49 protein-coding genes and 1 tRNA gene (1 of these 50 only partly in view) are annotated in these 56,460 nt (G+C 68.7%); 28 read left to right on the plus strand and 22 right to left on the minus strand.

Features of this window, described 5'->3' with window-relative positions:
• The first annotated feature begins 898 nt into the window (after window positions 1-898).
• Both DFO45_RS18390 and DFO45_RS18395 read left to right on the plus strand, forming a co-directional pair.
• Entirely contained in the window at window positions 899-2,068 is a 1,170-nt protein-coding gene (locus DFO45_RS18390) for an HlyD family secretion protein (RefSeq protein ID WP_133866020.1), read from the plus strand.
• Window positions 2,068-3,642 carry a DHA2 family efflux MFS transporter permease subunit gene (locus DFO45_RS18395; protein WP_012172956.1) on the plus strand — a complete coding sequence of 525 codons (1,575 nt, stop codon included), beginning with the start codon at window positions 2,068-2,070 and terminating at the stop codon, window positions 3,640-3,642. The genes DFO45_RS18390 and DFO45_RS18395 overlap by 1 nt, the downstream gene beginning before the upstream one ends.
• A 21-nt stretch (window positions 3,643-3,663) precedes the next feature.
• Here DFO45_RS18395 and DFO45_RS18400 read toward each other — a convergent pair whose 3' ends face one another.
• The gene (locus DFO45_RS18400) at window positions 3,664-4,866 is read right to left on the minus strand and encodes a GGDEF domain-containing protein (RefSeq protein WP_166657178.1); all 1,203 of its coding nucleotides are present in this window, start codon (window positions 4,864-4,866) and stop codon (window positions 3,664-3,666) included.
• A gap of 233 nt (window positions 4,867-5,099) precedes the next feature.
• On the opposite strand from DFO45_RS18400, the gene DFO45_RS18405 reads away from it, so the two are divergent.
• The gene (locus tag DFO45_RS18405; protein ID WP_133866022.1) at window positions 5,100-5,456 is read left to right on the plus strand and encodes a hypothetical protein; all 357 of its coding nucleotides are present in this window, start codon (window positions 5,100-5,102) and stop codon (window positions 5,454-5,456) included.
• Between the two features lie 121 nt (window positions 5,457-5,577).
• Window positions 5,578-7,287, plus strand: coding sequence for a HAMP domain-containing methyl-accepting chemotaxis protein (locus tag DFO45_RS18410; protein WP_244421758.1), 1,710 nt, complete (start codon window positions 5,578-5,580; stop codon window positions 7,285-7,287).
• 27 nt (window positions 7,288-7,314) lie between these two features.
• Here the strand turns inward: DFO45_RS18410 and DFO45_RS18415 are convergent, their stop codons facing one another.
• The 3 genes from DFO45_RS18415 to DFO45_RS18425 form a co-directional block, all read right to left on the minus strand.
• Window positions 7,315-8,610 (minus strand): FAD-binding oxidoreductase, encoded by a 1,296-nt coding sequence (locus tag DFO45_RS18415; RefSeq protein WP_133866023.1) that lies wholly within the window; start codon window positions 8,608-8,610, stop codon window positions 7,315-7,317.
• 10 nt (window positions 8,611-8,620) lie between these two features.
• Window positions 8,621-10,033: a glutamine synthetase family protein gene (locus DFO45_RS18420; RefSeq protein WP_012172961.1), complete on the minus strand. Its 1,413-nt coding sequence runs from the start codon at window positions 10,031-10,033 to the stop codon at window positions 8,621-8,623.
• Window positions 10,034-10,412: 379 nt separating this feature from the next.
• Window positions 10,413-11,261: a DUF3108 domain-containing protein gene (locus DFO45_RS18425; protein WP_012172962.1), complete on the minus strand. Its 849-nt coding sequence runs from the start codon at window positions 11,259-11,261 to the stop codon at window positions 10,413-10,415.
• A 316-nt stretch (window positions 11,262-11,577) separates the two neighbouring features.
• Between DFO45_RS18425 and infC the strand changes: the two genes are divergently transcribed.
• A complete protein-coding gene (gene infC, locus DFO45_RS18430) occupies window positions 11,578-12,102 on the plus strand; it encodes a translation initiation factor IF-3 (protein WP_012172963.1) in 525 nt (174 codons plus the stop codon).
• 100 nt (window positions 12,103-12,202) lie between these two features.
• Here infC and DFO45_RS18435 read toward each other — a convergent pair whose 3' ends face one another.
• On the minus strand, window positions 12,203-12,763 hold the full coding sequence (locus DFO45_RS18435; RefSeq protein ID WP_133866024.1) for a BA14K family protein: 561 nt from the start codon (window positions 12,761-12,763) through the stop codon (window positions 12,203-12,205).
• A gap of 92 nt (window positions 12,764-12,855) precedes the next feature.
• Window positions 12,856-13,377 carry a BA14K family protein gene (locus tag DFO45_RS18440; RefSeq protein ID WP_133866025.1) on the minus strand — a complete coding sequence of 174 codons (522 nt, stop codon included), beginning with the start codon at window positions 13,375-13,377 and terminating at the stop codon, window positions 12,856-12,858.
• Window positions 13,378-13,629: 252 nt separating this feature from the next.
• Here DFO45_RS18440 and rpmI point away from each other — a divergent pair, with 252 nt between their 5' ends.
• The 4 genes from rpmI to pheT all read left to right on the plus strand — a co-directional run bounded on the left by rpmI (window position 13,630) and on the right by pheT (window position 17,981).
• On the plus strand, window positions 13,630-13,830 hold the full coding sequence (rpmI, locus tag DFO45_RS18445; RefSeq protein WP_012172966.1) for a 50S ribosomal protein L35: 201 nt from the start codon (window positions 13,630-13,632) through the stop codon (window positions 13,828-13,830).
• Window positions 13,831-13,858: 28 nt separating this feature from the next.
• Window positions 13,859-14,218 (plus strand): 50S ribosomal protein L20, encoded by a 360-nt coding sequence (gene rplT / locus DFO45_RS18450; RefSeq protein WP_012172967.1) that lies wholly within the window; start codon window positions 13,859-13,861, stop codon window positions 14,216-14,218.
• A 155-nt stretch (window positions 14,219-14,373) separates the two neighbouring features.
• Window positions 14,374-15,483, plus strand: a complete 1,110-nt coding sequence (gene pheS / locus DFO45_RS18455; protein ID WP_133866026.1) for a phenylalanine--tRNA ligase subunit alpha — start codon at window positions 14,374-14,376, stop codon at window positions 15,481-15,483.
• Between the two features lie 86 nt (window positions 15,484-15,569).
• The gene (pheT, locus tag DFO45_RS18460; protein ID WP_133866027.1) at window positions 15,570-17,981 is read left to right on the plus strand and encodes a phenylalanine--tRNA ligase subunit beta; all 2,412 of its coding nucleotides are present in this window, start codon (window positions 15,570-15,572) and stop codon (window positions 17,979-17,981) included.
• A gap of 266 nt (window positions 17,982-18,247) precedes the next feature.
• On the opposite strand, the gene DFO45_RS18465 is transcribed toward pheT, so the two are convergent.
• The gene (locus DFO45_RS18465) at window positions 18,248-19,654 is read right to left on the minus strand and encodes an FAD-dependent oxidoreductase (RefSeq protein ID WP_133866028.1); all 1,407 of its coding nucleotides are present in this window, start codon (window positions 19,652-19,654) and stop codon (window positions 18,248-18,250) included.
• 40 nt (window positions 19,655-19,694) lie between these two features.
• Window positions 19,695-20,561, minus strand: a complete 867-nt coding sequence (locus DFO45_RS18470; RefSeq protein WP_245518192.1) for a polyprenyl synthetase family protein — start codon at window positions 20,559-20,561, stop codon at window positions 19,695-19,697.
• A gap of 228 nt (window positions 20,562-20,789) precedes the next feature.
• On the opposite strand from DFO45_RS18470, the gene mtgA reads away from it, so the two are divergent.
• Both mtgA and DFO45_RS18480 read left to right on the plus strand, forming a co-directional pair.
• Window positions 20,790-21,470: a monofunctional biosynthetic peptidoglycan transglycosylase gene (gene mtgA / locus DFO45_RS18475; RefSeq protein WP_133866029.1), complete on the plus strand. Its 681-nt coding sequence runs from the start codon at window positions 20,790-20,792 to the stop codon at window positions 21,468-21,470.
• Between the two features lie 137 nt (window positions 21,471-21,607).
• Window positions 21,608-22,162, plus strand: coding sequence for a septation protein A (locus tag DFO45_RS18480; protein WP_043880647.1), 555 nt, complete (start codon window positions 21,608-21,610; stop codon window positions 22,160-22,162).
• Between the two features lie 3 nt (window positions 22,163-22,165).
• On the opposite strand, the gene DFO45_RS18485 is transcribed toward DFO45_RS18480, so the two are convergent.
• The 3 genes from DFO45_RS18485 to DFO45_RS18495 are packed head-to-tail and all read right to left on the minus strand — an operon-like array spanning window position 22,166 to window position 23,648.
• On the minus strand, window positions 22,166-22,756 hold the full coding sequence (locus DFO45_RS18485) for a DsbE family thiol:disulfide interchange protein (protein WP_133866030.1): 591 nt from the start codon (window positions 22,754-22,756) through the stop codon (window positions 22,166-22,168).
• A gap of 3 nt (window positions 22,757-22,759) precedes the next feature.
• Window positions 22,760-22,915: a heme exporter protein CcmD gene (gene ccmD, locus DFO45_RS18490; protein ID WP_012172975.1), complete on the minus strand. Its 156-nt coding sequence runs from the start codon at window positions 22,913-22,915 to the stop codon at window positions 22,760-22,762.
• Between the two features lies 1 nt (window position 22,916).
• Entirely contained in the window at window positions 22,917-23,648 is a 732-nt protein-coding gene (locus DFO45_RS18495) for a heme ABC transporter permease (RefSeq protein WP_133866031.1), read from the minus strand.
• A 149-nt stretch (window positions 23,649-23,797) separates the two neighbouring features.
• Between DFO45_RS18495 and DFO45_RS18500 the strand changes: the two genes are divergently transcribed.
• Window positions 23,798-24,163 carry a hypothetical protein gene (locus DFO45_RS18500; RefSeq protein WP_133866032.1) on the plus strand — a complete coding sequence of 122 codons (366 nt, stop codon included), beginning with the start codon at window positions 23,798-23,800 and terminating at the stop codon, window positions 24,161-24,163.
• Between the two features lie 12 nt (window positions 24,164-24,175).
• Here DFO45_RS18500 and ccmB read toward each other — a convergent pair whose 3' ends face one another.
• Both ccmB and ccmA read right to left on the minus strand, forming a co-directional pair.
• Window positions 24,176-24,841: a heme exporter protein CcmB gene (gene ccmB / locus DFO45_RS18505; protein ID WP_166657195.1), complete on the minus strand. Its 666-nt coding sequence runs from the start codon at window positions 24,839-24,841 to the stop codon at window positions 24,176-24,178.
• Window positions 24,842-25,058: 217 nt separating this feature from the next.
• Window positions 25,059-25,709 carry a heme ABC exporter ATP-binding protein CcmA gene (gene ccmA, locus DFO45_RS18510; RefSeq protein ID WP_133866235.1) on the minus strand — a complete coding sequence of 217 codons (651 nt, stop codon included), beginning with the start codon at window positions 25,707-25,709 and terminating at the stop codon, window positions 25,059-25,061.
• A 157-nt stretch (window positions 25,710-25,866) separates the two neighbouring features.
• On the opposite strand from ccmA, the gene acnA reads away from it, so the two are divergent.
• From acnA to DFO45_RS18535, 5 genes are all read left to right on the plus strand, one after another.
• Window positions 25,867-28,563 (plus strand): aconitate hydratase AcnA, encoded by a 2,697-nt coding sequence (acnA, locus tag DFO45_RS18515; protein ID WP_133866034.1) that lies wholly within the window; start codon window positions 25,867-25,869, stop codon window positions 28,561-28,563.
• Between the two features lie 177 nt (window positions 28,564-28,740).
• Window positions 28,741-29,535, plus strand: coding sequence for a DUF1223 domain-containing protein (locus tag DFO45_RS18520; protein ID WP_245518177.1), 795 nt, complete (start codon window positions 28,741-28,743; stop codon window positions 29,533-29,535).
• A 403-nt stretch (window positions 29,536-29,938) separates the two neighbouring features.
• Window positions 29,939-30,304, plus strand: coding sequence for a DUF2794 domain-containing protein (locus DFO45_RS18525; protein WP_043879777.1), 366 nt, complete (start codon window positions 29,939-29,941; stop codon window positions 30,302-30,304).
• A gap of 86 nt (window positions 30,305-30,390) precedes the next feature.
• Window positions 30,391-33,399, plus strand: coding sequence for a DNA polymerase I (gene polA, locus DFO45_RS18530; protein WP_133866035.1), 3,009 nt, complete (start codon window positions 30,391-30,393; stop codon window positions 33,397-33,399).
• 824 nt (window positions 33,400-34,223) lie between these two features.
• A complete protein-coding gene (locus tag DFO45_RS18535; protein WP_052286112.1) occupies window positions 34,224-34,874 on the plus strand; it encodes a TetR/AcrR family transcriptional regulator in 651 nt (216 codons plus the stop codon).
• 37 nt (window positions 34,875-34,911) lie between these two features.
• Here the strand turns inward: DFO45_RS18535 and DFO45_RS18540 are convergent, their stop codons facing one another.
• The gene (locus DFO45_RS18540; RefSeq protein ID WP_208299831.1) at window positions 34,912-35,052 is read right to left on the minus strand and encodes a DUF1127 domain-containing protein; all 141 of its coding nucleotides are present in this window, start codon (window positions 35,050-35,052) and stop codon (window positions 34,912-34,914) included.
• A gap of 255 nt (window positions 35,053-35,307) precedes the next feature.
• On the opposite strand from DFO45_RS18540, the gene DFO45_RS18545 reads away from it, so the two are divergent.
• The 4 genes from DFO45_RS18545 to DFO45_RS18560 all read left to right on the plus strand — a co-directional run bounded on the left by DFO45_RS18545 (window position 35,308) and on the right by DFO45_RS18560 (window position 39,156).
• Window positions 35,308-36,660, plus strand: coding sequence for a PLP-dependent aminotransferase family protein (locus DFO45_RS18545; RefSeq protein ID WP_133866037.1), 1,353 nt, complete (start codon window positions 35,308-35,310; stop codon window positions 36,658-36,660).
• Window positions 36,661-36,791: 131 nt separating this feature from the next.
• Complete coding sequence (locus DFO45_RS18550; protein ID WP_043879779.1) at window positions 36,792-37,823, plus strand: LacI family DNA-binding transcriptional regulator; 1,032 nt, start codon at window positions 36,792-36,794, stop codon at window positions 37,821-37,823.
• Window positions 37,824-37,856: 33 nt separating this feature from the next.
• Window positions 37,857-38,702 carry an RNA methyltransferase gene (locus tag DFO45_RS18555; protein WP_133866038.1) on the plus strand — a complete coding sequence of 282 codons (846 nt, stop codon included), beginning with the start codon at window positions 37,857-37,859 and terminating at the stop codon, window positions 38,700-38,702.
• Window positions 38,703-38,928: 226 nt separating this feature from the next.
• Window positions 38,929-39,156 (plus strand): hypothetical protein, encoded by a 228-nt coding sequence (locus DFO45_RS18560; RefSeq protein ID WP_043879780.1) that lies wholly within the window; start codon window positions 38,929-38,931, stop codon window positions 39,154-39,156.
• A gap of 69 nt (window positions 39,157-39,225) precedes the next feature.
• On the opposite strand, the gene DFO45_RS18565 is transcribed toward DFO45_RS18560, so the two are convergent.
• The 4 genes from DFO45_RS18565 to DFO45_RS18580 form a co-directional block, all read right to left on the minus strand.
• Window positions 39,226-39,302, minus strand: a tRNA-Met gene (locus tag DFO45_RS18565).
• 110 nt (window positions 39,303-39,412) lie between these two features.
• Window positions 39,413-39,808: a YraN family protein gene (locus tag DFO45_RS18570; protein WP_133866039.1), complete on the minus strand. Its 396-nt coding sequence runs from the start codon at window positions 39,806-39,808 to the stop codon at window positions 39,413-39,415.
• 1 nt (window position 39,809) lies between these two features.
• Window positions 39,810-40,820, minus strand: coding sequence for a 16S rRNA (cytidine(1402)-2'-O)-methyltransferase (gene rsmI, locus DFO45_RS18575; protein ID WP_081434166.1), 1,011 nt, complete (start codon window positions 40,818-40,820; stop codon window positions 39,810-39,812).
• Window positions 40,821-40,866: 46 nt separating this feature from the next.
• Window positions 40,867-41,310: a hypothetical protein gene (locus DFO45_RS18580; protein ID WP_133866040.1), complete on the minus strand. Its 444-nt coding sequence runs from the start codon at window positions 41,308-41,310 to the stop codon at window positions 40,867-40,869.
• Between the two features lie 297 nt (window positions 41,311-41,607).
• On the opposite strand from DFO45_RS18580, the gene DFO45_RS18585 reads away from it, so the two are divergent.
• From DFO45_RS18585 to DFO45_RS18605, 5 genes are all read left to right on the plus strand, one after another.
• The gene (locus DFO45_RS18585) at window positions 41,608-42,849 is read left to right on the plus strand and encodes a penicillin-binding protein activator (RefSeq protein WP_245518178.1); all 1,242 of its coding nucleotides are present in this window, start codon (window positions 41,608-41,610) and stop codon (window positions 42,847-42,849) included.
• A gap of 127 nt (window positions 42,850-42,976) precedes the next feature.
• The gene (locus tag DFO45_RS18590) at window positions 42,977-43,585 is read left to right on the plus strand and encodes a hypothetical protein (RefSeq protein ID WP_043879782.1); all 609 of its coding nucleotides are present in this window, start codon (window positions 42,977-42,979) and stop codon (window positions 43,583-43,585) included.
• 176 nt (window positions 43,586-43,761) lie between these two features.
• Window positions 43,762-46,173, plus strand: coding sequence for a UvrD-helicase domain-containing protein (locus tag DFO45_RS18595; RefSeq protein WP_245518193.1), 2,412 nt, complete (start codon window positions 43,762-43,764; stop codon window positions 46,171-46,173).
• A 221-nt stretch (window positions 46,174-46,394) separates the two neighbouring features.
• A complete protein-coding gene (locus DFO45_RS18600; RefSeq protein WP_133866041.1) occupies window positions 46,395-47,633 on the plus strand; it encodes a GGDEF domain-containing protein in 1,239 nt (412 codons plus the stop codon).
• Window positions 47,634-47,839: 206 nt separating this feature from the next.
• The gene (locus tag DFO45_RS18605) at window positions 47,840-48,766 is read left to right on the plus strand and encodes a 50S ribosomal protein L11 methyltransferase (RefSeq protein WP_133866042.1); all 927 of its coding nucleotides are present in this window, start codon (window positions 47,840-47,842) and stop codon (window positions 48,764-48,766) included.
• 55 nt (window positions 48,767-48,821) lie between these two features.
• On the opposite strand, the gene DFO45_RS18610 is transcribed toward DFO45_RS18605, so the two are convergent.
• A complete protein-coding gene (locus DFO45_RS18610) occupies window positions 48,822-49,007 on the minus strand; it encodes a hypothetical protein (protein WP_043879784.1) in 186 nt (61 codons plus the stop codon).
• A gap of 213 nt (window positions 49,008-49,220) precedes the next feature.
• Complete coding sequence (locus DFO45_RS18615) at window positions 49,221-49,730, minus strand: thioesterase family protein (RefSeq protein ID WP_133866043.1); 510 nt, start codon at window positions 49,728-49,730, stop codon at window positions 49,221-49,223.
• A gap of 222 nt (window positions 49,731-49,952) precedes the next feature.
• Between DFO45_RS18615 and DFO45_RS18620 the strand changes: the two genes are divergently transcribed.
• Together DFO45_RS18620 and DFO45_RS18625 are read left to right on the plus strand one after the other, a co-directional pair.
• Entirely contained in the window at window positions 49,953-51,365 is a 1,413-nt protein-coding gene (locus tag DFO45_RS18620; RefSeq protein WP_133866044.1) for an FAD-linked oxidase C-terminal domain-containing protein, read from the plus strand.
• 90 nt (window positions 51,366-51,455) lie between these two features.
• On the plus strand, window positions 51,456-55,217 hold the full coding sequence (locus tag DFO45_RS18625; RefSeq protein ID WP_133866045.1) for an AsmA-like C-terminal region-containing protein: 3,762 nt from the start codon (window positions 51,456-51,458) through the stop codon (window positions 55,215-55,217).
• Between the two features lie 13 nt (window positions 55,218-55,230).
• On the opposite strand, the gene DFO45_RS18630 is transcribed toward DFO45_RS18625, so the two are convergent.
• Window positions 55,231-55,740, minus strand: coding sequence for a dihydrofolate reductase (locus DFO45_RS18630; RefSeq protein ID WP_133866046.1), 510 nt, complete (start codon window positions 55,738-55,740; stop codon window positions 55,231-55,233).
• 52 nt (window positions 55,741-55,792) lie between these two features.
• Window positions 55,793-56,460 carry the 3' portion of an NAD(P)/FAD-dependent oxidoreductase gene (locus DFO45_RS18635; RefSeq protein ID WP_133866047.1) on the minus strand. 598 nt of this gene lie beyond the right edge of the window, so the window shows 668 of its 1,266 coding nt (coding positions 599-1,266); its start codon lies beyond the right edge, outside the window; its stop codon occupies window positions 55,793-55,795.

The following is a 56,460-nucleotide window of genomic DNA, read 5'->3' on the forward strand; positions in this document are numbered from 1 at the left end:
ATCACTCCCCCGACCCGAGACCCGCAAGGACTCCGCCGTCCACGTTTCTCTTTCTTCTCTTCAACCTGTCAAACAGCACGCAGTCCCGAAAGACCACAAGGGCATAAGCCCGAATTTCAAACTCTCACACCTTTACAGGGGGAGAGAAGACGCCTCATCCTCCGGCTCCTGAACCGGCGGCCACAACAACGAAGTCGTGAGAAGCGTCGGGGACGACACCGCCGCCGCGTCTGCGGCAACCCGTCGTCGATGAGCGGGTTATAAGGACACCCTTTTCCCCTGTCAACACCGTGTCACGGGGCTTGCAAAAAACGGTCATGTGCCCTGTGGACAGCACCGCGCTCCAGCACGCGCAAACCGAGACGGCTGCGCGATTTGCGCGCGACGTACTTTTTCCGCTGCTGGCGAACCCAAACCGAACCGCCGGACGCACACCGGAAACGGCAGCGCTCCTTCTGTTGGAAATTCGGAGCGGCGCAACGCCCGGGAGAGCGATCGGTGCAGGAGCAGCGAGTGCGCGCTACGTGCGCACGCGCGCGAATGACAATCCCGGAATTTGGCGCGAGGCCCGCCGATCCGCGCGCCAGCTGACCTCCGGGCCGGTCGTCTTCTGCACTTCGGATTGGTATTTCCGGCGCCCCCCCCCGGCATCGCCAGCAGCCACCTCCAGCCCAGCCCCTGCTCCGGATTTCGTGAACACGCCGTTGACCGAACGGTTCGGTCCGATCTTGCCAAAGGGACGGTCTTCCCGTAGATAAGGTTCGACCGAACCGTTCGGTCAGCATGTTGGTCCGCAACCCGACGCGCTGACCAGCGTTGAGGGAGGAGAGTAACCGCCCCCACTCTCCTCCCTCTCTCCCCCGCGCCGTCGCGGGCGACCTCAAGAACAAAGACAATCATGACTTCCGCGCCAAAGACCGAACCCGTCCGCGCTTTTGAAGCCGCCCCGTCGGAGCCCCGGCCCGATGGTACGCCGGCCGAGGCCCCTGCCCAGCCGCCCAAGACCGGCGGTCGCCGCAGGACGATCCTTGTCGGCGCGCTGGCTGTTGCGCTCGCGGGCGCGGTCGTATGGGGGTATCATTACTGGACGGTCGGACGCTTCCAGGTGTCCACGGACAATGCCTATGTGGGCGCCGACATCTCCATCATCGCGCCCAAGGTTTCCGGTTACATCGCCTCGGTGCCCCTGGTGGCCAACAGCCATGTGAATGCCGGTGACCTGCTGGTGAAGCTGGATGACCGCGACTATCGGGTCGCGGTCCAGCAAGCGAAGGCCAAGGTGGATACGCAGGACACCACCATCGTGCGCCTCGGCAAGCAGGTGGAGGCCCAGCTGGCCAGCATCGAGCAGGCGCAGGCCCAGCTCCAGTCCGCCATCGCGGACGAGGCCCGCACCGCTGCCGATTTCACCCGCACCTCCAAGCTCGCCACCAACGCATTCGCCAGCCAGCAGTCGCTCGACACCGCCCGCGCGGATCGCGACAAGGCGATCGCCGCCACCGCTTCGGCGCGCGCGGCGGTGTCCTCGGCGCAGGCCAATCTGGAAGTGCTGAAGGCCGAGAAGGCCGAGGCCGAGAGCACCCGCAAGGAACTGGTGGCCGCGCTCGAAAAGGCCCAGCTGGACCTCGACGCCACCGAACTGCGCGCACCCTATTCCGGCATCATCGGCAACAAGGCGGTCGAGGTGGGCGACTATGTCACCGCCGGCAAGCGCCTGGCTGCGCTCGTGCCGGACAACGGCTCCTATGTGGATGCCAATTTCAAGGAAACCCAGTTGCGCGGCATCAAGCCGGGCCAGAAGGTGGAGCTGACGCTCGACACCGATCCCGACCATCCGGTCATCGGCACGGTGGACAGCATTGCCCCCGCCGCCGGGCAGGTGTTCAGCCTGCTGCCGCCGGAGAATGCCACGGGTAACTTCACCAAGATCGTGCAGCGCGTGCCGGTCCGCGTGCGCGTGCCCACGGCCGAGCTGGAGCGTGGCCACTTCCGGCCCGGCCTCTCCGTCATCGCCACCGTCGATACCCGCTCCGGAGCCGAGACGAGCCGCACCGCCGAGGCGCGCTGATGGCCGGGGCCACGGCAGCCGGAGCGCCGGCCGAGCCGCAGATCACACCCCGCCGGGCCATCGCCTTTCTGGCGCTGGTCTTCGGCATGTTCATGGCGATCCTGGACATCCAGATCGTCTCCTCCTCCCTCTCCGAGATCCAGGCCGGCATCTCCGCAAGCTCGGACGAGATTTCCTGGGTCCAGACCTCCTACCTCATCGCCGAGGTGGTGATGATCCCGCTCTCGGGCTTCCTCGCCCGGGCGCTGTCCACCCGCCTGCTCTTTGCCTTGTCCGCGGCCGGCTTCACCATCGCCAGCCTGCTCTGCGCCACCGCCTCCAGCATCGGCGAGATGATCTTCTACCGCGCCGTGCAGGGCTTCATCGGCGGCGGCATGATCCCCACCGCCTTTGCCGCCGCCTACACCATCTTCCCGAAGAAGTATCAGGCGCCGGTCATGTCGCTGGTCGGCCTCGTGGTGACGCTGGCGCCCACCATCGGCCCCACCGTCGGCGGCTATCTCACCTCCGCCCTCTCATGGCACTGGCTGTTCCTCGTTAATGTGCCGCCGGGCATCGTCGCGACCCTGCTGTGCTGGTTCCTGGTTGATTTCGACGAGCCGGAGTTCGATCTGCTCTCCCGCTTCGACTTCACCGGCCTCCTCGGCATGGCCGTCTTTCTCGGCAGCCTGGAATATGTGCTGGAGGAAGGCGAGCGGGACGACTGGTTCCAGTCGGACACCATCGTCTTCTTCTCGGTGATGATCGTGATCGGCGCGGTGCTCTTCTTCTACCGGGCGTTCCGGGCCGAGCAGCCGGTGGTGGACCTGCGCGCCTATAAGGACCGCAATTTCGCGGTAGGCTCCATCCTCACCTTCATGCTGGGCGTGGTGCTCTACGGCCTCACCTATCTCTATCCGCTCTTCCTCGCGCAGGTGCGGGGATATAATTCGCTTCAGACCGGCGAGACGGTGTTCGTCACGGGCATCGCCATGTTCATCTTCGCGCCCATCGTGGGCATCCTCGGGCGCAAGCTCGACCCGCGGCTCGTCATCGGCACGGGCTTCGTCTGCCTCATCATCTCCTCCTTCGAGCTGACGCCCATCACGAAGGACTGGGGCTTCTACGAGCTGATGTGGCCGCAGCTCCTGCGCGGCGCCGCGCTGATGATGTGCATGGTGCCCATCAATGTGGTGGCGCTCGGCACCCTGCCGCCCTCGCAGCTCAAGAACGCCAGCGGCCTGTTCAACCTGATGCGCAATCTCGGCGGTGCCGTGGGCCTCGCGATCATCAATACGGTGCTGAACAGCCGCTGGGACCTGCACATGGCCCGCCTGCGCGATGCGGTGACCTGGTCGCGGCCCTATGTGCTCGACACGCTCAATTCCATCACCGCCGGCTTCCAGGCCCGCCTCGGCTCGGATGCGGAACTGGCGGCGACGAAGAAGATCGCCCAGATGCTGCGCCAGCAGGCGCTCGTCATGGCCTTCTCGGACGTCTTCCTCGGGATCACGATCTTCCTGTGCGCGGCGGCCTTCCTTGTCTTCCTCGTGCGCAAGCCCCGGGCGAGCGCCGGCTCGGCTCCGGCCCACTGACACGCGGCTCGAAGGGCGGCCTCAGGCGTCCCGCGTTCCCGTCGATCGGGTGGGGCCGCGGGAAGGCGCGAAGCCGCCACGCTCGGAGGACAGGCGCAGCACATTGTCGCCTTCGCGCTTGGCTTCGTAAAGCGCGAGATCGGCGTCGTTCAGCAGCGCCTCCACCGTGGCCTGCCCGAGCCGGGAGGCCGCAACGCCGCCGGAAGCCGTGCAACAGAGGTTGTGCGGGGTGGCCGCGCGGGCATGGTGCGTGAAACGGTCGAGCACGCGGCGCGCCGTGGAGACCGCCGCCCGGCCATCGAGCCCCGGCAGCACGAGGGCGAACTCCTCGCCCCCCAGACGACCGGCCACATCTTCCGGGGACAGGCATTCACGGGCCGCCAGCGCGAAGGCACGCAGGACCGCATCACCCGCAGGATGGCCGTAGCCATCATTGACCTGCTTGAAATCGTCGAGATCGAAAATCACGACGCTGTAAGGATGCCGCGCCAGCCGGCAGGCTTCCGCCTGCTGCCCGCCCTGCGCGAAGAAGGCCCGGCGGTTGAACAGGCCGGTGAGAAAGTCCGTATCCGCCGCATGGCGCAGGCGCAGTTCCAGCCGCTCCTTGGCGAGGGCCAGCACCAGAATGGCCAGGGTCTGGATGGCGATCATGCCTTCCAGCACCACCAGGCTGATCCAAGGCGAGTCGCTCGGCACCATTCCGTTCGGCAGGAAGCCCAGCAGCACCGGAATGCGCACGAGGACCACAATGGTATGCCCCCCCATCAGCGCCACGAGGGGCACGCGCGCGCTATAGGGTTCTCCCCGCCGGAACTCGAAGGTGGCAAGGCCCAGGAAAAGGCCGATGAAGCCGGAGCCGACAAGGCTGCGGTAGCGGGGCCAGATGTCGAAGACGGGCGTTGCCCAGATGGCGATCCAGGCGATCAGGATGGCGGCCATGATCCGCCAGGGCAGCGGCCGATGATTGAACGCGCGCGCGCCGGCCCAGATGAAGCTGACCGCGAGGAGGACGATGGTGGAGCCGAGGGCGTTTGCCAGACGCCCCGTCGGGCCGAGAAAGCCGCCGCTGACCACGAGGCCCAGACTGGCCACCAGCAGTCCGCTGCCGGCCCAGGCCAGTAGACCCTCCGAGCGATCCGACCGCCAGCTCCACAGCAGCGCCGTGCCGCTGACGGTCATCGTCAGCCCGAGGGCACAGAACAGGGTTGCCGGATCGAGGAACATCGAACGCAAGTCACCTTGAGCGGCATGAGCGGAGCAGCAAGCTACCGGCACATGACTGACAGGAGAATATTGCATCCGCCTAAACGCGGCTTTGGGCTGTGGCAAAATCGGGCCCGATCGGAAGAGCACGCCCGCGCCGCCGGGCGGCCGGAGAAAGCGGGAGGGTGAGGCGACGTTTCGGCTTGAAACCTGCCGGGCGTCCGCGTCATCTGTGCCCAACCCGGAGGTTTCCCATGATCACGTTTTCAAAGGCTGCCGCTGCCCTCGCATTCTCAGGCCTCGTTCTGGCCGGCGCCTCCTCGGCGCAGGCGCAGACCTGCCTCGAGCAGATCGTCGCGCTCCAGAGCCAGATCCCGCAGTCGCAGATCGACGCCATCATGAACGCGGTGCCCTCCCAGCCCCAGACCATCGGCGCCCAGACCGATCGCCAGCCGACGCCCGGCTCCGTCGCGGCGGCGGAAGGCGGACGGCCGGAGCTGTCGGGCGCGGTGGCCGCGCTGAACAAGGCGCAGAACCTTCAGGCGGCCGGTGATCGCGAAGGTTGCCTGAAAGCCGTCGAAGAAGCGCGCAAGTTGCTTAAAAAGAAGTAGGATAGTAACTCCTGGCTGAAAATGGGTTCATTCTGAATAGTTTGCCGGGAAACCGTCATGGCAGTGTCAAGTAATGAAGCACAGGTAGCGCACCTTCTTCATGAATTGCCGGACACATGCCATGCGTTGGTTTCGCCGTCCTCGGCTCGTTCTGCGTTTGACCATCGGCCGCAAGCTCGCCGCCGTGCTGGCGCTTCTGGCCGTGGTCACGGCACTCGTCTCCGCATTCGGATATCTCCAGATCGCGCAGGAACAGGAGCGCGCCGAACAGGTGGAAGGCATCTGGAGCGGCGCGCTGCACGCCCAGTCGCTGGCCCGGGCCATCGAGCATGCGGTGGTGGCGGCGAATGCCGTCTATACGGCGAAGGACAAGACCGCTGCCCGCGAGAAGCTCCAGGGCCTGCAACAGGCGCTCAAGGATGTTTCCGATGCCCGCGAGCCCTTCTTCGCGGCGCTTGAGGGCCAGCTCGATCCGATCCGCAAGCTCAAGCTGACCAACCAGCTCAACGAATTCATCGCCTATCAGGAAGACACGGCCCAGCTCGGCCTCACCATCTCTCCCGCCGCAGCGCTCCTGCAGGCCAATGAGGAGCCCACGGTGAAGAGCCGCGAGCAGATGGTGGCCAGCATCACGGCGCTCGGCAATGACGTGCTGGCGGGGCTCGACAAGACGCGCATCGAGGCCGCCACCCAGCGCGGTCAGGCCCAGATGGCGCTCATTGTCGTGCCGGCCATCGGCCTCCTGCTGGCGCTGGGTGCCGCCGGCTGGCTGACCGTGACGCAGATCCAGCGGCCGCTGATCCGCCTCAAGTCCAGCATGGCCGCCCTCGCGGACAATGACCTTGAGGTGGAAGTGCCCTTCACCAAGCGCCGCGACGAAATGGGCGAGATGGCCCGCGCCATCGAGGTGTTCCAGCGCGCGCTCCTCGAAAAGCGCGACGCGGATGCCGCCCTGCTCGCCCGCGCCGAGGCCGACCGGCAGCGCGCCGAGCATCTGGCGGAAGCCGCCCGCGCCTTCGAGGAAGAGGCCCACGCCATGATGAGCGCGGTGGCCGAGGCGGCGGAGAAGATGAACGGCGCCGCCGACGCCATGGCGATGGCCTCCAGCGCCACCCAGACGCAGGCGCAGCAGGCCGCCGACGCGGCCGATGCCGCCGCCCGCGCGGTCAATTCCATCGCCGGCAGCGCCCGCCATTTGTCGGACTCCGCCGACGAGATCGGCACGCGCATCCGCACCACCAGCGAGATCGCCGCCGCCGCGCTCCAGGAAACAGAACAGACCGGCGCCGCCGCCAACCAGCTCGTGGCGGCCGTGAGCAAGATCAGCGAAGTGGTGGGCGTGATCGCCTCCATCGCCGAGCAGACCAACCTGCTGGCCCTGAACGCCACCATCGAAGCGGCCCGCGCCGGCGACAAGGGCCGAGGCTTCTCGGTGGTCGCCAGCGAGGTGAAGGCGCTGGCCGAACAGACCGCCCGCGCCACGGCGCAGGTGACGGACGAGATCACCAATATCCAGAACGCCAGCCGCGGCACCTCGAAGGCGGTCGAGCTGATCGCCGAGACCATCCGGAACATGAACCTTCTGGCGCGCGAGGTGGCCGACGCGGCCGTGGGCCAGGGCCATGCCAGCCGCGACATCTCGGTGAGCATGGACGAGGCCGCGGGCGGCTCGCGCACCGTGTCCGCCAGCATCGGCGGCGTGCAGGATGCGGTGGCCTCCAACGGCGACCACGTCTCGGAAGTGCAGACGCTCGCCGGCCGCCTTGCCGAGCGCGCGCAGCTTCTCGGCCGCTCGGTGGAAACCTTCCTGAGCTGCGTGCGCGCGGCCTGAGGACGAGCCTTCCGCGCGCGTCCGGCCTCAGAGGCGATCGCGCAGGCCGTAATAGGTGAGACCGGCGACGAGCAGCGGGTAGCGCAGCAGCGTGCCGCCGGGAAAGGCCGGCACCGGGAAGCGCTCCAGCAGCGCCAGCCGGTCCAGCCGGCCGGACACGGCCTCCGCGAGGATCTGGCCGAAAAGCGGAGCGAGCAGCACGCCCTGCCCGCTGTAGCCGGCCGCCACCAGCACCCGTCCGCCCAGGCGGCGGACGAAGGGGTTGCGGGTCATGGTCAGGCCCAGCACGCCGCCCCAGCCGTAATCGAAGCGCACGTCGGCCAGTTGCGGGAAGATGCGCAGCATGTAGGGCCGCACGAATCCCGGCACGTCCGCGCGCAGGGCCCGCCGGTAGCTCTCCCCGCCCCCGAAGAGCAGACGCCTGTCGGGCGAAAGGCGGAAATAGTTGACGACGAAGCGCGTATCCGCCACCGCCGCATCATTGGTGATGAGTGCATCGCCCCGCGCGCCCAACGGCTCGGTGGCGGCGATATAATTGGCGATGGACATCACATGGGTGTCCACCCGCCGGTCGAGCCCGTCCATGAGACCGTCGCCGCATTCCAGCAGGCGGTCCGCCGTCACCACCGGGCCGTGGGCGGTGGTGACACGCACCCCGTCCGTACTTTCCGAGACGGAGACCGCGCGGGCGCGCTCATAAAGGCGCGCCCCTGCCGCCTGCGCCGCACGGGCAAGGCCAAAGGCGAGCTTGAGGGGGTGCAGATGGCCGCCCTCCGCATCGAAGCTGCCGCCGTGATAGGCGTCGGAGGCGACCAGCGCGCGCACCTCCTCCCGCGAAAGCGGCGAGATGGCGCCATAGCCATAGGTCTCTCGCAGATGGCGCGCGTAGGCGTGGTCCTCGGCCGCAAGTTCCGGCTTGTGTGCCGCGTGGATCAGGCCGTCGCGCCATTCGCAGTCGATGGCATGGCGCGAAACGAGATCGCGCAGCAGGGTCTTGGCGTCCTGCGCCAGATCCCACAGCTTGCGCGCATCGTCCCGCCCGAGATGCGCCTCGATATGGAGCTGGTCGCGCCGGTGCCCGGTGTGGATCTGCCCGCCGTTGCGGCCGGACGCACCGGAGCCGATGCGCCCGCCTTCCAGCAGCACCACATCGAGACCCTTCTCGGCCAGATGCAGCGCCGCCGACAGGCCGGTGAAGCCGCCGCCGACCACCACGACGTCCGCCCGTGTGTCGCCCGTGAGGGAAAGGCCGGCCGGCGGGGTGCCGGCCGTCGCGGCGTACCAGGAGGCGGGATGCTCGAGAGCCGGTTCAGCCGCGCTCATGTCCCGCGCCTCACACGTTCAGCAGCAGATATTCCCGCTCCCAGGGCGAGATGACCCGCATGAAGGTCTCGAACTCCGCCTGCTTCACCGCCGCATAGGTGGTGACAAAGCGCCGGCCGAGCACCTGCGCCAGTTCCTCGCATTCGGCGAATTCCGCCACCGCCTCCAGCAGGCCGCGCGGCAGGTCGAAGGGCTTGTCCTTGGCGTCCCCCTCCAACGGCTCAGTAGGGCGCAGGCCCTGCGAGATGCCAAGATAGCCGCAGGCGAGCGAGGCCGCGATGACGAGATAGGGGTTGGCGTCCGAGGAGGGCACCCGGTTCTCCACCCGCCGGGCGGCAGGCAGGGAGGGGGGCACGCGCAGGCCGGCGGTGCGGTTGTCATAGCCCCACTGCACATTGATGGGCGCCATGGAATCGCGCGTCAGCCGCCGGTAGGAATTCACATAAGGCGCGAGGATGCACAGCACCGCCGGCAGATATTTCTGCTGGCCGGCGATGAAGGAGAAGAATTCCGGCGTCGGGTCGCCATCCTCGTCCGAGAAGATGTTGCGGCCGGTCTTGGCGTCCACCACCGACTGGTGGATGTGCATGGCACTGCCCGGCTCGTTGGCAATGGGCTTGGCCATGAAGGTCGCGTAGATCTTGTGTGCCAGCGCCGCCTCGCGGATGGTGCGCTTGAACAGGAACACCTGATCGGCGAGCGTCAGCGGATCGCCGTGAAGCAGGTTGATCTCCATCTGCGCCGCGCCGTCCTCATGGATCAGCGTGTCGATCGCGAGGCCCTGCGCCTCGCAATAATCATACATGTCCTCGAACAGGGCATCGAACTCGTTCACCGCCTGGATGGAATAGGACTGGCGGCCGATCTCCGGCCGGCCGGAGCGCCCTACGGGGGGCTTCAGCGGATAGTCGGGATCGGTGTTCGGCTCCACGAGATAGAATTCGATCTCCGGCGCCACCACGGCTTTCCAGCCGCGCTTGGCATAGAGGTCGAGCACGTTCTTCAGTACCTGCCGGGGCGCTTCCTCCACCGGGCGGCCGTCACGATGATAGGCGTCATGGACGAGTTGGGCGGTGGGATCCTGCGCCCAGGGCACGCTGCACAGGGTCGCGAAATCGGGTTCGAGAACAAGGTCGGAATCCGCCACCACGGAATCCACCAGCCCCTCGTAATCGGGATATTCGCCCGAGATGGTCTGGAAGAAGACCGAGAGCGGCAGGTTCATCACCGGCGAATGCAGGAATTTCGAGGCGGGCATGATCTTGCCGCGCGCCACGCCGGCGAGGTCCGGCACGATGCATTCGATCTCGGTGATGCCGCGCGCCGCCATCCAGGCCTTGGCCTCCGCGAGGCTTGCGACCCCGCGCGGCGATTTCAGAAACGCCTTGTCCGACGTGTCGGCAGTCTTCGTACGCTTGGCCATGAAGCCCCCAAGGGCACCTCCGCCAGCCGCGCATGGGCCACGGCGGACAAGCCCTGTGATTGGTTGAGAGCAGCCGTTCCAGCCGGGGCGTCGCCGCCCTGCCGGAGCCGCCTGCGGAGCCTGTTCCGGACCGCTGTTGTGATCCGCTGAAGCTCCAGAATTATGACAGCCACCAGTGAAAGGCGGGCCGCCACGGTCCATGCCTCAGGGAACACCCGCCCCCCGGCAGGTGTCAACGCGGCGCCGCTCCCGCTTCGGGACAGGTGCCCGATCCGCCCGGAACGAGTCCGGAACGAATCGCGGCCGAATCGACAGCGGCCCGCCGTTCCCGTTTTGGACGGCGGACGCGCCCCTGCAGAAGGGCACGCGAGTCTGACTGTCAGGGCTTGGCGGGGGCAGGAGCGGCGCCGGCATTGGGCTCGGTCTCGAAGCTCGTCGCCTCGAACACCGCCGTGCCGATCATGGTCTCGATGGAGATGCGGAATGGCGCCATCAGGCGGGTGCCTGCGATGGGCACCAGCCAGACATACATCTCCTTGTTCTCCATCATGTACTTCACGGTGGAGCGGGTCGGCCGGTGGCCGGCGACGGGGAAATAGGAGACCCGGCACACGACGGCATCGCTCGCATAGGTCTTGCCCGCCTTCACCGGCTCCGTGCGCAGGTAGCTGAGGCGGATGTCATAGCGCTGGCGGCCGTCGAAAACCGGGATGGTGCGATCGCACGCGGCGGCCGAGATCATCTCGGCCGATCCCGGCACATAGACGAAGGCCCCGCTCATGGGGTCGATGATGCTGGTGAGGTGCGCCGGGGTCACCTCGATGCGGTCCGGCAGCGGCTTGATGGGCGGCTCCACGTCCACCTCCTTCGCCGTGCCGTTGGCAACGGCGACGCGGACCGCCTCGTCCTTGCCGTCGGCGGTGGCGGAGAAGGCGAACACCTGCGGATTGAGGCCGTTGGGTCCGATGGCGCCGCGCGCGGCCACGTCCCCCTTGCCGGAGGAGATCACCCGGAGCACGCCGGTCACCCGCCCCGTGCCGGCCAGTTCGTAGGATGTGGCGGTGGCCCGGCCTGCGACGACGGCGCGCGCCACCGAGACCCCGCCAACGGTCAGCGTGTAGCGGGCCGTGAAGCGCCCGTCCGCCTGCGCGCCGGCCGGCAGGAAGGCCAGCAGCGCACCTGCGAGGCTGAGGGCGGCGAGGCGGAGAGAGGCAAGGTGCGGACGCATACGGTTTCCGGGTGTGGAGCGGGCAGATCAGGCGCACCCCGCCCCGGGGTCCTGATTCGAGGTCAGCTTGAGCCGCCATTGTGCCATGAGTGAGGACGCCCGCCGATGCACCAGCCCTGCCCCCGAGGCCGGTAAAAATGCGGCATCGCCCGCGCCTTGAATCGGCCAAGGTCATTGACTTACGCGGCGTTTATCACGATCTTGCGGCTCTGCCCTCGCGCCGAGCCCAGACGATGCAGCCCGCTGCGCTGTCCCGTCGCCCGCACCGGGGCAAAAAGATCAATGGCAAGAGGAGTTTGCCGCCATTCGCCGCCCCATGAGACCCGTCGCGCCGGAGAAGGATGGCCCGCGCGTCAACGAAGAGATCCGCATCCGCGAAGTTCAGCTGATCGACCAGGACGGTCAGAACCGCGGCGTCCTGCCCACCCGTGACGCCTTGTTGCTGGCGCAGGAGGCCGGGCTGGATCTCGTGGAGATCTCGCCCAACTCCAGCCCGCCGGTCTGCAAGATCCTCGATTTCGGCCGCTTCAAGTATCAGAACCAGAAGAAGGCCAGCGAGGCGCGCAAGAAGCAGAAGGTGGTCGAGGTCAAGGAGATCAAGCTCCGGCCCGGCATCGACACGCACGACTACGACGTGAAGATGAAGGCCATGCTCCGCTTCTTCGAGGAAGGCGACAAGGTGAAGGTCACCCTGCGCTTCCGCGGCCGCGAGATGGCGCACCAGGATATCGGCTACAAGCTGCTGCAGAAGCTGAAGGAAGACGTGACCAACATCGCCAAGGTGGAAGCCGAGCCGATGCTGGAGGGTCGCCAGATGATCATGATCCTCGCGCCGCGCTGAGCGCGCACGAGGGATCCAGAACGGAAACGGCCCGCCTTCGCACTGAAGGCGGGCCGTTCTGTTTTCAGGCTTCCGTCACATGGTGCCGAACGGCACGGGTCTACTGGCAGGGATGGCGCAGGCCGTCGTAGCCGAGATAGGTGCCGGTGCGCGGATCGAACGACCGGTACTTCGAGGCGCAATAGGCCTGCCAATTCGCGGCATTGGCCTGGTTGGCCTGATTGGCATTGGCCGCGCTCGCTGCCGCCGCGCCCAGTGCGAGGCCGCCGATCACGCCGGCCGCAACCGCAGCGCCATTGTTGTTGTAGTTATAGTAGCGGGGACCGTAATAGCCGGGGCCGCGCCAGCCGGGACCGCCCCAGCCGCGCTGGTAATAGCCCGGCCCGCGCCAGCCTGGGCCGCGCCAGCCGGCGCGGGGTCCATTGCCGCGCCAGCCGCGGGGCGGCGGCGGCCCGACGCGCGGAGCATTCGGCGCGAGCGGGTACTGGACCTGCTGGACTGGAACGGAGGTGCCGCCACCGATCTGCATGGCGCCCGAATTGGTCGCGCCCGCACGGGCCATCTGCGCCTGTGCGGCGCCGGGTAGACCGAGCGAGCCCGCGACAGCGGCTGCAAGGATGATCGAAGACGTGCGCCGGAAGGCGCCGATGTTCTGGGTCATTTCTGTCTCCTTCCGGAGAATAAACGCCTCAGCCGCCGGAAGGTGCCATTGCGTCACGGGGCCGTGAACGGGCGCCCATGACGCAAGAGACCTCATGTGCAGGGATGCCGGCGGCCGTCATATCCCATGTAGGTGCCCGTCCGCGGATCGAACGAGCGGTATTTGGACGCACAATAGGCGTACCAGTTGGCCGGCGGCGGGGGTGGCGGCGGCGCGGCCACCGCGGATCCGACGATGACGCCCGTGGCAAAGCCCGGCGCAAAGCCCCAGCCCGGTCCATAGCCATAATAGCCGCCCCAGTAAGGTCCGGGGCCCCAGCCACCGGCACGCCAGCCCCAGGCCGGAGGCGGCGGCGGACCCCAGCCGCCCCGCCAGCCCCAGCCGGGGCCGCCCCAACCGGGGCCGCCGCGCCAGCCGCCGCCCCAGCCGGGACCACCCCAGCCGGGCCGGTACTGAACGCTTTCGGTGACGGGAGCGCGGGCAGCCTCGGCTACGGGGGCCGACAGGGCGCCGAGTTGCAGGGCGCCGGCCGCGGCGGGGCGTGGCGCCAGGGCAAGGCCCGCCATCAGCGCGAGGGCGAGCGAAGAGAGCGCGGATGTGCTGGAAATACGCATGGCAATTCCTCCGACGGATGCCTTTTATTCCAACACTTTGGCATTCTCGGGGTTCCGAACGTCGAAGATTGGCCGCTTTGACGCGCTCGGCCGGCCCGCGCCGCTTGCGTTTTCGAGCCGGCTCCTGTAACGAGTGCGGCCTTCCGAACCGGCCGGCGACAAGGGCTGCCGTGCTGGTTCTTATTGCTCACTAACAAGAGGCCGAAAGCCCCGCGCGGCAACGGGCGGCGGATCGCGGCTACGGAGAGCCAAATGCCCAAGATGAAGACCAAGTCGGGAGCGAAGAAACGCTTCCGTCTGACGGGTACCGGAAAAGTTATCGCGGGGCAGGCCGGCAAGCGCCACGGCATGATCAAGCGGACCAACAAGACGATCCGCAACCAGCGCGGCACCAACATCCTGTGCGAGAGCGATGGGCGGATCATCCGCAAGTCGTTCCTGCCGAACGGCTGACGCCAGAACCGCGATAAGGAGCTGATCCATGGCCCGCGTGAAACGTGGCGTTACCTCACACGCCAAGCACAAGAAGGTCTTCAAAGCCGCCAAGGGCTTTTACGGCCGTCGCAAGAATACCATCCGCGCTGCGAAGTCGGCCGTCGAACGGTCGATGCAGTACAATTACCGCGACCGCAAGGTGAAGAAGCGCACGTTCCGCGCGCTCTGGATCCAGCGGATCAACGCGGGTGTGCGCGAACTCGGCATGACCTACGGCCGATTTATCGATGGTCTCGGCAAGGCCGGGATCGAGGTGGATCGCAAGGTGCTCTCGGACATCGCCGTCCATGAGCCCGAGACCCTGAAGGCCCTGGTGGAGAAGGCGCAGGCTGCCCTCGCGGCCTGAGCGACCCCGCCCGGCGCATCCCGCGCCTGACCCGAGACCCTGAAAGCCCCGCGCGCTCGCCGTTCGGGGCTTTTGGCGTTGGGGCCGCGCGGCTATAAGCGCGCGGCGGCCGCGCCGTTTCGCCCGCCTCCCGATGGTTTCGCCAAAGGTCTGACATGTCCGCTTTCGTCCTCACCGACCATCCCGCCCTCGACGCCCTGGAGCGGGACATCGCCGGCGCCATCCTCGCCGCTTCCGGCGAGGCGGAACTGGAGCAGGTGCGCGTCTCCGCCCTCGGCAAGAAGGGCAGCGTCTCCGAGCTGCTGAAGTCCCTCGGCACCATGTCGCCGGACGAGCGCAAGGTGATGGGCCCCGCCATCAACGGCCTGCGCGACCGCGTGCAGGGCCTGCTCGCCACCCGCAAGGAGACGCTGAAGTCGGCCGCGCTCGAAGCGCGCCTCGCCACCGAGCGGCTCGACGTGACGCTCCCCACCCGCGAAACGCCGGCCGAGATCGGCCGCATCCACCCCATCGCTCAGGTGACGGAAGAACTCACCGCCATCTTCGCCGACATGGGCTTCTCGGTGGCGGAAGGGCCGGACATCGAGACCGACTTCCACAATTTCACCGCGCTGAACTTCCCCGCCGGCCATCCGGCGCGCGAGATGCACGACACCTTCTTCCTGCCGCCCAATGCGGAAGGCGAGCGGATGGTGCTGCGCACCCACACCTCTCCCGTGCAGGTGCGCACCATGCTCGGCCAGAAGCCGCCCATCCGCGTCATCTGCCCCGGCCGCACCTATCGCTGCGACAGCGACCAGACCCACACCCCCATGTTCCATCAGGTGGAGGGGCTGGTGATCGACAAGGGCTCGCACATGGGCCACCTGAAGTGGATCCTGCAGGAATTCTGCAAGGCCTTCTTCGAGGTGGAGAATGTGACGATGCGCTTCCGCCCGTCCTTCTTCCCCTTCACCGAGCCGTCGATGGAGGTGGACATCCAGTGCGACCGCTCGCGTCCCGGCGAGATCCGCTTCGGCGAGGGCAACGACTGGCTGGAGATCCTCGGCTGCGGCATGGTGCACCCGAACGTGCTGCGCAACTGCGGCATCGACCCGGACGAGTATCAGGGCTTCGCCTGGGGCATGGGCATCGATCGCATCGCCATGCTGAAGTACGGCATGAACGACCTGCGCGCCTTCTTCGAGGCCGACGTCCGCTGGCTCTCCCACTACGGCTTCCGCCCGCTCGACTTCCCGACGCTGGCCGGCGGGCTCTCCGCCTGACCTGCCCCGTCCCCCTTCGTCTGTCCGATCCCCGCGGCCGCGCGCTCGTCTAGCGCAGGCCGGCCGCCCATGAAGGCATCCGCGCCATGAAGTTCACCTGGTCCTGGCTCCAAGAGCATCTGGAAACCACGCAGCCGATGGACGCCATCGTCGAGAAGCTGTCCCTCATCGGCCTTGAAGTGGAAGGCGTCGAGGACAAGGCGAAGGCGCTGAAGCCCTTCATCGTCGGTGAAGTGCTCACCGCGGAGAAGCATCCCAATGCCGACAAGCTGCGCCTGTGCACCGTCAACATCGGCACCGGCAGCCCTGTGCAGGTGGTCTGCGGCGCGCCCAATGCGCGGGCCGGCATCAAGGTGGTGTTCGCCTCCCCCGGCACGGTCATCCCCGCCACCGGGACCGAGCTGAAGATCGGCACCATCCGCGGCGTCGAGAGCCGGGGCATGATGTGCTCCGCCCGCGAAATGGGCCTGTCCGACGAACATGACGGCATCATCGAGCTGCCCGCCGATGCGCCCATCGGTGCGCCCTTCGCGGACGTGCTCGGCCTCAACGATCCGGTGATCGAGATCGCGGTGACGCCCAACCGCGCCGACTGCCTCGGCGTCTCCGGCGTGGCGCGCGATCTGGCCGCCGCCGGCCTTGGCGAACTCATGGCCCCGCGCATCGCCCCGGTGGAAGGCAAGTTCCCCGCGCCCCTCAAGGCGACGCTCGATTTCGGCGACACGCCCGCGCTCAGCCCCGCTTTCGCGCTGCGCGTGGTGCGCGGCGTGAAGAACGGCCCCTCCCCAGAATGGCTGCAGGACAAGCTGCGCGCCATCGGCCTGCGCCCCATCAATGCGCTGGTGGACGTCACCAATTTCATGACCTTCGACCGCAACCGGCCGCTGCATGTCTTCGACCTGAAGAAGGTGACGGGCGATCTCGTGGTGCGCCGGGCGAAGGCGGGCGAGACCCTGCTGGCCCTCGACGGCAAGACCTACACGCTCGACGAGAGCATGTGCGTCATCGCCGACGACAAGGGCGTGGAGAGCCTCGCCGGCGTCATGGGCGGGGAAGAGAGCGGCTGCGACGAGAACACCACCGACGTGGTGATCGAAAGCGCGCTGTGGGACCCCATCAACATCGCGCAGACCGGCCGCAAGCTGGGGCTGAACTCGGATGCGCGCTTCCGCTTCGAGCGCGGCATCGATCCGGCCTTCACCCTGCCGGGTCTCGACCTTGCCACCCACCTCATCCTCGACATCTGCGGCGGCGAGCCCTCGGAAGTGGTACTGGCGGGCGCCATCCCCGACACCACCCGCACCATCGCCTTCCCCCTCTCCGAGGTGAAGCGCCTCTCCGGCCTCGAAGCCTCGCGCGAGGAGATCGTCGGCGTGCTGGAAGCCCTCGGCTTCACGGTCTCTGGCTCCGGCGAGAACGTGGACGTGGTGCCGCCCTCCTGGCGCGGCGATGTGGAAGGCAAGGCGGACCTCGTGGAAGAGGTGGTGCGCATCCTCGGCCTCGAGCGCGTGACGCCCACCGAATTCCCGCGCGAGAACGCCCGCCGCCCGGTGCTCACCCCCCTCCAGCAGCGCACCCGCAAGGCGCGCCGGGCGCTCGCCGCGCGCGGGCTCGTGGAGGCCGTCACCTGGTCCTTCGTTTCCAAGGCTCAGGCGGAACTGTTCGGCGGCGGGGCGGCGGAACTCGCCCTCATCAATCCCATCGCCTCGGACCTCTCGGACATGCGCCCCAGCCTCCTGCCGGGCCTCATCCGCTCGGGTCAGGCCAATGCGGATCGCGGTTTCGGCGATGTGGCGCTGTTCGAGGTGGGCCAGGTGTTCGCCGGTGACCGCCCGCAGGACCAGCGCCAGCAGGCCTCCGGCATCCGCCGCGCCAGCGCGCGCCCGAGCGGCGCCGGCCGCCACTGGGACGGCAAGGCGGAAAGCGTCACCGCCTTCGACGCCAAGGCCGATGCGCTGGCCGTGCTCGCCGCCTGCGGCGCGCCGGTGGCCAACCTCCAGGTCACGCGCGATGCGCCCGGCTGGTATCACCCGGGCCGCTCGGGCGTGTTCCGCCTCGGCCCGAACGTGATCGGCACCTTCGGCGAACTGCACCCCTCCGTGCTGGAAGCGCTCGATGTGGCCGGCCCCGTGGTGGCGTTCGAGATCACGCTGGACCGCATCCCCGAACCCAAGGCCAAGCCCACCAAGGTGAAGCCGCTGCTCGACCTTTCCGCCTTCCAGCCGGTGAAGCGCGACTTCGCCTTCGTGGTGGACCGGGCCGTGGCGGCCGGCGATATCGTCAAGGCGGCGCAGGGCGTGGACAAGAAGCTTATCACCGAGGTGAGCGTGTTCGATCTCTATGAGGGCGCGGGCGTCGGCGAGGAGAAGAAGTCGGTGGCCATCGAGGTCACCCTCCAGCCGCGCGAGCGCACGCTGACAGACGCCGAGATCGAGGCGGTCGCGGGCAAGATCGTCGCGGACGTGACCAAGAAGACGGGCGCCACGCTGCGCGGGTGAGGGGCGGGGGTCCCGCTCCCGGCCTGTCCGCGATGGCTTCGGGGCGGGCTCTACGTCCCCGGCCGCGTGTACCCCCCTCCCCGGCCCTCCCCCGCAAGGGGGGAGGGAGCGCGGTGCGCGGGGTGAAAAAGCGCAGGCTGCTCGGGATGGAAGAGCGCCACCACCGCCCATGCGCGGCAAAGCCCTCCCCCCTTGCGGGGGAGGGTTGGGAGGGGGGGTAAGGCCCGCTCCGCAAACCTAACTTCAGAAAAGAAACCCCAAGCGCGCTAAGGCGCGAGGCTAGCCCCCTGCACGCCCAGCAGGCGCAGGGCCTGGCCGGCGGCGCGTTCGCCGGAAGCCCAGGCACCGGCCAGCGTGCCCCAGAGCGTCTCGTGGGTGTGTTCGCCCGCGAAGATCAGGCGGTTCGCCACCACTTCCGTGAACGCGCGGCGCATGTTGCCGCTGCCCGGCAGGGCGCAGGAGATGCCGCCCAGCGTCCAGGGCTCCTTGCTCCAGCGCGTCTGCACCACCTTGCCCATGCGCTTGCCGATGTCGGTGCCGAAATCGGCGGTGAGCGCGGCCTTCACATAATCGGCGCCTGCGTTCGAGCCGCCGTCCGAGAGGGCCTGCGCCTGCGGGCCGCCGACCTCCGCCACATGCAGGTCGCTGCCGCCGACGCGGGCTTTCAGGACCAGCGGACGCTGGGTGCCGGCCTGCACGATGATCGTCTCGTCGTCAGCCGCGCGCAGCGGGTTGCCCGGCAGCAGGAAGGCCACCTTCTCGCGGGCACCAAGCGTGATGCGCTCCACCGCCGCCCGCTGGCGGGTGGGGAGCATGGGAAGGATGCGCAGCTTGCCAGCGAGCATCAGGCTCGGCGGCACGGCAACGATGACCGTGCGCCCGGTCACCGTGCCGCGATTGGTGCGCACCTCGACGATGCGGCTGCCGATGTCCACGCTCGTCGCCGCCGTGTCCATGCGCACCGTAAGGGCGGAGGCGAGTTGCGCCAGCAGCGGGCCGAAGCCGTTGGGCGCCAGCAGCGCCTCCTCCCGGTCCTCGGCGCGGGAGAAGTCCACGGTCGAGACCTGATCGAGGTCCTTGGCACAGCGTAACGGCCCGACGAAGAAGCCGGCGGCGGCGCCGAAGGGCCCAAGATCGGGCGGCAGCACGCGCGCCGCCGGCAGGTCACGGCCCGCATCGCCCGCCGCGCCGATGGCGCGCTCCAGCCTGCGGACAGTGGCGGCGAAATCCTCATATTGCGTGTCGGTGGCCTCGCGGGTGCCCGTGTAGAGGCGGGCCCCGCTCGGGGCGAGATCAAGCTCGCCGCCCGACTGGCGGGCGAGTTCGGCCAGCGAACTGGCGCCGGGCAGATAAAGCCGACTCGCACCGAGATCGAGCGGCAGACCAAAGCTTGCGGTGTCGGTCAGCACCCGGCCGCCGATGCGTTTGGAGGCTTCAATCAGCGCATAGGTGCGCCCGGCGGCAGCCACCTTGCGGGCGGCAGCGATACCGGCCGCGCCCGCGCCGATGATGATGACATCCACCGGCCCCGCCGTGCCCTGGCCAAGTGCCCGTGCAAAGGCCGGCAAGGCGAAGGCGCCCGCCAGCAGCGCGCGGCGGGTGAGGCCGCGCAGGACGCGCCGGGCCTCGAAGACCCCGTCGGCGGGGGAACGGAACGGATCAGGCGGCACCATGGGGGAGATGTAGCACGCCCCCCGGCGTCCCGCGACGGGCTCAGTTCCGGCGATTGGCCACGAAACGGGCGACCTCCGCCAGCACCGCGCCCTGCGCACCAAAGGGGGCGAGCGCACCACCGGCTTCCGCCACGAGGTCCGCGAGCAGCGCCCGCGCCCGCTCCATGCCGAGCGCCGAGACGAGCGTCGCCTTGCCCGCCTGCGCATCCTTGCCGACGGACTTACCCAACGCCGCCGCATCGCCCTCGATGTCGAGAATGTCGTCGGCGATCTGGAAGGCGACGCCCAGCGCCGTGCCATAGGCGACGAGGGCCGCGCGAGCCTCAGCATCGGCACCGCCCAGCAGTGCACCCATCTCGACGCCGGCCCGCAGCAGCGCGCCGGTCTTCATGGCCTGAAGGGTCCGGATGTCGGCTTCGGACAGCGCCTGCGGGGTGCCGCCCGAGAAGCGGCCTTCCGCTGCCAGATCCAGCATCTGCCCGCCCACCATGCCGCCGATGCCCGAAGCCCGCGCCAGCAGGCGCACGAGAGCGATGCGCACCTGCGCGTCCGGATGGGCGTCCTCGCCCGCCAGAAGATCAAAGGCCAAGGTCAGCAGGCCGTCACCGGCAAGGATCGCCGTCTCTTCCCCGAAGGCCACATGCACGGTCGGGCGCCCCCGGCGGAGCAGGTCGTTGTCCATCGCCGGCAGGTCGTCATGGATCAGCGAATAGCAATGCACGCATTCAAGCGCCGCGGCGGCGGTGATGGCCCGCGCCGGCGGCACGCCGAACAGGGCCGCGCTTTCCACCACGAGCAAAGGCCGCAGCCGCTTGCCGCCGTCGAGCGAGCCGTGGCGCATGGCCGCCATCAGGTGGGACGGGCGGGTGCGCTCGCCCTCCAGCGGGGCGTCGGCCAGCGCCTCGATCAGGCGCTGCTCCGTGGCGGCGGCCACGGCCTGGAACCGCGCGGCCAGAAGGTCGGAAGGGCTGGTCACGGCAGATGTCCCGGAATTGGCGATGACGAAAGCGCGGAGCGGCGCGGCATTGACGCCCGCCTCCGGTTGCCCCAACCCGTCCGGGGGGTCAAGCGCGGCAGCGGAACCTTTGCGCTAGAACCGCCGTTGCAGGAGGCAGGCATGGCGCGGCGGGCACAGATGGGCACACTTCGTTGGATCGCACGGATCGTGATCGGGCTCGTTGCGATCCCTCTCGTCCTGTCCATCCTCTACACCGTGGTGAACCCGGTCTCGACCCTGATGATCGGCCGCTGGCTCACCGGGCAGCGGGTGGAGCGTGTCTGGACACCTATCGAGCGCATGTCGCCCATCCTCGTGCGCACGGTCATCGCCTCCGAGGATGCCCGCTTCTGCCAGCACTGGGGCGTGGACATCGGCGAGATCCGGGCGGCGCTCGCCCGCGCCGACGACGACGTGGACGAGGCACGCGGCGCCTCCACCATTCCCATGCAGGTGGCCAAGAACCTGTTCCTCTGGCCCGGCCGCTCCTTCATCCGCAAGGGCATGGAGCTGCCGCTGGCGCTCTGGATCGACCTCGTGCTCTCCAAGCGCCGGCTGATGGAGATCTATCTCAACATCGCCGAATGGGGACCGAACGGCGAATTCGGTGTCGAGGCCGGCGCCGAACGCACCTTTCGCAAGAGCGCGGCGCAGGTCACGGCGCCCGAGGCGGCGCTGTTGGCGGTGATGCTGCCGAACCCCATCCGCCGCGATGCCGGCCGTCCCTCTGCCGGCGTCCAGCGCCTTGCCGCGCGGCTGGACCGGCGTGTCGATCAGGAAGGCCCGGAGATCGTCTCCTGCCTGGGGCTTGCGCGCTGAGGCGCCGAAGCTGCATCTGTGTCTTGATCCTGCCGCTCTCGCTCGCCAGAAGAGGGCTTCACCCCGCGAGGAGCCCCATGACCGAACCCGCATCCGGCCAGACGCCACCGCTTCCCCCTGCCGCGCCCAAGCCGAAGATGGGCCTCGGCATGAAGCTGGCGCTGGAGATGGGACCGCTGGCCCTGTTCTTTGCCGGCAATTCCTATGGCGGGATCTATGTGGCGACCGGCGTCTTCATGGTGGCGACGGCCGCCGCGCTGCTCGCCATGTGGGTGCTGGCGCGAAAGATCGCGGTGATGCCGCTGGTTTCGGCGATCGTCGTCATGGTGTTCGGCACGCTGACCCTGGTGCTGCAGGACGACCATTTCATCAAGATCAAGCCGACGCTCGTGAACGCCCTCTTCGGCGCGCTGCTGCTGGGCGGGCTCGTCTTCCGCAAGCCGCTCCTGCCTTACGTGCTCGACGGCATGGTGAAGCTCACCGATGAGGGCTGGCGCATCCTCACCATCCGCTGGGGCGTGTTCTTCCTCGTCATGGCGGTGCTGAACGAGGTGGTCTGGCGCTCGGTCTCCACCGACACCTGGGTCAACTTCAAGACCTTCGGCTACCTGCCGCTCACCTTCCTCTTTGCCATGGCGCAGGCCCCGCTCATGGCCCGTCATGAGGCCAAGCCGGCCGAAGGCGAGGCCTAATCCTCAAGCCGCCGGCTTGCCGCTGAGCCGTTCGATGAGCGGCATCAGCTGCTCGCGGACCGTCTGCTCCGAGAGCGGGCCGACGAACTTCTGCGCGATGGTGCCGTCGGGAGCGAGCACGAAGGTCTCCGGCACCCCATAGACGCCCCAGTCGATGGCGGAACGGCCGGAGGCATCCACCCCCACCGCCGCATAAGGCAGGCCGAAGGTGCCAAGGAAGCGCCGGGCATTGTCCGGCTGGTCCTTGTAATTGAGCCCGACCAGCAGGATGCGCGGATCGCGCGAAAGCCCCATCAGCACGGGATGCTCCTCCCGGCAGGGCACGCACCAAGACGCCCAGACATTCACCAGCGCCACCTTGCCCTTGAGCTGGGCCGAGGTGATGCCCGGCACGGGACCGGACGGGCCCGACAGTCCGGCAAGGGGCTGGAGGTCGATGGCGGGCGCCGCCTTGCCCACGAGCGCCGAGGGGATGCGGGAGGGGTCGCCCGCGAACAGCCGCACGAAGAAGAGGGCGGCGAGCGCCAGGAAGACCGCCAGCGGCAGGATGACGAAGAGGGGCCGGCGGCGGCGCGGCGTTTCGGGCGTCGTCATGCCTCACCCCCGCTGGGCCCGGCGGCGGATGCCGCGGGCTTCCAGTTCCTTGAGCGCCCGGCGCTGGGCGCGGTTGTCGAGGATCAGCGCCAGCGTCAGCCCGCCGAGGCCGAGAATGGCGACGCCATAGGCCGCCCCGATGAAGAGATCGTAATTCATCTCAGGCGCCGTCCTGCGCGGCCGCCCGCGCCTCAAGGGCCTGCACACGTCGGCGCAGGATTTCCGTGCGCATCGCCAGCATGTGCAGGGCCAGGAAAAGCAAAGTGAAGCCGGTGGCGCAGGTGAGCAGCGGCCAGAGCAGGCTGCCGTCGATGGTGGAGCCGCCCATGCGGAACACCGAGGCCGGCTGGTGCAGCGTGTTCCACCAGTCCACGGAGAACTTCACGATGGGCACGTTGATGAAGCCCACCAGCGTCAGCACGGCGGCGGCGCGCCCGGCGCGGTTGGGATCATCGATGGCCGCGCGCAGGGCCATCACGCCCAGATAGAGCAGGAACAGCACCAGCACGGAGGTGAGGCGCGCGTCCCACACCCAGTAGGTGCCCCACATGGGCCGCCCCCACAGGGCGCCGGTGATGAGGCACAGGCAGGTGAAGGTGGCGCCGACCGGAGCCAGCGCCTTGTGCGCCACGTCCGCCAGCGGATGGCGCCAGACCAGCACGCCCAGCGAGGACATGGCCATCAGCGAATAGCCGAACATGGCGAGCCAGGCGAAGGGCACGTGGATGTACATGATCCGTACCGTCTCGCCCTGCTGGTAATCCGGCGGCGCGCGGAAGGCGAGGAACAGGCCAGCGGCCAGCACCACCACCGCCGCCCAGCTAAGCCAGGGCAGGACGCGGTCGGAGAGCCAGACGAAACGGGTCGGGTTGGCAAGCGCGAGAATTCCCATGGGCCTCGCTTCTAATGGGGAACGCGCGGCGCGCAAACTGGGACGCTTCGGCGCGAGGGAAATGCTTCCACTGCGGAACCTTCCGTAAGTGGCTAAAAATCTCTTGTCTTGCTAGAAGTTGCCGACAAGAGACTGGTTTCGGGGGGACAATGCCGGTCATCACGCTGCCGATCGGCGCGCCCTTTCAGGAGGCCGCCGTCAATACCGCGCACATCTTCTGCGCCGCGCCGGACGCGGAAAATCCTGACAGATCAAACCTGTTCATCCATGCGGTGGGCCAGCCGGCGCTCCTGGTCGAGCTGCCGCTGGAGACGCTCGCAGAACGTCTCGGTGACGATTTCGTGAGGCTCGACGTGGCCGGAGCCGAGGGGGTCGTGAACTACCTCAGCCGCAGCCACTGGGTCAGCATCGTCCCACATCCCGAGACACCGGACGTGACGCAGGTGGACTATCGCTACGCCTTCGTCCTTGTGAAGGGCGCCATGGACGCGGTGATCGCCCGCCTCACCCCCTGATCGCCGCCCGCCTCAGCGCCCGGTCCGGAGCGCTGCGGCCGCCGCGACCGGCCCCAGCACCAGCGCGAACAGCGTCAGCCCGATGAGGATGCGGAACGGCGTGCCGAAGGGCACGGGGCCGGTAATGGCGGCGCTGGTGGCCGAAACCGCGAAGATCAGCACTGGGATAGCCAGCGGCAGCACCAGCACCGCGATCAGCAGGCCGCCGCGCCGGAAGGCGCCGGAGAAGGCCGCGCCGATCAGGCCCAGCGCCGTCACCGCCGGCGTGCCCACGAGCAGCGTCAGCACCACCGCGCCGATGGCCTGAGGGTCGAGGTTCAGCATCAGCGCCAGCACGGGGGATGCCAGCACCAGCGGCAGGCCGGTGGCGAGCCAATGGGCGAGCCCCTTGGCGGCGGTGACGAGTTCCAGCGGCAGCGACGAGAGCGAGAGGGCGTCCAGCGAGCCGTCCTCCACATCCGCGGCGAACAACCGCTCCAGCCCGATGAGGCTCGCCAGCAGCGCGCCGATCCACAGCACCGCCGGTCCGATTCGCGCCAGCAAGGCGAGATCGGGCCCGACGGCGAACGGCATGATCGTCACCACCGAGAGGAAGAAGACGACGCCCAGCCCGGCGCCGCCGCCCGAGCGCAACGCCAGTTTCAGATCGCGCCGCACGATGGCGAGGAAAGCGGACATCATGCGGGGATGCTCCGGAGGGTGGGACCGCAGAGCCTGCACCCGACCGAGCCCCCTCCCCGCCCCTCCCCCGCAAGCGGGAGAGGGAGCCTGTTGTGCAAGCGGCGCGGGCCGGCGTCGTTGGCCGGAGGCAAAACCCTCTCTCGCTTGCGGGGGAGGGTTGGGAGGGGGCAGACCGGGCGCATCACTACGTTCATCTGAAGAGCCAACACCCCCATCACACCCCTCCCGTCGCCGCCTTGCCGAGGCGCAATTCGGAGACGCTCGGCCCGAAGTCGAGGGGCGTATGCGTCGCGGCCAGGATGAGGCCGCCGCAGGACAGATGGTCGCGGGCCAGCTCCGCGAAGCGCGCCTGCGCCGTCACGTCGAGCGCCGTGGTCGGCTCGTCCAGCACCCACAACAGCCGTTTCGACACCAGCAGCCGCGCGATGGCGAGGCGGCGCTTCTGGCCTGCGGAGAGCACCGAGGCCGGCAGGCGATCGAGGCCGCCGAGGCCCACCTCCTCCAGCGCACCAGCCGGCGAAAGACCCGTCGCGCCCAGCACATCGCGCCAGAAGGACAGGTTCTCGCGCACCGAGAGCGCCCCCTTCAGCGCGTCGTCATGGCCGAGGTAGTGAAGCTGCTCCTTGAGGGAGAGATCGGGATCCGTTCCGCGCAGCGCGACGTTGCCTTCCGTAGGGGTCAGGAGCCCGGCGACGATGCGCAGGAGCGAGGACTTTCCGGCCCCGTTTGGACCGACCACGATAAGTGCATGGCCGGCCTGCATTTCGAACGACAAACGTGAGAAAAGTTTCCGTTGTCCGCGCTGGCACGAAAGGCCTTGTGCATGAAGGATCGGCGCGGTATTCGCCCCGCCGGCCGAGGGCATTTCAAGTTGGTTCATTTAAGTCTTCTTACCCAATGACCGCCGTTTGAAATCGCTCTATAAAGCGCCCTGAACCGCACCGCCCATGGTGTCGGGGTCTGCGTTCCCCGCCCCCTTGGCGATTTGCGTCGGTCGATCATCGAACCGGAGAAAACGCGCCGTGACTTCTCTCGACAGCTTCAAGAGCCGCACCACACTCAAGGTGGATGACCAAGAGTACGTCTATTACAGCCTTGAAGCGGCCGAGCAAAACGGCCTGCCCGGCGTCTCCCGCCTGCCCTTCTCCATGAAGGTGCTGCTCGAGAACCTCCTGCGCTACGAAGACGGCCGCTCCGTCACCAAGGACGACGTCGTCTCGATCGCCGAATGGCTCACCTCTCGCGGCAAGGCGGAGAAGGAAATCGCCTATCGCCCTGCCCGCGTGCTGATGCAGGACTTCACCGGCGTGCCGGCGGTGGTGGACCTCGCCGCCATGCGCGACGCCATGGTGAACCTCGGCGGCGACCCGGAGAAGATCAACCCGCTCGTGCCGGTTGATCTGGTGATCGACCACTCGGTGATCGTGAACTTCTTCGGCGACGCCACCGCGTTCGGCAAGAACGTGGAGGAAGAGTACAAGCAGAACCAGGAGCGCTACCGCTTCCTGAAGTGGGGCCAGAGCGCGTTCGACAACTTCCGCGTCGTGCCCCCCGGCACCGGCATCTGCCACCAGGTGAACCTCGAATATCTGGCCCAGACCGTCTGGACCCGCTCCGAGAAGATCGGCGGCAAGGACGTGACGGTGGCCTATCCCGACACGCTCGTCGGCACCGACAGCCACACAACCATGGTGAACGGCCTCGGCGTGCTCGGCTGGGGCGTGGGCGGCATCGAGGCCGAGGCGGCCATGCTCGGCCAGCCCATCTCCATGCTCATCCCCGAGGTGATCGGCTTCAGGCTCTCCGGCAAGCTGAAGGAAGGCATCACCGCCACCGACCTCGTGCTCACCGTCACCCAGATGCTCCGCAAGAAGGGCGTGGTGGGCAAGTTCGTGGAGTTCTATGGCCCCGGCCTCGAGCACCTCTCGCTCGCCGACCGCGCCACCATCGCCAACATGGCCCCGGAATACGGCGCCACCTGCGGCTTCTTCCCGGTGGACAGCGAGACCATCGCCTATCTCGACGAGACCGGCCGCGCCGATGACCGCGTGAAGCTCGTGGAGGCCTATTCCAAGGCCCAGGGCATGTGGCGCACCGCCGAGACCCTCGACCCGGTGTTCACCGACACGCTGGAACTCGACCTCGACACCGTGCTGCCCTCCATGGCCGGCCCGAAGCGCCCGCAGGACCGCGTGCTGCTGTCCGAGTCGAAGACCGGCTTCCTCTCGGCCCTCGAAGGCGAGTTCAAGAAGGCCGGCGAGGCGGCCAAGCGCGTAGCGGTCACTGGCGAGGACTACACGCTGGGCCATGGCGACGTGGTGATCGCCGCCATCACCTCCTGCACCAACACCTCCAACCCCTCCGTGCTCATCGCCGCCGGCCTTCTGGCCCGCAACGCGGTGAAGAAGGGCCTGACCCGCAAGCCGTGGGTGAAGACCTCGCTGGCGCCCGGATCGCAGGTGGTGGAAGGCTATCTCAACGCCTCCGGCCTGCAGGAAGATCTCGACAAGGTGGGCTTCAATCTGGTCGGCTTCGGCTGCACCACCTGCATCGGCAACTCCGGCCCGCTGCCGGAAGCCATCTCCGAGGCGATCAACAAGAACGACCTCGTGGCCGGCGCCGTCATCTCCGGCAACCGCAACTTCGAAGGCCGCGTCAATCCGGACGTGAAGGCGAACTACCTCGCCTCCCCGCCGCTGGTCGTCGCCTACGCGCTCGCCGGCTCGCTCCAGATCGACCTCACCACCGAGCCGCTCGGCACGGGTTCGGACGGCCAGCCGGTGTACCTCAAGGACATCTGGCCCTCCAACAAGGAGGTCGCCGACTACATCCGCCAGAACGTCACCAAGGCGATGTTCAAGGAGAAGTATTCGGACGTGTTCAAGGGTGACGCGCACTGGCAGAAGATCCAGGCGCCCACCGGCCAGACCTATGCCTGGCAGGACTCGTCCACCTATGTGCAGAACCCGCCCTACTTCGTCGGCATGACGAAGGAGCCGGTGCCGGTGAAGGACATCCTCGACGCCCGCATCATGGGCCTGTTCCTGGATTCCATCACCACCGACCACATCTCGCCCGCGGGCTCCATCAAGCAGGCGAGCCCGGCCGGCAAGTATCTGATCGAGCACCAGGTCCGCCCGGTGGACTTCAACCAGTACGGCACCCGCCGCGGCAACCACGAAGTCATGATGCGCGGCACCTTCGCCAACATCCGCATCAAGAACCAGATGGTGCCGGGCGTGGAAGGCGGCGTCACCGTCCACTATCCGGACGGCGAGCAGATGCCGATCTACGACGCGGCCATGAAGTACCGGGCCGAGGGCGTGCCGCTGGTCGTGTTCGCCGGCAAGGAATACGGCACCGGCTCGTCGCGCGACTGGGCGGCGAAGGGCACCAAGCTGCTCGGCGTGCGCGCCGTGGTGGCCCAGTCCTTCGAGCGTATCCACCGCTCGAACCTGGTCGGCATGGGCATCGTCCCTCTGGTCTTCAAGGACGGCGAGAGCTGGCAGACGCTGGGCCTGAAGGGCGACGAGATCGTCACCCTCAAGGGCATCGAGGGCGACCTCAAGCCGCGCCAGAACCTGACCGCCGAGATCAAGTTCGCCGACGGCACCGTCAAGAATGTCGAGCTGCTCTGCCGCATCGATACGCTGGACGAGCTGGACTACTTCCGCAACGGCGGCATCCTGCCCTACGTGCTGCGCTCGCTCGCGGCGTGATCCTGCCGGGCGGGTGCGGCCGTGGCCGCTTCCGCCCGTTCTTCCCGAAGGCCCCGCCGCCGGAATGGGCGCTTGCGGGGCCTTCTTGCATCTCACTGCGAAGTGACTCGCCCCGGCGCTGCCCGGCGCCTATGCGTTGACTGGTCCTTCACCACGTCACGGCTAAATCCTGCGTCCATGACCCGCGCCCTCCTTCCGCACCGCCTGCTCTCCGCCTTGCTGATGCTCGCCTGCATCGGCTTCGGCACGCAGGCCATGGCGGAGGACGCCAAGGCGGACGCGAAGACCAACGCCTCCGCCGGCACCGAACTGCCGAAGGCCGTGGTGGAACTCTTCACCAGCCAGGGCTGCGCCTCCTGCCCGCCCGCCGATGCCCTTCTGGGCGAACTGGCGCGCGATCCGGGCGTGATCTCCCTCACCCTGGCGGTGGACTATTGGGATTATGTCGGCTGGAAGGACACCCTCGCCCAGCACGGCCATACCCAGCGCCAGCGCGCCTATGCGGACGTGCGCGGCGACCGCAAGATCTACACCCCGCAGATGGTGGTGGACGGCACGCAGGCCGCCGTCGGCAGCGACCGGCTGGCGGTGGAGAAGGCGCTGATGAGCGCCAAGGCCGGCGGCTCGGCCCTCATGGTGCCGGTGAAGCTCTCCCGCGACGGCGACGACCTTCTGGTGGATGTGGGCGCGCTCGCGCAGGCCCCCGGCGCGGAAGTCTGGGCCTGCCCCGTCATCCGCAGCCAGACCGTCTCCATCGGCCGGGGTGAGAACAGCGGCCGTCAGGTGACCTATACCAATGTGGTGCGCGGCTGGGTCCGCGTCGGCACCTGGGACGGCGATCCGGACACCTTCAAGGTGCCCGTGAACCAGCTGCGCTTCGAGGGTGCCAATGCCGTGGTGGTGCTGGTCCAGTCCGGCACGTTCGCCGCCCCCGGCGCCATCCTCGGCGCCGCGACCACCCCCCTGAACTGACCCCCATCCGATCCGGTGTCGGACGCGCCGCGCGGCGATGGCCTGCGCCGGCGAGCGCCCGGCCTTCCAGCGTCCAGACTTCCGAATGCCGGACAACAAAAAGGCCGCTTGCGCGGCCTTGGAAGTTCAAAATTTGGAAGCGTAGCAGTGACCGGTTCACACCACCCCGGGGGGCTGGGGGGCTGGGATAGACCGGAGCGGCGGAACCGGCCCTGCTACGGGTATGAAGATCGCCCAGGCGATTGTCCCCCGCTTGACCGAAAGGCGGCGAGACTGTGGTGGGCAGTGACGAGCGCGTGATTACGCCGAAGCTCAAGCCCCGTGGTCCGCAAAGCCGGCTATGCGCCCCCTTGAAAGGCGGTGCTGCCGGGACGATCATGACGGCACCAGCCAAGGAGGCCCGATGGGCGAGATCGAACCCATACACCGTGGCCCGGCCCCCGCGCCAGCGGCACCCGTGACCCCCGCCCCAGCCGTCGTGACCTTCGACCGCCATGAACTGGACCGCATCCTCAGCCTGTATGGCCGCATGGTCGCGGCGGGCGAATGGCGCGACTACGCCATCGACTTCCTGAAGGACCGCGCGGTCTTCTCCATCTTCCGACGCTCCCTCGACGTGGCGCTCTACCGCATCGAAAAGGACCCCAAGCTCGCGCGCCGGCAGGGCGCCTACAGCGTCGTCTCCCAGACCGGCCTCATCCTGAAGCGCGGACAGGACCTGCCGCGCGTGCTGGCCGTGCTGGAGAAGCCGCTGCGCACGGTGGGCTGACGGGCCGCGCCAAAGCGGCGGGCGCGAGAGGGTTGTTCGGGCGGCGAGCGTCGGGCATCGTGCGCGCCGCATCAACGGATGGCCCAATGTCTTCTGCACCCCGCCCGATCCAGCCCGGCGACCACGTCTTCCTGGTGGACGGCTCCTCCTTCGTGTTCCGCGCCTATTTCCAGTCCATCAACCAGGACCGGAAGTACAATTACCGCTCCGACCGCCTGCCCACCGGCGCGGTCCGGCTGTTCTGCACGAAGCTCTTCCAGTTCGTCCGCGACGGGGCGCTGGGCATCCGGCCGACCCACCTCGCCATCATCTTCGACAAGTCCGAGGACAGCTTCCGCAAGGAGCTCTACCCGCTCTACAAGGCCAACCGCTCGGACCCGCCGGACGACCTCATTCCCCAGTTCCCGCTGATGCGCGAGGCGGTGAAGGCCTTCGGCCTGATCCCCGTGGAGCAGGCACGCTACGAGGCGGACGACCTCATCGCCACCTATGCCCGGCAGGCTCAGGCGGCGGGCGCGGACGTGCTCATCGTCTCCGCCGACAAGGACCTGATGCAGCTCATCGGCGAGCGGGTGGCCATGTATGACCCGGCCTCCGGCGAATCGGGCGGGCGCGGCTCCCGCCCCGAGCGGCGCATCGGCGTGCCGGAAGTCGTGGAGTATTTCGGCGTCGGGCCGGAGCAGGTGGTGGACGTGCAGGCCCTCGCCGGCGATTCCACCGACAATGTCCCCGGCGTGCCCGGCATCGGCATCAAGACCGCCGCCACCCTCATCAAGGATTATGGCGACCTCGACACGCTGCTGGCCCGCGCCTCCGAGATCAAGCAGGAAAAGCGCCGCCAGTCGCTGATCGAGCATGCGGACAAGGCCCGCATCTCCAAGGAACTGGTGAAGCTCGTCACCGACGTGCCGCTGGAGGTGCCGCTCGCCGACCTCGTGCTGGAACAGCCGGACGGCAAGCAGCTGGTGTCCTTCCTGAAGGCGATGGAATTCACCACAATCGTGCGCCGGGCCGCCGAGGCCTTTGGCGTCGAAGCCGCCGAGATCGACCCCGACCCGCGCCTCGCCGTGTCCGGCGCGGGACCGCTGTTCGCCGGCCAGAGCGCGCCGGTCTCCACCCCGCCGGAGACGGAGGCGGATGCCGCCGCCCCGGCCGCTCCGGTGGCAACCTCAACGGGCGCCCGGCCGAACGTCCTCGAACCCGCCGACCTTGCCGCCACCCGCGCGCAGGAGGCCCGCGCCACCAAGGTGGACCGCAGCCACTACCGGATGCTCACCAGCCTCGACGAGCTGAAGGCATGGTGCGCCAAAGCCCGTGATCAGGGCTTCGTGGCCTTCGACACCGAGACCACCTCGGTCGATCCCATGCAGGCGGACCTCGTGGGCGTCTCGCTGGCGCTGGCGCCGAACGAGGCCTGCTATATCCCACTCGCCCATGTGGGCGCGGGCGACGGCCTGTTCACGGAAGGGCTGCTGCCCGGCCAGATCCCCTTCAACGACGCCCTCGCGGCGCTGAAGGACATGCTGGAAGACGGCGGCACGCTGAAGATCGGCCACAACGTCAAGTACGACGCCGCCGTCCTCGCCCGGCACGGCATCACGGTGGCCCCTTATGACTGCACCATGTGCATGTCCTATGCGCTCGATGCCGGGCGCGGCGGGCATGGCATGGACGAGCTGTCCATCAAATATCTCGGCCACACGCCCATCGCCTTCACGGAAGTGGCGGGCAAGGGCAAGAGCCAGATTACCTTCGACCGCGTCCCGCTGGAGGCCGCCACCGCCTATGCGGCGGAGGATGCGGATGTGACGCTCCGACTCTGGCGCGTGCTGAAGCCCCGCCTGCCGTCGGAGGGCATGACCACGGTCTATGAGACGCTGGAGCGCCCGCTGATCGCCGTGCTTGCCCGCATGGAGGCGCGCGGCATCTCCATCGACCGCGCGACGCTCGCCCGCCTCTCCTCCGAATTCGCGCAGGGTGCCGCCCGGCTGGAGGACGAGATCTCAGGGCTCGCCGGCGAGAAGATCAATGTGGGCTCGCCCAAGCAGATCGGCGACCTCCTGTTCGGCAAGATGCAACTGCCCGGCGCCACCAAGACGCCCACGGGCGCCTGGTCCACCAAGGCCAATGTGCTCGACGAACTGGCCGAGGCGGGCCACGAGCTGCCGCAGAAGATCCTCGCCTGGCGCCAGCTTTCCAAGCTGCGCTCCACCTATACGGATGCCCTGCCCAATTACGTGAACCCGACCACCCACCGGGTCCACACCTCCTATGCGCTGGCGGCCACCACCACCGGGCGCCTGTCCTCCTCCGAGCCCAATCTCCAGAACATCCCGATCCGCACCGAGGAAGGCCGGCGCATCCGCCGTGCCTTCGTGGCGGTGCCGGGCACCAAGCTCGTCTCGGCGGACTATTCGCAGATCGAGCTGCGGCTGCTGGCCGAGATCGCGGAGATCCCGGCGCTGCGTCAGGCCTTCAGGGACGGCATCGACATCCATGCCATGACCGCCTCCGAAATGTTCGGCGTGCCGGTGGAGGGCATGCCCTCGGAAGTGCGCCGGCGGGCCAAGGCCATCAATTTCGGCATCATCTACGGCATCTCCGCCTTCGGCCTCGCCAACCAGCTCGGCATTCCGCGCGATGAGGCGGGCCAGTACATCAAGCGCTATTTCGAGCGCTTCCCCGGCATCCGCGCCTATATGGACGAGACCCGCGCCTATTGCCGCGAGCACGGCTATGTGGAGACGCTGTTCGGCCGGCGCTGCCACTATCCGGATATCGCCGCCTCCAACCCGTCCATCCGCGCCTTCAACGAGCGCGCGGCCATCAACGCCCGCCTTCAGGGCACGGCGGCGGACATCATCCGCCGCGCGATGATTCGCATGGAGGGCGCCCTCGCCGATGCCGGCCTGTCGGCCCGCATGCTTTTGCAGGTGCATGACGAACTTGTGTTCGAGGTGCCCGATGCGGAGGTGGAGGCGACCCTGCCCGTGGTGCGCCGGGTGATGGAGACGGCGGCGCGCCCGGCCGTCGAACTCGCCGTGCCGCTACAGGTGGAAGCCCGCGCCGCCGACAATTGGGAAGAGGCCCACTGAGGCAGCGTCGCGGAACAGAAATCGACGACGGCCCGCCACTCCTCAGGGAGGCGGCCGGACGAACCGGTGTTTCGCGCGAGGGATGAAGGGCCGGCAAGCCATCAAGTACCCATTTCTGCCGGCTCGCAGTTTTTATTGACCGCCCATTTTATTCAATGATTCGCCATTGGCGTAGAAACAATGAATCATTCAAATGAAACTCACCATCAATATTATTTCTAATATACTCTTCTCACTCACGGCATTTGCGATCGTGAAACCATTATGGGTTCTTGCGATTGCCATCCCTGGCGGCCTCCTCCTCCCGGAAGGACAGGGAGCTAATTCCATGGCAACTGGCGCCGCGCTATTCTTACTCCTTGCGCTATGTATGCGAGATTGGACACGCAGCCGGGGTTAGCCGCCGCCATCGACAACGGATGCCCGGATGATGCATCAGCCTGATTTGGGCGTCGGGTCGTTCTGGCATGTCGCTGAACGGAATTGCGCCGGATAGGGCGCCTTGGTTTCCGGGCGTCTCACGCGCGCAGAGACCTGCGCAGCAGATTCCCAGGAAAAGGCCGGTTTGAGGGAGGAGAGCGGGGGCGGTTGCTCTCCTCCCTCTGCACCGATCAGGACCCTGTGTTGCGGATCAGGGTCTTGACCGAACCGTTCGGTCACGGTGGTTATTGTAATAACCGCCGGTTCGCACTATTTCAACAGAGAACTGAACGGTTCGGTCAGAAATTTCCATCGGGCGGAGGGACGGCACCGGATGGACAGGACGGCCGCTTGATTATGGGCGCCCGTCGAGGAATAGAAAGATGTCGAAGGAGAACCGCATTTTGAGCGTTCCAGCTGCGAACGAGACCCCCGCCTTCGGCGCCGGACAGGCGCCAGAGAAGCGACGCCAGATCCTGAGCGGCGCGCGCGAGGTGTTTCTGGAGCGCGGCTTCGACGCGGCCAGCATGGGCGACATTGCGCGGGCGGCTGGCGTCTCCAAGGGCACGCTCTATGTCTATTTTGAAGACAAGGTGGATCTCTTCGCGGCCCTGGTGACCACCGAATGCGAGGAGACCGCCGAGCGCCTCTTCGTGCTCGATGCCAAGGAGCCGGACCTCGCGGCCGCCCTCAAGAAGCTGGGCATGTCATTCCTGGAGGCGATGCTGCGGCCGGAGCATGTGGCGACCGTCCGCATGGTGATCGCCACCGCCGAGAAATTTCCCGAGATCGGCCGCCGCTTCCTCGATGCCGGTCCCAATTCCGGCGTGCGCCGCCTCTCCACCTTCCTCTCCGCCAAGGTGGCGCAGGGCGAGCTCGACATTGATGACGTGGACTCGGCGGCCAGCCAGTTCCTGTCGCTGTCGAAGGACACGATCCTCGCGCCGGTCCTGTTCGGCTCGGCGGCCACCATCAGCCGCGACCATATGGAGAAGACCGTGGAGCGGGCTGTGAACCTGTTCCTGCGCGTCTATGGCGCGCGGCGGAACGACTAGGCGCCCCGCACGTCCACCGCGCCCCTGCGCGCCGCGATCAGGCGCGCCAGAAGGGCTTGTCGGCCTCCCGCCGGGCAAGACGCGGATGGATGCCCGCGTCGCGGAGACGCTCCGTATCCAGTTCCGCGAGCTCCGCCCGCGAGCGGACGCGCCACATCCACAGACGGATCAGGCCCATCAGTCCGGCCGGGCGAGGCACGGGCGCAGGCGCCTCGGGCGTAAGCACGCGATCCGGCACCGCTGCACTCGGTACAATTTGCACATTGATCCGAGAGGCAGGGCGAGGCTGGGCCTTGGAAGCGCCCAGGGAAGAACGGGACTGCTGCGGCGACATCTGAAATGCTCCCGGTCGAACCGCTTTGTGCCAGCGGCTCTCGCATTCATTGTCCCGATGTGATATCAGCGCAATCAATACATTGCACTCGGAGCAATTATGTCCGACACCGCCGCCCGTGGCGACTATCGCGCGCTCGCCGACAGCATTGCTGCCGATATTGCCGCTGGCCGCCTGTCCGCCGGCACCCGCCTGCCGCCACAGCGCGAGTTCGCCTACCAGCACGGCATCGCCGCCTCCACCGCGAGCCGCGTCTATGGCGAGCTGACGCGGCGGGGCCTCATCAGCGGCGAAGTGGGGCGTGGCAGTTATGTGCGGGCCCGCCGGTCGACCCTCGACGACACGCTCGGCGAGCCGGTGAAGAGCCCGCTCGATCTCCAGCTCAATTTCCCGGTCCTGCCGGGGCAGGAGGCGGAGATCAGCGCGATGATCGCCAGGCTCACCTCGCCGGGGCTCCCTGCCTCCGTCTTTGCCGCGACGGGTGCGGCCGGCACGCCCGACATGCGCGCGCTCAGCGCCGGCTTCCTTGGCCGCGCCGGCTGGCGACCGGATGCGGACGGTCTCGTATTCACCAATAACGGGCGCCAGGCCATCGCCGCGGCTCTTGCGGCCCTCGCCCCGCCGGGGGAACGGATCGGCGTCGAGGCCCTCACCTATCCGGCGGTGAAATGGCTGGCGGCGCGGCTCGGTGTCACCCTCGTTCCCCTGCCCATGGATGGACAGGGCCTGCGCCCCGACGCCCTGCTGAAGGCCCACCGCACAGCCCCGCTGGCGGGTGTCTATCTCCAGTCCAGCCTGCACAATCCGCTCGGCGTCTCCATGGACGCCGCGCGGCGCCGGGAGATCGCCACGCTGCTGCGGGCCGAGGGCCTGATGGCCATCGAGGACACCGTCTATGGCTTCCTGTCCGAGGAAGAACCACTGGCCGCGGCGGCGCCGGACCATGTGCTGCTGGTGGACAGTCTGTCGAAGCGCGTGGCACCCGGCCTTACGCTCGGCTTCATCGCCGGCCCGGCGTCCTGGTCCGGGCGCCTCGTCACCTGCGTGCGCTCCGGCGCCTGGACGGCCAACGGCCTCACCCAGTTTCTGGGGACGCAGGTCATGGCCGAAGGGCTCGCGGCCCGCCTCGTCACGGGCAAGCGCGCCGATGCCCGCGAGCGGCAGGCGCTGGCAGGAAGCATCTTCCCGAAGGGCGTGCTCAAGGCGGACCCGCGCTCCTACCATTCCTGGCTCGAACTGCCCGACATCTGGCGCGCCGAGACCTTTGCCGCCGCCGCCACGCGGCAGGGCATTGCGGTGACGCCGGCCTCGGCCTTTGCCGTGCCGCCGACGCAGCCGCCCAATGCGATCCGCATCGCCCTGTCGCGTCCGCCGCTCCCCGTGCTACGGGAAGCGCTCCTCACCCTGCGCCGCCTGCTGGAGAGCGGGCCGCAGGAGAGCGAGGTCGAATAGCGCCGCACCGCAGCGCAGCCCCCCCTGTGCGCCTGCGAAGCGGCCCGCTTCCGCGACAAGGGTTTAATCGTTTAGTGTGCCGCAATCCCGATGCGGCGCACTGCCGTCGGGCGGATCGCGGGAGGCGCGGCATGGACGGAGCGGTGAGCGGCCGAATCACGCTCCAGCAGCTGGCGCAGGCCCTCGGGCTGTCCACCGCCACGGTCTCGCTGGCCCTGCGTGACAGCCAGGTGGTGGCGGAAGCCACCCGCCTCAAGGTGCAGGAGGCCGCCCGCGCGCGCGGCTACGTGGCCAATCGCGGCGCCGCCTCCCTGCGCACGGCCCGCACCAACATCGTCGGCATCGGCCTGCACGACATCATCAACCCCTCCTTCACCGAACTTCTCGCGGCACTGGAGGATTCCCTCAGCGCGGCGGGCAAGACCATCCTGCTCGGCGTCAGCCAGGAGGACGTGACGCGGCAGACCCGCACCCTCGGCACATTGGCGGAATATCGGCCCGATGCCTTCATCGTCTCGCCTGCCGCGGGCACCACGGTGGACGACCTCAAGGCGCTGGCCGCCAGCGGCATCGCCGTGGTGCAGGTGACGCGCGAGGTGGAGGGCTCGGGCTTCGACTTCGCGGGCTCCGACGACACGGCCGGCGTGGCGCTGGCGGTCGCCCATCTGGTGGACCTCGGCCACCGCCGCATCGGCATGATCGGCAGCCTGCCCATCGCCTCCACCGGCCGCCGCCGCCTCGCCGGCTATCGCCAGGGGCTCGAGGACGCGGGCCTGCCCTTCGATCCCGCGTTGGTGGCCGAGGGGCCCGGCCTGCGGGAGACCGGACGCGCCGGCGTGCTGAAGCTGCTGGCCCTGCCCGATCCGCCCACGGCGGCGGTGTGTTTCAACGATCTCAACGCCTTCGGTGCGCTCATGGGCCTGCAATCGGCGGGGCTGACCGCCGGCCGCGATTTCTCGCTGGTGGGCTATGACGACATCGGGGAGGCGGCGCTGTGGCACCCGGCGCTCACCACCGTCTTCACCCGCATCCCGGAATATGGCCACATCGCCGCGGAACTCGCCCTCGCCCGCATCGCCGAACCCGGCCGTCCGGTGGAGCGCGTCGCGCTGATGCCCAGGCTGGTGGTGCGCGAGACGACGACGCCCCCCCGCCGCCGCTGACATCCGGCCGCATTCGGGCTCTAAACTGCGCGCATGACGTCTCTTGCCACCGCGAGCCTACCCGCGCACGAGCCGCTGCGGCTCATTCCCGTGTCCGATCCCGACGATCCGCGCATTGCCGATTACCGCGACGTGCGCGAGCGCGATCTCGTCGGCCGGCGCGGCCTCTTCATGGCCGAGGGCGAAGTGGTGCTGCGACTGCTGACCGCCCATGGTGGACGCGACCTGCATTCGGTCCTCGTCTCGCAGGCCAGCCTGCCGCGCATTGCGGATGCCCTTGACCTGCTGCCCCGCAACGTTCCGGTGCATGTGGCGGGACAGGCGGTGATGGACGCCATCGTCGGCTTCCACATCCATCGCGGGATTCTCGCCGTGGGACGCGCCCGGCCGCAGGTGCCGGCGCCGGAACTCCTGGCCAGCCTGCCGGAGCGGGCGCTGGTGGTGGCGCTCCAGGGCATCACGAATCACGACAATATGGGCGGCATCTTCCGCAATGCCGCCGCCTTCGGTGCGGACGCGGTGCTGCTCGATGCCGCCTGCTGTGATCCGCTCTATCGCAAGGCGATCCGGGTCTCGGTGGGGGCCTCCCTCATCGTGCCCACGGCACGGGCGGGCACCACAGCGGAGATGATGGAGGCCATCACGGCGGCGGGCTTCGATCTCGTCGCCCTCAGCCCCTCGGGCCGCGAGCGGCTTTCGGACATCGTACCGGGCGGGCGACAGGCCGCTCTCTTCGGGACCGAAGGGCCCGGCCTGCCGCCGGAGGTTCTGGCTGCGACGCGGACCATCTCCATTCCCATGGCGGCCGGCTTCGACAGCCTGAACGTCGCCACCACCAGCGGCATCGTGCTGCATCACCTGAGCCGGACGGGCGGCTGACGCCTCCATGCCGCAGCTTGGGATGCCTACAAAGCGCACGCAGGCAATTGCACAGGCAAAACCATTAACCTATATTCATCAACGTCCATTGATCATGCCCAGACGCTGAAACCTCAGGTTGTCTCATTGATCGTCGGCGCCAGTTGCACCGGCTGAACTGTGGAAATTCTGAATGAGCAGATTTTCGTCTCGCCGGCACCCGGCGCGAGAATGGATTTTCCTTGCCTTGATCTGGAGCGCCCTCGGCCTTGTGGTGGCCCGCGTGGTCGCGGGGCTCGTGCCGGACTATTCCGCCCTCGCCGCGGAAATGCGCTGTGCGCTCATTCTTCTGTCCGCACTCGCAACCATCGCGCTGTCCGCCGGCCTCACCCTCGTCTGGAACGGACGTCGTCGCGGACCCACAACACGCCGCCAGAGCGACTTCCGTCGGCAGGATGCGTCGGTGCGTGGATAGACGTCCGGCGCGGACGACGCGCTTCACGCGCGTTTGCGGATCGGAGCAAATGTCGGGATCAGGGAAGCGTGGTAGCAGCGGGCGGACTTGAACCGCCGACCTCCGGGTTATGAATCCGGCGCTCTCACCAACTGAGCTACGCTGCCACAGGCGCGGCCTCAAAGCGGCCCTCGCCTCGCGAGGAGCGCATATAGGGGTGCCGCTCGGGCGGTGTCAAGAAAGCCCTTGGGCCGCCGGGCGACCATCCCCAACCCCTTCACCCCTCGAGCTCGAACGCGCCCTCCAGATGCTCGGCCCCGCCGTCGCGCCCGAGCAGGATGGCGTCGAAGCGCATCGCGAGGGGTGCGAGTTCGGGATGATCGGCCAGGAAGAGTTCGGCAGCCGCGATGATGCGGCGGCGCTGGCGCAGTTGGAGGCTCTCGGCCGCCTCCGCGAGACTGCGCCGCAGCTTCACCTCGCAGAAGACGAGAAGGTCGTCCCGCCGCGCCACGAGATCGAGCTCCCCCGCGCTGGTGCGCAGCCGCCGGGCGAGAATGCGGAAGCCCTGCGCCTCCAGCACAGCCGCGGCCCGATCCTCCGCGGCCAGCCCGCGCGCATGGGCGGCCTGCTTGCGGCGGCGCGCCGGCGTGTCGGGCGGCGGCGGGCGTCCCATGTCAGCCCGGCCCGTCCTCGCCCTTTGTGAGCGCCAGCGCGCGGGCATAGACCTCGCGCTTCGGCCGACCCGTGGCGGCCGTGACGGCGGCCACCGCATCCTTCAGCGAATGCTCGGCAAGCGCACGGGTGAGCGCCGCATCCACATCGTCATCGGCGGCCGGCTCCTCAAGCGGCGGGCCAATCACCAGGACGATTTCGCCCTTGGGGGCGCCGGCGGCGGCATAATGGGCGGCGAGTTGGGAGAGCGGGCCGCGCCGCACCTCCTCGAAGGCCTTGGTGAGTTCGCGACACACGGCGGCCGGCCGGTCGCCCAGCCCCTCGGCGAGATCGGCGAGGCTTTCGGCGAGGCGCGGCCCCGTCTCGTAGAGGACCAGGGTGGAGGGCAGCGCCTTCAGCTCCGCAATGCGGTTGCGCCGCTGGCCGCCCTTCTGCGGCAGGAAGCCGTCGAACAGGAAGCGGTCCGTCGGCAGGCCTGCCGTCACCAGCGCCGCGAGCATGGCCGAGGCGCCGGGCAAAGGATGGATGCGGAAGCCGGCAGCCGCCGCTTCCACCACCAGCTTGTAGCCAGGATCCGACACCAGCGGCGTTCCGGCATCGGAGACGAGCGCCACGGCCTCTCCCGCCGCGAGCTTTGCCAGCAGCCGCGGGCGCATCGAGGCGCCATTGTGATCGTGATAGGGGACGAGCGGGGTGGCGATGCCGTAGCGGTCGAGGAGGCGGCGCGTCATGCGCGTGTCCTCGCAGGCGATGAGGCCCGCGCCTGCCAGCGTCTCCAGGGCCCGCACCGTGATGTCGCCGAGATTGCCGATGGGGGTGGCCACCACATGCAGCCCCGTGTCCAGCCGCCGGGCCTGCACGGTCTGGCCGAACAGGGTGAAGGCCTTCTCGCCCGGCGTCCCCGGCTCGAGGTCCGGCAGATCGGTGGTGTCGTCGGCCGGCAGATCGCCGGTAAGCGGGGCTGTAATGTCTTCGGCAGCGTCGTGCGACGCCCGGGCGGGGCTCTGGGTCATGGCCGCGATCATAGTGCGGGCGCGGGCATCGGAACAGCGCGCCCGCTCAGCCGCCAACGGATGCGGAACGGAAGGCGACCTCCGGAGCGTCTTCCGCGCGGCCGGGACCGACCACCTCCAGCAGTCCCATCACCAGGCGGCCATCGGGCGGGATAAGCAGCGCCAGATCGTCCGCCGTGTCGCGACCGAGATCGAGGGCCAGTTGGCAATCGAGAAGCGCGGCGAAGGTGCGCAACTGCGTGAGGATATCGAGGGGCGTCGGCAGGAAGAGGTCGAGCTTGGTCGCGAACGCGGAGCGGTCGAGCCGGTGGCACAGGCCCACCGCCTGCCGCTCCATGGCCAGGAGCCAGTCGCGACCACCATCGGCGCCATCGAACAGGCCGGGCGGAGCAACTGCGAAGGCCCGGCAGAATGCGGCGTCCATCACCGCCAGATCCGGAACGCCGTCCACATAGAGGTCCGGCACCTCGCGCTCCACATTCAGCTGCATGGATGCTCCCGGTTCGCGAGGCGTGCCAGCATGCGTCCAGAGAACAGCTCCCTCAATCCCTTTCATGCCTGTGACAAGCGCACGGCGAATCGGCGGGGCGGCATGACAGGCGCGGAGGATGCCGGTAACGTGAGGCGCGTCGCGGCCAGCGGAAACCGCCGGCCATTGCGCCGGCCGCCCGGCCGGTGACACAAGAAAAAGCGAATGCGTCCCCGCCGGTGGCGCACCCCTTTCCGGTCCGGCAGGGCTGTGGTGTTCGACAAGAAACGGAGCCGCCGGGGCTCCGGGGAGAGACTGGTGACCGATCGCGTTCTGCCCCCGAGCCGTCTGCCCGCCATGGCGCAGCAGCCCTCCGGCCTCACCCGTCGTGCCCTTCTGTCCGGTGGCCTGAAGCTGGCGGGGTCCGTCTCCGCCGCTTCGCTCGTCGCGGCCTGCGCCGGCGGCGACGTGCCGCTGTCTCCGACGCCACAGGGTGCGCCCACCGGCCCCGTCACCGGCCAGCCCCTGCCCGCCTCCGGCCCTATCGTGGCGCTGATCCTGCCGCTCGGCGCGCAGGGCAATGCGGCCCTCGCCGGACAGGCGCTCAAGAACGCCGCAGAACTCGCCATGGCGGAGCTCGGCCAAGCCCCGATCCAGCTCGTGGTGAAGGACGACGGCGGCACCAGCCAGGGCGCGCGCAATGCGGCCGAACAGGCCATCAATGAAGGCGCCCGCATCATCCTCGGCCCGCTGTTTGCGACCTCGGTGGGCGCGGCGGCGCAGGCGGCCCGGCCGCGCGGCATCCCCATCATCGCCTTCTCGACGGACACCAACGTCGCCGGCAACGGCGTCTTCCTGCTGAGCTTCCTGCCGCAGACGGACGTGGACCGCATCATCCGCTACACGGCGGGGCAGGGTAAACGCTCCTTCTCTGCCCTCATTCCCGAAAACGCCTATGGCACCGTGGTGCAGGGCGCCTTCCAGCAGACCGTGGGCGACGTGGGCGGCCGGGTGATGGCGCTGGAACGCTACACGCCGGCGCGCCTCGCCGACGCGGTGAAGCGCGTGGCCGACGTGCAGAGCCAGACCGACGCCATCTTCATCCCCGACAGCGCCGACAGCGTCGCCGGCGTGGTGCAGCAGCTCGCGTCCGCCGGCGTTGACCTGAAGCGCATCCGCCTGCTGGGCACGGGCCTGTGGGACGAGCCCCGCCTGTTCAGCCTGCCGCAGATGGAGGGCGCGCAGTTCGCCGCCCCCGACGCCGCCGGCTGGCGCAACTTCTCGCAGCGCTACCGCGCACGCTACGGCTCGGACCCGGTGCGCACGGCGACGCTCGCCTATGACGCGGTATCGCTGGTTTCCGCCATCGTGCGCACGCAGGGGCCGGACGGGCTCAACACCACCACCCTCACCAACCCCTCGGGCTTTGCCGGCGTGGACGGCGCCTTCCGCTTCCGCGCCGACGGCAGCAACGAACGCGCCCTCGCAGTGATGGAGATCCGCGGCGGGCAGGTGAGCATCGTCAGCCCGCCGCCGCGCACCTTCGGCTCGGCGTTTTAAGTTCCCGGCGCGTTCCCGCGCGCCGTGCCGCGTACCCCAACGGTACCGGCTTGGTTTGACCGCCAAATCCGCTATAGGTCCGGCGCCCCGGCGCCGGCCAAGGGCTCACGCAAGGAAGACCGGTCCCATGAAACTTTCCGCATCCCTGGCAGGCCTTCTCCTGGCCGTCTCCAGTGCCGCCGCGCTCGCCCAGTCCGCGCCCGCGGGCCAGACGACGCCGCCGGCCAGCGCGCCGGCCGCCGCAGCCCCTGCGGCTCCGGCCCAGGAGACCGCGCCGGAAATCCGGGTCGCCCGTCCGATCGAGATGATGCTCACCCAGCAGGCTGCCTCGCTTTCGTTCGACGGCAAGGTGCTGACCCTGCAGGGCGTCGCCCCCACCGCCGCCTTCGCCATCGACCGGCCGGAGCGGATCGGCGGCACCATGACCACCGAGCAGTTCGTGAAGATGTGGAACGCCACGGTGGCGATGATGAAGAACGATCCGCCGAACGTGGCCCTGACCACGCTCGGTCCGGTGCCCACCCAGGCCATCGTGGAACTGGGCGCCGCCAGCCTCTCGGGCTCGACGCTGAGCTTCAACACGGTGGTTCTGGACGGCACCGTGCCCCCCAACGGGCAGCTCGTGAGCCTCACCACCCAGCCCACCGTCTTCCGGCCCATGAAGGAAGTGCACGGCTTCCTGAAGTGCTGGTGGAGCCCTTATTGGGCGCAGCGCGTCTGCCGCGCCGACTGGTGATCTGATCCGGATGCGAAACGGCGCCGCAGGGCGCCGTTTCCACAAGAACATGGCTTGCCCCTCGCAATCCGGCCCCTGCGGTGCCATTTTGTTCTCACACGAGAATCGTGTGTGCGAGAACGAGACGGCGATTGTCCATTTCCCCTGAGAAGCGCGGCGGCCCTGAGCCCCGCGATCTGGCACCCCGCGAAGACGTCGGCCGTCCGGCCCTGAAGCCCGGCGGCATCGCCGAACGCGCGCGCGCCGCCATGGGCATTCCCGCCGCCCCCACCCGCCCTTCCTATCTCGACGGCCTCAATCCCGAGCAGCGCGAGGCGGTGGAGACGCTGGACGGCCCCGTGCTCGTTCTGGCCGGCGCCGGCACCGGCAAGACCCGCGTGCTCACCACCCGCATCGCCCACATTCTCTCGCAGGGCCGCGCCTATCCCTCGCAGATCCTCGCCGTGACCTTCACCAACAAGGCCGCGCGGGAGATGAAGGAACGCATCCACGCCATGGTGGGCGACACGGTGGAGGGGATGCCCTGGCTCGGCACCTTCCACTCCATCGGCGTGCGCATCCTGCGCCGGCACCATGAGCTGGTGGGTCTCAAGAGCGGCTTCACCATTCTCGACACGGACGACCAGCTCCGCCTGCTGAAGCAGCTCATCGCGGCGGAGGAGATCGACGAGAAGCGCTGGCCCGCCCGGATGCTGGCCTCCGCCATCGACGGCTGGAAGAACCGCGGCCTCACGCCCGAGCAGGTGCCGGCCGGCGAAGGCGCTGCCTTCGCCAACGGGCGCGGGCAGATGCTCTATGCCGCCTATCAGGCGCGGCTGAAGGCGCTCAACGCCGTGGACTTCGGCGACCTCTTGCTGGAGGGCATCCGCCTGTTCCGCGAGAACCCCGATGTGCTCGCGGAATACCACCGCAAGTTCAAATACATTCTGGTGGACGAGTATCAGGACACCAACGTCGCCCAGTATCTCTGGCTGCGGCTTCTGGCGCAGGGCTCGCGCAATGTCTGCTGCGTGGGCGACGACGACCAGTCCATCTATGGCTGGCGCGGTGCCGAGGTGGACAACATCCTGCGCTTCGAGAGCGACTTTCCCGGCGCCAAGGTGATCCGGCTGGAGCGTAACTACCGCTCCACGGGCCATATCCTAGCCGCCGCTTCCCATCTCATTGCCTTCAACGAGGGGCGGCTCGGCAAGACGCTGTTTTCCGAAGGGGAGAAGGGCGAGAAGGTCACCGTCACCGGCGCCTGGGACAGCGGCGAAGAAGCCCGCGCCATCGGGGACGAGATCGAGGCGCTCCAGCGCGCGGGCCATGCGCTGTCGCAGATCGCCATCCTCGTGCGCGCCTCCTTCCAGATGCGCGAGTTCGAGGACCGCTTCGTCACGCTGGGCCTCAACTACCGCGTCATCGGCGGTCCGCGCTTCTATGAGCGGGCGGAAATCCGCGATGCTCTGGCCTATCTGCGCTGCGTTATTTCGCCGGCTGACGATCTCGCCTTCGAGCGCATCGTGAACGTGCCGAAGCGCGGCGTGGGCGACGCGGCCATCAAGCAGATCCGCGACGTCGCCCGCGCCGCCGGCGTGCCGCTGATGGAGGCGACCCGCCTCCTCACCGAGAGCGAGGAGCTGAAGCCGAAGCTCCGCTCGACGCTGCGCGGCTTCATCCAGTCCTTCGAGCGCTGGCGCGAGCAGGCCGAGAACATGAAGCACACCGAACTGGCCGAGGTGGTGCTGGATGAGAGCGGCTACACCGAGATGTGGCAGAAGGACCGCTCGGCGGAAGCGGCCGGACGGCTGGAAAACCTCAAGGAGCTGGTGCGCTCCATGGAAGGGTTCGAGAACCTCTCCGGCTTCCTTGAGCACATCTCGCTGGTGATGGACGTGGACAGCGGCGCTGGCGACGACGCCGTGCAGATCATGACCCTCCACTCCGCCAAGGGGCTGGAGTTCGACACCGTCTTCCTGCCCGGCTGGGAAGAGGGCCTGTTCCCGCACCAACGGGCGCTGGACGAGCAGGGCAAGGCGGGCCTCGAGGAAGAACGCCGTCTCGCCTACGTGGGCATCACGCGGGCGCGGGCGAGTGCGCGGGTCTATTTCGCCTCCAACCGGCGCATCCATGGCATGTGGAACTCCACCGTGCCCAGCCGCTTCCTCGACGAACTGCCGGACACCCATGTGGATGTGCAGGAGAGCAAGGGCGGCTTTGGCTGGGGTGGCACCACGGGCGGCTATGGCGGCGGCAACAGCTATGGCGCCAGCCGCTTCGACAATCCGGCCCCCTTCGCCTCCAGTTATGCGACGCCCGGCTGGCAGCGCGCCCAGAACGCCCGGAACGAGAGCGGCGGCACCAAGGGCGGCTTCGGAGGCTCTGGTGGCGGCTATGGCGGATCGCGGCGCGGCGGGCCGGTGATCGAGGGCACGCTGATCGCCGCCTCCACCGGCGCGCCGTCGGCCTTCTCGGCCGGCGAGCGGGTGTTCCACATCAAGTTCGGCTATGGCGAGATCACCGCCATCGACGGCAACAAGCTGACCGTGCTGTTCGAGAAGGCCGGCGAGAAGCGGGTGCTGGAAAGCTTCGTCGAGAAGGTGTGACAGTGGGTGCGGCCGGCGATGGTGGAGAGCGGTCTGCGACGCCTATTCCGCTGCGGAATCCGTATGCCACGCCCCATCGTCAACAACGGATGTCTCTGAGTTAGCTCAGGCTCGCGCAAGGTCGGCATGAAAAATCAGACCCCGCCCTGTCGGAAAGGACAAGCTTTGCGCTAGCATGGCCGCTCTTCCGGCGATCCGCGGACAACGCTGATTTTCAATCGATGTATATTGGCAGCCTTTCCCTGATCGCCGCAGAGATGGTGCTCTATTTCAGCGCCATGCTGGCGCTGTTCAGCGCCCGTCGGGTGATCGGTCTCGCGACCTTCTTCTGTGCTCTGGCGGCCACCCAATTCCTTGAGACCCAGTTCGCCATCGGCCTCTATCTGAAGCTGCCCTTCGGCCTCGCCCTGACGCCGGGCGCCGCGGCGCTGTTCTCCGGCAAGCTCGCCCTGCTGCTGCTGGTCTTCGTGCGCGAGGGCGGGCCGCTGGCGCGCCAGCCGCTGTACGGCATGCTGTTCGGCAATCTGCTGATCTTCGTCCTCGTGGCGCTGCTGGCGGTGGGCTATGTGCGCCAGCCGGTGCCGCAGACGCTCGACGTGATGCATTTCGCCAAGATGCTGGCGCTTATGGTGTGGGGCAGCGCGCTGCTCGTGCTGGAGTGCCTGGGCATGTTCGTGCTCCACGCCACGATGCGCGAGAGATGGCGCCTGCCGCTCTGGCTCGCCCTCACCGTGCCGCTGGCGCTGGCCCTCACCTTCGACCAGTTGCTCTATTTCAGCGCCCTGCACTTCGCCTTCGGCATTCCCGATGCCGCCGGGCTTGGCACCTGGGCGGGACGCATGGTCGCAGCGCTCCTCTATGGCAGCGCGCTCACCTGGTATCTCACCCGCATCGAGCCGGTGGAGGCCGTCCCGGCCCGGACCGCTGGCGAGATCCTGCGCCAGTTGCGCCAGCCCGAGCAGCCGCAGCGGGAGCCGCGCCGCTACGATCCCCTCACGGGCACCTTCCACGCCTCGCAGTTCGCGTCCATCTGCGGCCACCTGCTGTCCGTCACCGGCCTCACCGGGCGGCCCATGAGCCTGCTGCTGGTGCATATCGACACGCCCGACCGGGAGGAAACCTCCTCGAAATGGGCGGAGATGATCCGGCAGGCGAGCGCCACCATCGGCGAGGCAACCCGCTCCGGTGATTATGTGGTGCGCTATCGCGACGACGCCTTCGCCATTCTCGCCCCCGGCGCGCCACACCATGCGGCCATGCAGGTGGCGGCGCTGCTGCGGCGGGATACGGAGGCCATGCTCCAGTCCGGCAACGAGGACATCCACGCCGTGAGCATCGGCGTTGCCACGACGCCGCAGGACGGAGCGAGCGTGGCCGATCTTCTCTCCGCCGCAGAAAGCCGCCTCGCCGAGGCGCGCCAGAACATGGGCAGCCGGGTGGTTGGCTCCTTCGCCCGCTGATCCGCCCTGCGGGATTGGGGCTGGATATCCGCCCCGGCCTCTGGCACTTGGGACGGCAGATGCGGCCGGGCCGGCCGCAAGGGAGCCTGGTTGTGCCGATGCGAGTCCATGCGGCCCACCGCTCCCTCTCCTGTTCTTTGATCGAGAGATCCGGTCTTGCTTGCGGAGCAATCGAAACCGGACACGCTCTAGGTTCCGAGGTTGAGATGCTTGAAGGCTTGCCGCCCAACGACGCCACCCATGTGATGCGCCTCAGCGCGCCCGAGCGGGAAGCCCGGCGCGTGGCGGACTTCCTCGCCGAGCATTTCGATCCGGCCGAGGTGGCGGTGGCCAATTTCGAGCAGCCGGACGGCAGCTGGGCCATCGAGCTTTATGCCGGCGAGGCCTTCGATGCCGACCTGCTGCGCGAACTCGTCACCATCGCCGCCGGCGAGGAAATGGCGGCGCAGGTCTCCTTCCACGCCATCGAGCAGACGGACTGGGTCGCCTCCAGCCTCGAAGGGCTCGCCCCGGTGCGCGTCGGCTCCTTCATCGTCCACGGCAGCCACGATCGCGCCCGCGTGCCGCAGAACGCCATCGGCATCGAGATCGAGGCGGCGCTCGCCTTCGGCACAGGCCACCACGGGACCACGCAGGGCTGCCTTGCGGCCATTGCCGACATGGCCAAGCTCGGCACGCCGCGGCGCATCCTCGATGTGGGCACGGGCACGGGCGTACTGGCCATCGCGGCGGCGCGGCAGTTCCGGCGTCCGGTGGTGGCGAGCGATCTCGACGATGTGGCGGTGAAGACGGCGCGGGAGAATGCCCGCTTCAACGGCGCGGGGCCGTTCGTGACGCTGCATCTGGCGGCGGGCGTCGATGCCATGAGCGTGAAGGCGGGCGCGCCCTACGATCTCATTCTGGCGAACATCCTGCTGCCGCCGCTGAAGCGGCTGGCGCGCCCCGTGCGTCCGCTGCTGGCGCCAGGGGGATGGCTGGTGCTGTCCGGCCTTCTGCCGAGCCATGCCAATGCGGCGCTGGCGGCCTATCGGGCGCAGGGCCTGAAGCTGGTGCGGCGCCGCGACATTGACGGCTGGACCAGCCTGATCCTTTCCGCCACCGGGGCCGCGCCCCGGCGGGAGGACATCTACTGAAGACCGACGAGCCGCGCGGCTCGGTCAGGAGGGGCGGGACCGCTGTCCCGTCCGCTCACTGAAGCGGGTAACGGCCACCCGGACGCTGCACATACTTCAGCACTTCGCGCTCGGCCTGCTCGGTGCGGGCGGCGATGATGGCGTCGAGCACGCGGGCGAAGAAACCCTTCTTCGGCTCGGCATTCACGGCGCCCTGGGCGGCCGGAGCGAACTTGGGGGTCGAGTAGATCACGGCGCTCATGACGGAGGCCCTTCTGCTTTGCACTTCCTGATGCAATGCAAAATACGCCGTGTTGCGCCGCAGCAGAACTGATAGGTAAGCATGCCTGTCCTGCACACGATGCAGACATGCCTTGCCTCTATGCAGAGTTGCATGATGCAGGCGACGTGACCTGCGCCGTGCGCAGGTGCCCGGGGGATCCCGTCCTCCGTTCCCGTTACCCGAAAGACCCGCTCAGCAGCGCTGGGGCATGCCGATGGCGCGACCGATGCCGTCCGGCCGGGCGAGGGCCGCGTGAGCGGCCCGCATGGCGGCGGCGCGCTCCACCACATCGTCGGGCATGGCCTCGGCGCGGCGGCTGTCGAGATCTACGTGCAGCGCCACCTGCTCCAGCGTCGCCGACACCCACCCTTCCGTGCCGTGGTGGAGCGTCTCGAAGACGTGCAAGCGCTTGTCGTCATAATCGACCAGCCGCACGGTGACGCGCACCGGCGCACCCACGGCCAGTTCGCGCAGATAGCGGGTGTGGGTTTCCACCGTGAAGAAGGAGGAGCCGCGCAGCCGCGCCAGCGAGGGGCCGAGCCCCAAGAGGTCGAGCACCTCGTCGAAGGCGCGATCGAACAGCAGGCTGTAATAGGCGACGTTCAGATGGCCGTTGTAGTCGGTCCAGTCCCGTTTCACCTCCATGGTGGAGGAAACGAAGGGAGCGAAGAAAACCGGCTCGAAATCCTGTGTTTTCAGCATGGAGACGCCTCCGGGTTCGGGGAGGTTGCTCGTCGGGCACTCAGTGTGCCGCCACCTAAGGCAACGGTCACTACCGAAATGGCGTGAGAATGGTCGCACTGCGGAAAGCTGGTGCAGCGAACACGTCGAATCTGCGCCCGGCCACGAATCGTTTTCAGGCCGCGTTCATCCCGATACACTCCGGCGCGGAAACGCCCCGCCACAGATCTTAAGGAATTCTAAATGCTTGGTGCAGCCGCGAAGGACAGCTTCGCCGATGAGGCCGCGCTTGGTCAGGCGCTGGCCGAGCTCACCGCCCGCCTCGGTAACAAAGTCGTGATGTCGCGCCCGGCCCGCGAGCAGCACGCCAATGTCACAACCTTCCTGCCCAACGAGCCGGCAGATGCGGTGGTTTTTGCCGATTGCATCGAGGATGTGCAGGCCACCGTGCGCATCTGCGCCGCCCATCGGGTGCCCGTGATCGCCTGGGGCGCCGGAACCTCGCTGGAAGGCCATGTGAACGCGCCCTATGGCGGCGTGTGCATCGACCTCTCCGGCATGAACCGCATCCTCAAGATCAATACCGACGATCTCGACTGCGTCATCGAGCCCGGCGTCACCCGCAAGCGCCTGAACGAGGAACTGCGCGACCAGGGGCTGTTCTTCCCCATCGATCCCGGCGCCGATGCCTCGCTGGGCGGCATGGCCTCCACCCGCGCATCGGGCACCAATGCGGTGCGCTACGGCACCATGAAGGACAACGTGCTGGCCCTGAAGGTGGTGATGCCGAATGGCGAACTCATCACCACGTCGCGCCGCGCCCGCAAGTCCTCGGCCGGCTATGACCTCACCCGCCTGTTCATCGGCGCGGAAGGCACGCTGGGCATCATCGTCGAGATCACGCTGAAGCTTTACGGCATTCCCGAGAGCATCGTGGCCGGCGTGTGCTCCTTCCCGACCATCACGGATGCCTGCAACACGGTGATCCAGACCATCCAGTGCGGCATTCCGGTTGCCCGCATCGAGCTGCTGGACGAGGTGCAGGTCCGCGCCTCCAACGCCTATGCCAAGCTGAGCCTGCCCGAGACGCCCCACCTGTTCCTCGAATTCCACGGCACGGAAGCAGGCGCCGCCGAACAGGCGGAACGCTTCGGGGAGCTGGCTTCCGAGAATGGCGGCGGCCCCTTCACCTTCGCCGGCAAGGCGGAGGACCGCTCCAAGCTCTGGCAGGCACGGCACGATGCCTATTGGTCTGTGCTGCCGATGCGCCCCGGCGCCAAGGCGGTGGCGACCGACGTCTGCGTGCCCATCTCGCGCCTTGCCGAATGCGTGGAAGCGACGAAGGCCGACATCGTGGAGATGGGGCTCGTCGCCCCCATCGTCGGCCACGTGGGCGATGGAAACTTCCACACCACGCTGATGGTGGACGTGACCGACCACGCCGACGTGGCCAAGGCGGAAATCTTCATGAAGCGCCTCGTGGAGCGGGCCCTCGCCATGGAAGGCACCTGCACCGGCGAGCACGGCGTGGGCGAGGGCAAGAAGAAGTATCTTCTGGCCGAGCATGGCGCCGAGACTCTCGAAGCCATGCGCACGCTCAAGCGGGCCTTCGACCCGCACAACATCATGAACCCGGGCAAGATCGTCTCGCTCTGAGACGGGACTGCCGGAATGTCGGCCGGCCCCAAAAGGGCCGGCGTTCTCTCTTAGGGTCAAGGATGCCGCATCCGGCATGAGGACATCTGCGTGCAAGCCCTCCTGATCGGCCTCGCCTCGGCGGTGATCCTGGTGATCAGCGCGGCCTTTGCGGCGCCCTTCGTGGTGGACTGGACGATGTTCCGCGCCACCTTCGAGGCGCAGGCGAGCCGCGTCATCGGCCTGCCCGTGTCCATCCGGGGCGGCATCGAGGCGGACATCCTGCCCGCGCCGCATCTCGTTCTGCACGACGTGGTGGTGGGCGGGGAGGACCGCACGAGCAGCGCCAGCATGCGCACGCTCAAGGCCGACCTCTCCCTCGGCGCCCTGCTGCGCGGCGAGGTGGAGGCGCCGAACGTCACACTCGTCCGGCCCCTCTTCAGCCTCGTCCTCGACCCCAAAGGTCGCCTTGCGGCGCCGGCCGGCGGCGTGGCGGCGGGGGCCAGCATCGGCCAGTTCATCATCGAGCAGGGCACGCTCGCCCTCGTGGACCGGGGCGCCGACCGCACCGTCCAGCTCACGGACCTGAACCTCAAGGGCGAGGCCCGTTCCGTCTCCGGTCCCTTCCGGCTGGACGGCGACCTCAAGGCCGGCAGCGAGCGCTACCAGCTGCGCGCGAACCTCGCCAAGTTCGGCGAGGAAGGCGGCAAGCTGCGCCTGATCGCGGAAGGCCGCACCCAGCCCTTCGCCCTCGATCTCGACGGCACCCTGCGGCTTGTGGGGGATGTCCCGCGCTTCGAGGGCAAGGGCACGCTGAGCCGCAAGGGCGAAGCGGGAGCCGCCGAAGCCTGGCGCCTTGCCGCCGCCGTGCGGGCCTCGCCAGAGGCCATCGTCGCCGACACGCTCGAACTCACCATGGCCGAGGACACGCGGCCCGCGCAGCTCACCGGCTCGGCCCGTTTCTCCCTCGGCCGGGCCATCGGCCTCGATGCGGTGCTGAACGCGCGTAACCTGGATCTCGATGCCCTGCGTCCGCAAGCCGCGGGCGCGGCTGCCCCGACGCCGGCCGATGCCGCGGGCGCCCTCGTCGGCCTGCTCGCCAACCTGCCGGCCCCGGACGTGACCTCGCGGATCGGCATTTCGGTGGACCAGCTGACGGTGAGCGGCACGGTCATCCGCGACGCCCGCGCCGATTTCACCGGCCTGCCCGACGGCTGGCGGGTGGACGCGGCGGAGGCCAAGCTGCCGGGCCAGAGCGCCCTCCGTCTCTCGGGCATTCCGGCACGGCGCGGCACCGCGGCCGACTTCGGCAGCGACCTCTTGTTCACCTCGGATGACCCCGCCGGCTTCCTGCGCTGGGCGGCGCCACGCGCCAGCGCGGATCTCGCCGGCGCCGTGAAGGGACCGGTGAAGATTGCCGGGCGCATCACGCTCGCGGACACGCGCTACAGCCTCAGCAATGTGGAGGCTGCTTTCGGCCCGGCGCGCCTGCGCGGCAATGCCGCCCTCGACCTCGCCGCCGCTGCGCCGCGCCTCGATCTGACCTTGGCCGTCGATGGCGCCGACCTCGATCCCCTCCTTGCCCTGGCAAAGCGTGGCATCGGCACGGGCACGCTTCCGAGGGCGGGCAATGTGGCGCTGGAAGGCCGTAACCTCACCTTCTCCGGCCTGCCGCTGCGCAGCCTTTCTCTCAGCGCGGAGGGCAAGGCCGGCGCGTGGAGCCTCGGTCAGCTCGCCGTCGAGGATCTCGTCGGCCTCAGCCTCTCGGGCACGGGCCGTCTGGAGACGGATGGCGGCACGCCAGCCGGCCGGCTGGCGCTCAGCATCGCAGGCAGCAAGGCGGACGGGCTCGTGCCCCTGTCCCGGCTCGTCGCGGGGTCGGAGGCGGCCGAGACGCTGCAACGGCTCGCGCCCATCGCCGCGCCGGTGCAGATCGCACTCACCGCCGACTGGGCCCGGGACGGCGCGAACGCCATCACCGCCGACGGCGCGCTTGGCCAGATCACAGGCCGCGCCGCCTTCGCCCGCGCCCGGCCGGATGTGCCCGCCCGTGTGGATCTCGCCCTCGCTGCCAGCGATGGTGCCCGCGCGCTCGAAGCCGTCGGCCTGCCGGGGCTGCGTCCCGGACAGGGGCCGGGGCGGCTCGACCTCGCCATCACCCCCAGGGACGGCGGAAGCGCGGATGTGGACGGACGCCTCGCGCTCGGCGAGGCGCAGCTCTCCGCCAAGGGCAGCGCCCGCCTCTCCTCCGAAGGTACGCTCCAGCCCACGCTCGACGTGACGCTGAACGGCCCCGACCTTCCCCGCCTGCTGGTGAATGCGGGGGCGCCCGACGCCGCCGTGCCCGGAACGCTCGCCTTCGCCGTCTCGCGAACGCCGGGACTGTGGCGACTGGAGCGCCTGACGGGCACACTCGGCGGCGCCCCCGTCTCCGGCGCCCTCGACCTTGAGCCGGGCAGCAATCCGCGCGTCAGCGGCAAGCTCGCAACCGAGGCCCTGTCCCTTCCCCGCCTCATGGGCCTGTGGAGCGCCCGCAGCACGGGGCCGGACGTGGGCACCGGCCCCTGGTCCGCCGCCCGCTTCGCTCCCGCCGCCCCGCTGCCGGCGACGCTGGCACTGGAGCTGACCGCGAAGAGTATCGAGCTCGGCGGTCCCTATGGGCTCACCGAAGGGCGCATGAAGGTGACGGCGGACGCCAATGCCTTCGACCTGCGCGAACTTTCCGGCGCGCTGGGCGGCGGACACCTCTCCGGCGGCATCACCCTGCGCCGGCGGGGCGATCTCGTGCAGGCGGACGGGCATCTGGCGGTGGACGGCGTGGACAGCGCCGTGCTGCTCGCGCCGCTGGGCGTCCGCACGCCGCCGCGCGGCCGCGTCAGCCTCACGCTCGACGCGCTGGGCAGCGGCCGCTCGCCGCTGACGCTGGTGCAGGGGCTTTCGGGGCAGGGCACGCTCTCGGTGCAGGAGCTGGAAATTCCGGGGGCCGACCCCAAGGCCCTCGACAGCGTGCTGGCGGACACCGCTGCCGGGCCGCCGCCGGAGGAGCGGCGCACCACCGCCATGCTCGACCGGGCCTTCCAGCGCGGGCCGCTGAAGCTCGCGAGCCTCGAAGGCACCTTCGGCCTGCTCAATGGCGTCGCCCGCCTCACTCCGGCGCGCGCGAAGGTGGACGCCACCAGCATCACGCTGGGCGGGACGCTCGATTTCACCAAGATGCTGCTGGACGTGACGCTGGAACAGGAGGGCACGGACGTGCCCGGCACCATGCCCGGCGGCGTCATCTCCTGGCGCGGGCCGCTTGCGGCGCCGGAGCGCAAGGTCACCGCCACCGCCCTCACCGGCGTCATCGCCATGCGGGCCATCGAGCGCGAGACGAAGCGGCTGGAGGAACGCCAGAACGCCCGGCCCGCCGCCCCGCCGCCCGCACAGAGCGCGCCTCCGCCGCAGGCGCCGGCCCCGGTCCAGTCGGCACCGCTCGCGCCCGCCGCTCCCACACCGGCCCCCATCTCCGCGCCGGTTCAGGCACCTGCCCCGGAACCGGCCCCGCAGAAGCCCCCGGCAGAGGCTGCGCCGGCCGCCCCCGCGCCCGTGGCGCCCGCGGTCAACGCCACGCCCGCGCCGATGCCGGCTCCCGCTCCCCTGCCGCAGCCCGCGCCCCGCGCGGAAACGCGCTCGCCCCCGGTGCAGACGGATGCGCAGGCCGCACCGCCGCTGCCCCCGCCGGTGAACATCGCGCCCAGCGTGCGGCCCCGCGCCGAGCAGCCCGATCCCGAGCCGGCACCGGCGCAGGCGCCCGGCGCGCCACTTCAGATTTCACCGACCTACGGCTTCGGCACCCTCTTCCGCCCGCCTGGCATCGTCCCGGAGCAATGAGCGGGAGGGAGGCTTAGCGCTTCTCCAGCGTCACGTAGCTGAAGGGGGACTCGTCCTGTGGCCCCTGAAGCGGGCCCTGCCGCTCCCTTTCTCGCCAGCGGGCCGGATCATAGGGCGGGAGGCGCACGTCGCCTTCGGGCGCGGCATGTACCAGCGTCAGATGCACGAGAGATGAGAGCGGCTCCGTCTCGGCAAAGATCTGCCGGCCGCCGATGACCGCGATCTCATGCGCCCCCATCTGTCCAGCCGCGTCGTCGGCCAAAAGGAGTGCCGCCGTGAGCGTCGAGGCCACCCGCACCTCCGGCGGCGGCGCGAAGGTCGGGTCACGGCTCACCACCACCGAAATGCGCTCCGGCAGCGGCCGGCCGATGGAGAGATAAGTGTGGCGGCCCATGAGGATGGGTTTGCCGGTCGTCAGCGCCCGAAAGCGCTTCAGGTCCGAGGGCAGGTGCCAGGGCAGCTTCTGGTCGCGGCCGATGACGCCGTTCTCGGCCATGGCCACGATCTGGACGAGAGGACGCATGGGACGCTCCGTTCGGATGCCATCCTAACGCGGGAGGAGCGCGAAGGATGCCTCAGGCCGCCAGCGCTCCGATGCAGCGCTCGGCTGCCGTGATGCCGGACAGATGGGCGCCATGGGCAGTGGAGAAGGCATAGGGATGCACCGCCTCCCCCGCGAAATGGATGCGCTCGGCCAACGGCTCGAACAGCGCCGTGCGGGCCTCGGCCTGCCCCGGCAGGGCGCAGGAATAGGCGCCCCGGATGAACGGCTCCTGCGCCCAGCCGGTCGCGTGCGTGCTGCGCACATGCCGCCGCACATCCTCGCCAAAGACGGCGCAGAGCGCGTCGAGCGCCGCGGCCGCCATGGCGTCGGGGCCATCCTTGAGGAGGCGCGCGCCCATCTCGCCCGCCATATGGCCGATGGCGGCTGAGCGGGAGCCGGGCAGAAGCTGGAACTGGAAAGGCCCGCGCCCCGGCGCATCCTCGTCGAGCACGCCGAGGCCCGTGCGCTCGGCAATGCCGAAGACATCGCGGTCGAAAGACAGCGCCACCTTCTCCGCCACGCCGAGCGGCAGAGCCGCGAAGGCCTCGGCCAGCACCGGCGGCAAGGCGGGAAAGAAACCCAAGCGCCCGTCCGCGATCACCTGTGTCGAGACGGTGACGATGGCGGCCTTGGCCGTGAGCGTGCCGGCATCCGTCTCCAGGCGCACGCCGGGGCCGGACCAGTCGATCCGCCGCACCG

This window comes from Azorhizobium sp. AG788 (genome assembly GCF_004364705.1).
Lineage (GTDB): Bacteria > Pseudomonadota > Alphaproteobacteria > Rhizobiales > Xanthobacteraceae > Azorhizobium > Azorhizobium caulinodans.

What these genes read in the sequence shown, in the direction of transcription:
- DFO45_RS18390 (WP_133866020.1), top strand. Translation starts at nt 899, where the DNA reads ATGACTTCCGCGCCAAAGACCGAACCCGTCCGCGCTTTTGAAGCCGCC.
- pheT (WP_133866027.1), top strand. Translation starts at nt 15,570, where the DNA reads ATGAAGTTCACCTGGTCCTGGCTCCAAGAGCATCTGGAAACCACGCAG.
- rsmI (WP_081434166.1), bottom strand. Translation starts at nt 40,820, where the DNA reads ATGACCCAGAGCCCCGCCCGGGCGTCGCACGACGCTGCCGAAGACATT.
- DFO45_RS18465 (WP_133866028.1), bottom strand. Translation starts at nt 19,654, where the DNA reads ATGGTGCCGCCTGATCCGTTCCGTTCCCCCGCCGACGGGGTCTTCGAG.
- pheS (WP_133866026.1), top strand. Translation starts at nt 14,374, where the DNA reads ATGTCCGCTTTCGTCCTCACCGACCATCCCGCCCTCGACGCCCTGGAG.
- ccmB (WP_166657195.1), bottom strand. Translation starts at nt 24,841, where the DNA reads ATGTCCGCTTTCCTCGCCATCGTGCGGCGCGATCTGAAACTGGCGTTG.
- DFO45_RS18400 (WP_166657178.1), bottom strand. Translation starts at nt 4,866, where the DNA reads ATGTTCCTCGATCCGGCAACCCTGTTCTGTGCCCTCGGGCTGACGATG.
- DFO45_RS18540 (WP_208299831.1), bottom strand. Translation starts at nt 35,052, where the DNA reads ATGGGCCTGATCCGTCTGTGGATGTGGCGCGTCCGCTCGCGGGCGGAG.
- polA (WP_133866035.1), top strand. Translation starts at nt 30,391, where the DNA reads ATGTCTTCTGCACCCCGCCCGATCCAGCCCGGCGACCACGTCTTCCTG.
- rpmI (WP_012172966.1), top strand. Translation starts at nt 13,630, where the DNA reads ATGCCCAAGATGAAGACCAAGTCGGGAGCGAAGAAACGCTTCCGTCTG.
- DFO45_RS18435 (WP_133866024.1), bottom strand. Translation starts at nt 12,763, where the DNA reads ATGACCCAGAACATCGGCGCCTTCCGGCGCACGTCTTCGATCATCCTT.
- ccmD (WP_012172975.1), bottom strand. Translation starts at nt 22,915, where the DNA reads ATGAATTACGATCTCTTCATCGGGGCGGCCTATGGCGTCGCCATTCTC.
- DFO45_RS18610 (WP_043879784.1), bottom strand. Translation starts at nt 49,007, where the DNA reads ATGAGCGCCGTGATCTACTCGACCCCCAAGTTCGCTCCGGCCGCCCAG.
- DFO45_RS18590 (WP_043879782.1), top strand. Translation starts at nt 42,977, where the DNA reads ATGAAACTTTCCGCATCCCTGGCAGGCCTTCTCCTGGCCGTCTCCAGT.
- DFO45_RS18555 (WP_133866038.1), top strand. Translation starts at nt 37,857, where the DNA reads ATGACGTCTCTTGCCACCGCGAGCCTACCCGCGCACGAGCCGCTGCGG.
- DFO45_RS18480 (WP_043880647.1), top strand. Translation starts at nt 21,608, where the DNA reads ATGGGCCTCGGCATGAAGCTGGCGCTGGAGATGGGACCGCTGGCCCTG.
- DFO45_RS18580 (WP_133866040.1), bottom strand. Translation starts at nt 41,310, where the DNA reads ATGCAGCTGAATGTGGAGCGCGAGGTGCCGGACCTCTATGTGGACGGC.
- DFO45_RS18545 (WP_133866037.1), top strand. Translation starts at nt 35,308, where the DNA reads ATGTCCGACACCGCCGCCCGTGGCGACTATCGCGCGCTCGCCGACAGC.
- DFO45_RS18415 (WP_133866023.1), bottom strand. Translation starts at nt 8,610, where the DNA reads ATGAGCGCGGCTGAACCGGCTCTCGAGCATCCCGCCTCCTGGTACGCC.
- DFO45_RS18615 (WP_133866043.1), bottom strand. Translation starts at nt 49,730, where the DNA reads ATGCTGAAAACACAGGATTTCGAGCCGGTTTTCTTCGCTCCCTTCGTT.
- DFO45_RS18570 (WP_133866039.1), bottom strand. Translation starts at nt 39,808, where the DNA reads ATGGGACGCCCGCCGCCGCCCGACACGCCGGCGCGCCGCCGCAAGCAG.
- ccmA (WP_133866235.1), bottom strand. Translation starts at nt 25,709, where the DNA reads ATGCCCTCGGCCGGCGGGGCGAATACCGCGCCGATCCTTCATGCACAA.
- infC (WP_012172963.1), top strand. Translation starts at nt 11,578, where the DNA reads ATGAGACCCGTCGCGCCGGAGAAGGATGGCCCGCGCGTCAACGAAGAG.
- DFO45_RS18630 (WP_133866046.1), bottom strand. Translation starts at nt 55,740, where the DNA reads ATGCGTCCTCTCGTCCAGATCGTGGCCATGGCCGAGAACGGCGTCATC.
- DFO45_RS18410 (WP_244421758.1), top strand. Translation starts at nt 5,578, where the DNA reads ATGCGTTGGTTTCGCCGTCCTCGGCTCGTTCTGCGTTTGACCATCGGC.
- DFO45_RS18495 (WP_133866031.1), bottom strand. Translation starts at nt 23,648, where the DNA reads ATGGGAATTCTCGCGCTTGCCAACCCGACCCGTTTCGTCTGGCTCTCC.
- rplT (WP_012172967.1), top strand. Translation starts at nt 13,859, where the DNA reads ATGGCCCGCGTGAAACGTGGCGTTACCTCACACGCCAAGCACAAGAAG.
- DFO45_RS18420 (WP_012172961.1), bottom strand. Translation starts at nt 10,033, where the DNA reads ATGGCCAAGCGTACGAAGACTGCCGACACGTCGGACAAGGCGTTTCTG.
- DFO45_RS18500 (WP_133866032.1), top strand. Translation starts at nt 23,798, where the DNA reads ATGCCGGTCATCACGCTGCCGATCGGCGCGCCCTTTCAGGAGGCCGCC.
- DFO45_RS18605 (WP_133866042.1), top strand. Translation starts at nt 47,840, where the DNA reads ATGCTTGAAGGCTTGCCGCCCAACGACGCCACCCATGTGATGCGCCTC.
- DFO45_RS18425 (WP_012172962.1), bottom strand. Translation starts at nt 11,261, where the DNA reads ATGCGTCCGCACCTTGCCTCTCTCCGCCTCGCCGCCCTCAGCCTCGCA.
- DFO45_RS18550 (WP_043879779.1), top strand. Translation starts at nt 36,792, where the DNA reads ATGGACGGAGCGGTGAGCGGCCGAATCACGCTCCAGCAGCTGGCGCAG.
- DFO45_RS18520 (WP_245518177.1), top strand. Translation starts at nt 28,741, where the DNA reads ATGACCCGCGCCCTCCTTCCGCACCGCCTGCTCTCCGCCTTGCTGATG.
- DFO45_RS18405 (WP_133866022.1), top strand. Translation starts at nt 5,100, where the DNA reads ATGATCACGTTTTCAAAGGCTGCCGCTGCCCTCGCATTCTCAGGCCTC.
- DFO45_RS18600 (WP_133866041.1), top strand. Translation starts at nt 46,395, where the DNA reads ATGTATATTGGCAGCCTTTCCCTGATCGCCGCAGAGATGGTGCTCTAT.
- DFO45_RS18485 (WP_133866030.1), bottom strand. Translation starts at nt 22,756, where the DNA reads ATGACGACGCCCGAAACGCCGCGCCGCCGCCGGCCCCTCTTCGTCATC.
- DFO45_RS18620 (WP_133866044.1), top strand. Translation starts at nt 49,953, where the DNA reads ATGCTTGGTGCAGCCGCGAAGGACAGCTTCGCCGATGAGGCCGCGCTT.
- DFO45_RS18440 (WP_133866025.1), bottom strand. Translation starts at nt 13,377, where the DNA reads ATGCGTATTTCCAGCACATCCGCGCTCTCTTCGCTCGCCCTCGCGCTG.
- mtgA (WP_133866029.1), top strand. Translation starts at nt 20,790, where the DNA reads ATGGGCACACTTCGTTGGATCGCACGGATCGTGATCGGGCTCGTTGCG.
- DFO45_RS18395 (WP_012172956.1), top strand. Translation starts at nt 2,068, where the DNA reads ATGGCCGGGGCCACGGCAGCCGGAGCGCCGGCCGAGCCGCAGATCACA.
- DFO45_RS18525 (WP_043879777.1), top strand. Translation starts at nt 29,939, where the DNA reads ATGGGCGAGATCGAACCCATACACCGTGGCCCGGCCCCCGCGCCAGCG.